We start from the raw sequence: 57,363 nt of genomic DNA on the forward strand, positions 1-57,363 counted from the left end.
TTGTCCAATATTCCCCACTGCTGCCTCCCGTAGGAGTCTGGACCGTGTCTCAGTTCCAGTGTGACTGATCATCCTCTCAGACCAGTTACGGATCGTCGCCTTGGTGAGCCATTACCTCACCAACTAGCTAATCCGACCTAGGCTCATCTGATAGCGCAAGGCCCGAAGGTCCCCTGCTTTCTCCCGTAGGACGTATGCGGTATTAGCGTTCCTTTCGAAACGTTGTCCCCCACTACCAGGCAGATTCCTAGGCATTACTCACCCGTCCGCCGCTGAATCAAGGAGCAAGCTCCCATCATCCGCTCGACTTGCATGTGTTAGGCCTGCCGCCAGCGTTCAATCTGAGCCATGATCAAACTCTTCAGTTCAATACTGCTTGGGTTTTTAAGAAACCCTAAACTTGGCTCAGCAATCTCAAATGNCTATGTGATTTCTCGCATGGCCACTTGTGATGCTGATAATCTTTGTGACTATCAGTCCGTACTCACAAGCACCCACACGAATTGCTTGATTCAATTTGTTAAAGAGCGGTTGGCTTTCAGCGCTTCGCTTCAGCCGAGGCGCGCATTCTACGCTTTCCTCATTTCGTGTCAAGCGTTTATTTTGAAGTTTTTTCCGAGAAACTCGTTTAGCTTCAAACACTTGACTCGCTGCGATCTCTCGTAGCGGGAGGCGAATCATACAGCGTTACAACCTGCTGTCAACCACCTTTTTTCACCGNCTGAGCCATGATCAAACTCTTCAGTTCAATACTGCTTGGGTTTTTAAGAAACCCTAAACTTGGCTCAGCAATCTCAAATGGCTATGTGATTTCTCGCATGGCCACTTGTGATGCTGATAATCTTTGTGACTATCAGTCCGTACTCACAAGCACCCACACGAATTGCTTGATTCAATTTGTTAAAGAGCGGTTGGCTTTCAGCGCTTCGCTTCAGCCGAGGCGCGCATTCTACGCTTTCCTCATTTCGTGTCAAGCGTTTATTTTGAAGTTTTTTCCGAGAAACTCGTTTAGCTTCAAACACTTGACTCGCTGCGATCTCTCGTAGCGGGAGGCGAATCATACAGCGTTACAACCTGCTGTCAACCACCTTTTTTCACCGCTATCGATCGTGAGACCGAAGCACTTCCGGATCTTTCGGATTGCTTAACTCGTTGATTTTCAAGGAGTTTCGCGTTTCGTTGTCGCTGGAAGTGGGGCGCATTATAAGGGGATCTGAAAGCGCGTCAACCTTATATTTCAAGAAATTGAAATATAAGGGGAAAAGACCGTGTAACGGCCGCCAGGGGCCCGCCACAACCCTTGTAGCGCTCTTCAGATCGAGCGCCGCCCGCGCGGCGCATCGCNGGCAAGCCNGCTCCCACAATTTGTTTCGGGCCAGTTATGCCTGTGAGATCTCCCGGGCCCGCCTTGGTGCCTGCCTCAAGCCCTGCGGGGCGGCGGCAGCGCCCGCCTCGATATCGCGCCGATCCCACAAGGCGGACAGTGAAGATGCCGCTGGCATCAATGGCCCGAAACAGACTGTGGGAGCCGGCTTGCCGGCGATGCGCCGCGCGGGCGGCGCTCGATCTCAAGGGCACTGTAGAAACAACGGCAAGTACCTGGCGGCCCTCACGCTACCTATAACGCCCCTTGCGTACCCACAGACACAATGCGCACTATATTGCACAACTCGCGCGCACAACACGGATCTCACTTCAACATGAATACCCCCCACCGCAGCCTGGCCGCCACGCTATTCCCCATCGGCCTGCTGCTGATCGCCATGGCCTCCATCCAGTCCGGCGCCTCACTGGCCAAGAGCATGTTCCCCGTGGTCGGCGCCCAAGGCACCACCACCCTGCGCCTGATCTTCGCCAGCATCATCATGCTGCTGATACTGCGCCCCTGGCGTGCTCGCCTGGACACGAACACGCTACGCAGCGTGATCATCTATGGCATGGCCCTGGGTGGCATGAACTTCCTCTTTTATATGTCGCTGCGCAGTGTCCCACTAGGGATCGCCGTGGCGCTGGAGTTCACCGGCCCTCTCGCTGTCGCATTGCTGGCCTCGCGACGGGCGCTGGATTTTCTCTGGATCGCGCTGGCGGTGGCTGGCCTGTTGCTACTTATACCCGTAGGCCAGGCAGGCGGCGGCATCGACCCGCTGGGCGCCGCCTATGCACTGGGGGCTGGTGTCTGCTGGGCGCTGTACATCCTTTACGGCCAACGCGCAGGTGCCGAGAACGGCATCCAGACCGCTGCACTGGGCGTGGTCATCGCTGCGCTGTTCGTGGCCCCTATCGGTATCGTGCACGCCGGCAGCGCCCTGCTCACCCCAGCCTTGCTGCCGGTGGCTCTGGGCGTCGCCATCCTCTCGACAGCACTGCCCTACAGCCTGGAGATGGTTGCTCTCACCCGCATGCCAGCACGCACGTTCGGTACCCTGATGAGCATCGAGCCGGCATTCGGCGCCCTGTCAGGCCTGCTGTTCCTCGGCGAAAAGCTTACCACCTGGCAGTGGCTGGCAATCCTCGCCATCATTACCGCCTCAGTGGGCGCAACACTGTCGATGAAACGCGAAGCCACACCGGCTGTGGCTGCAGACTGATTTGAGAAATAGTTGCATTTAAACCCCAACATAGCCTTGTACAACCTCGGCAGGCTGATTAAGGTGTCACAAAATCATAATCAAGACGCTATCTACTTGGCTGCAAAAGGAAGCAGGGAATCTCAGGGAAGACTCGAAGCGCTGACGACAGGCCCGATCTAAATGACGGGCCCGCATTAAGGACAGGAATGAAACGTATTTTGCTCATCCTGGCCATCTTGGCCATAGCTGGATGTGCCGCCACAGCCAAGACCGAGGTGAAGCGGGGAAAGAAGGGCCTGCATATCAACTGCTCAGGCCTGTCTTCTTCGTGGGACAAGTGCTATGACAAGGCTGCCAGCGCCTGCGGCGGCAAAGGCTACAAAGTCATCGCCCGCTCCGGCGACACCGATGAAGAGCCGGGTGACTACATCTTCGGCATCAACCCCGCCGGCTATACCAGCCGCAGCATGATCGTGATTTGCAAGTAGATGAGAAAGGGCAGCCCTGAAGCTGCCCTTTCTCATATTCAGATCGGCGCGGTTCGTCGCTCCAGCCACGCCAGCGCCTCGCCCTGGAGCAATGGCGACAACCGCTTCCTTACTTCCTCGTGATAGCGGTTGAGCCAGGCGCTGTCATCGCTCCCCAGCCGCTCAGGCAGCAGGCAGCGGGTATCGATCGGGCACAGGGTCAGCGTTTCGAAGTCGAGGAACTCGCCGAATTCGCTGCTCCCGGCCTGGCGATTGACCACCAGGTTCTCGATCCGCACCCCCCACGCCCCCGGCCTGTAGGTACCCGGCTCGATCGAACTGATCATCCCCGGCTGCATCGCCGTCTGCGGTGTGGCCGCCGCCTGGTAGGCGATCACCTGCGGCCCCTCGTGCACGTTCATGAAGTAGCCCACACCATGGCCGGTGCCATGCCCATAGTCGACCTGATCGGCCCAGATCGGCGCACGGGCGATAGCGTCCAGCAGCGGTGAAAGAATACCGCGCGGGAATTTCGCCCGTGACAGCGCGATCATGCCCTTGAGCACCCGCGTGCAATCGGCCTTCTGTTCATGGCTGGGTTCACCGATCGGCACCATACGCGTGATGTCGGTGGTACCGCCCAGGTACTGGCCGCCGGAATCGATCAGCAGCAAGCCCTCCCCCTCGATCACCGCGTGGGACTGCTCGGTTGCATGGTAGTGGGGCATCGCGCCGTTGGCGTTGTAGGCCGCGATGGTGGAGAAACTCAGCGAGACGAAACCTGGCCGTCGGGCGCGCGCCGCACTCAGTTGCTCATCGATGGTCAGCTCGGTAATCACCTGCTGCCCCAGGTTCGCCTCGAACCAGGCAAAGAATTCGCACAGCGCGGCACCATCCTGTTCCATAGCCTGACGGATATGCGCCAGGTCCCCCTCCCCTTTGCGCGATTTGCTCAAGGTCGTGGGGTTGATGGCTTCGACCAGCCGCACCTGCTCCGGCAGATTTTCCAGCAAACCACACGTGACCCGAGCCGGATCCACCAGCAGGCTGCAACCAGCAGGGATCGCCGCCAGTGCATTAGCGGCCTCAGCGTAGTCGCGCACCTCGATACCATCGGCGGCCAATACCTGGCACAGGTGCTCATCGACCTTGTCCTTGCCCACAAATAAGTACGCCTTTTCCTCGCTGATCAGGGCGAAGGATACGAATACCGGGTTGTAGGAGACATCGCTACCACGCAGATTGAACAGCCAAGCGATGTCATCGAGAGTGGCGATGAAATGCCAGTCGGCACCTTTTTCCCTCAAGGTGCAGCGCAGCTCGGCGAGTTTTTCGGCGCGATTGACCGTGGCATGCGGGTGCAGGTGCTGGTAGACCGGGTTGCCTGGCAACTGAGGCCGGCCAGCCCATGCCTGCTCCAGCAGATCCAGATCAGTACGCAGGTGCGCTTCACGGCCCGCCAAGCGCTCACGCAACTGCCGCGCCGAAGACAAGGCCATCACCGCACCATCCACCGCCACCACGCCCTGCGGCTTGACCTGCTCACCCAGCCACTCCAGTGCCCCCGGCTGCCCGGGCCTGAGCTTCATCAGCTCGATGCCGCTACCGGCCAGCTCTTTCTCGGCCTGCTCCCAATAACGGCTATCGGCCCACACCCCGGCGAAATCCGCTGTGACCACCAGCGTACCCACCGAGCCATGAAAACCCGACAACCATTGGCGCCCCTGCCAATAACCGGGCAGGTACTCGGACAGGTGCGGGTCGGCAGATGGCACCAGCAAGGCATCGACGCCTTCGCCGGCCATGAGCTCACGTACACGCGCCAGACGTGCCGGCACGGTTTGCTGAAGGGGGGACTGACTGTTCATGCGCACTCCTGCGGACACATCTCGACTGATCCAGGCCGCCGATAATGGAACAGCCACGCAGCGCCCGCAATCTTCGCGTCAGGAACAGGGCATGCATTGCCCCATGTGTCCTGGCGACCGCCGATCATACCCACTGAACTTACAACCGGCCGCGCCTTCACACGCCATACACCCGTAGCGCACGCGAGGCCCCCATGCCCCACTCCCGCGAGCCGAAAACCGCCGTCGTACTGCTCGACACCCGTGAGCACACCTCAGACCATGAGCACGCGGTCCAGCTCAAGCTGGCCGACTGCCTTGCACAACTGCTGCACGTGCCCCGAGCCGAGCCCAACCAACCACCAAACGCCGATGCCCACTATTATTACCTGGCAACCGACACCCTCATCGACCCTGCGCGCTACGCACCGCTGGGCATCCGCGGTGAAGGCGACCTGTTCGGCGGGCTGGTCAGCCACCCTTACATGGCGACCAAAGCCATCTCCCATCCCCTGCCCGCCGATGCACGTTTCCCACCGGGCTGGACCAATGCCTTCGCCCAGGATGCCAGCGATGCCTTGCTGCGCGGCTACACCGTCTTCAGCAAGGATGACGCGCGCCGCGCAGCCGCATTGCTGCTGGCCGAAGGCCGGGTACGCATCAAGCCGGTGCTGGCCTGTGCCGGCCGCGGTCAGCAGGTCATAACCCGAATAGAAGAACTCGAGGCACTGCTGTCCCCCATGGACGACGGGCAACTCGCCGTCTGGGGCCTGGTGCTGGAAGAAGACCTGAGTGCGGTCCAGACCTTCAGCGTCGGTCAGGTCCGTGTCGCCGGCCTCACGCTCAGCTACCACGGCACGCAACAGCTGACCCACGACCATGCCGGCATTGAGGTGTACGGCGGTTCCGACCTGCACATAGTCCGTGGTGATTACCATCAACTCCTGCAACTGCCGCTGGAAGATCACCTGCGCCTGGCCATCATCCAGGCCATAACCTACGAGCGGGCCGCCGAGCATCATTTCAAAGGCTTCATCGCTTCCCGGCGCAACTACGACATCGCGCGCGGCACCGACCCGCACGGCCATCTGCGCAGCGGCGTGCTCGAGCAATCCTGGCGCCCGGGTGGTGCCAGCAGCGCGGAAATCCTCGCGCTGCTGGCCTTTGCCGAAGACCCGGCGCTGCAACAGCTGCGCGCATCGACCCACGAGGTGTTCGGTAAAGCCGAGCTCCCCGCCGACGCCACGCTTTTCTATCAGGGGCACGACAGTGAACTTGGCCAACTCAGCAAATTTGCACGGATCCGCGACCATGACCATCGAGAGTGAAACCATCGAACTGCAGGTTGAAGGCGACAGCATCGCCGGCACCCTGGTCAGCCCCGGCAGCAAGATGCCCGGCATGCTCTTCGTCCACGGCTGGGGTGGCAGCCAGCAGCGCGACCTGGCACGCGCCCGGCAGATCACCGGGCTGGGGTGCGTGTGCATGACCTTCGACCTGCGGGGCCACGAGAAGACTGAAAGCCAGCGCCTGAGCGTAACCCGCGAACAGAACCTTGCCGACCTGCTGGCCGCCTACGATCGCCTCGCCAGCCATCCTGCCGTCGACCCCGCTGCCATGGCGGTGATCGGCAGCAGCTACGGTGGCTACCTGGCGACCCTGCTCAGCAGTCGTCGGGCCGTGAAGTGGTTGGCGCTGCGGGTGCCAGCCCTGTACTGGGACGATGAATGGGACAGCCCCAAGCAAGGGTTGGACCGCCAACGGCTCAACAGTTACCGCCAGCGAGCCCTGAGCCCTGCCGACAACCGCGCCCTGGCTGCCTGCGCGGAATTCGCCGGCGACGTGCTGTTGGTGGAGTCGGAACAGGACGACTATGTGCCCCACAGCACCTTGATGAGCTACCGCTCGGCATTCGTCAGCGCCCACTCCCTCACCCACCGCATCGTCGATGGCGCCGACCATGCGCTGTCGAGCGAAGAAAGCCAGAAAGCCTACAGCGCGATACTGACGACATGGATCAGCGAGATGGTGATCGGCGCGCGCCTGGACCGCTACCCGCACTACGCCCCTTGGTACGCCTGAGCCTCGCCGACCTGGCAATGCAAGCCACCGTCGGCGCCGCGCACCAGGCTGCGCAGGGTCTGGTAGGCGGCAAAGTTCACGCCCCGTGCCTGGTGCTGGCTCAACAAGTCGAGAAACGGCTCCTCGACGAAACAGCCCGCCGCCGACGCCCAGGCTTGGCGCGATTGCCATTGCAGGTACTGCAGCACCCGGCAACCGTCATCGCTGGCCTGGATGCTGACACCCTGCAACCCCTCGCAGCGCTGCGCCAGCTGTTCGCTGCGCGCCACCAGGGCCTGGGCCAGCGCCTCCTGGCGCCCGGGCGGCACGTCGTATTCGATCATCTGGGTGAACCACAGGGTATGGGCCTTGACCGCCATGGACTGTCTCCTTGCTAGAGGCTCTTGCAGCCTGATGGCGCGGACTGTAAAACCTCCAGTTAACTCAAGGTCAAGGACTTTCTCCATGAAGACGCTCTCCTCCCAGGAACGCCTGCTCAGCGTCGGCCAACTGGCCGCGCGCAGCGGCGTGGCGGTGACCGCACTGCATTTCTACGAAACCAAGGGCCTGATCCACAGCACACGCAATGCCGGCAACCAACGGCGCTACCCCCGCGCGGTGCTACGCCGGGTGGCGGTGATCAAGATGGCCCAGCGGCTGGGCATTCCACTAGCGGACATTGCCCACGCACTGGCCACCCTGCCCTGCGATCACACCCCCACGGCCGAGGATTGGCAGCGCCTTTCCAGCGCATGGCGCGAAGACCTCAGCAGACGCATCGACGAACTGACGATGTTGCGCGACCAGCTCGATGGCTGCATCGGCTGTGGCTGCCTGTCATTGAAGGAATGCCCGTTGCGCAATCAGCAGGATCGACTCGCCGAGGCAGGCCCCGGGCCACACCCCGCCGAACTGGCCTGACCCTCACCCGCCGCCGACCGCGAACCGCCGCCGGTAGTCGCTGGGGGTCATGCCGGTGAAGCGCTGGAATACCTTGCGAAATGCGCCGGGATCCTGGTAACCGACGCCCCAGGCGATCTGGTCGACACTGCGCCGAGTGAACTCCAGTAGCCGGCAGGCGCGACCGACCCGAACTTGCTGGGCGTATTCGGTGGGACGCAAGCCGGTTGCGGCACGGAAGCGACGCAGGAAGGTGCGCGGCTCAAGCCCCGCACAACGCGCCATGTCGGCCAGGCCCGCAGTGCGTGCCTCCTCGCCCTGCAGCCAATGCTGCACCCGCAACACCGCCTCGTCGCCATGCTCCAGTTTCGGGGTGAACAACGCCCCTGGCAGTNNCGCCGGCGCCGGCGTTACTGCCAGGTAGCGGGCCGTTTCACGGGCCAGCGTGTGGCCAACAAACCGCTCGATCAGGTGCAAGCCCAGGTCGGTCCAGGCCATCAAGCCGGCAGAAGTCACGATATCGCCGTCGTCCAGCAGTGGCTGGCTGGTCGCCACCCTGACCTTGGGGAAGCGCTCGCTCAAGGCCTGGGCGTAGTTCCAGTGACTGCAGGCCGCGCGCCCGTCGAGCAGGCCGCTGCCCGCGATCAGGAACACGCCGACGCACACCGAAGCCAATACCACACCCTGGCCGTGCAAATCGCACAGCAACCGTCGATGGGCCGCCAGCATCTCGCTGGTGGGCGCCGCCCCCAGGCTAGGCGGGATCAGCATCACCCGAGGCGCATGAGCCTGTTGCGGCAGGCCATCTTGGATGACCTGCGGTTGCCCGACGGCATCGAGCTGCCAGTGGCTGACCCGCAGCAATGGCAACTGATGCTCGCCCAGCTCGGCGGCCACGCGATTGGCCACCGTGAACAAGTCCGTCACACCCTGCACTGCCGCATGCTGCGCGCCCGGATAGACCAGCACGCCGATTTCCAGGCTGTCAGTTTTTGCCGTCATTGTGTCGCTCGCGCCAATCCTCAACTCGAAGGTTCAAGCCTATAACTATCAGCACTTCATCACTACTGCCTCAGGAGGCACCATGAGCAAGCAAGCGCTGATCATCATCGACATCCAGAACGACTACTTCCCCGGCGGCAAGTGGAGCCTCGACGGCGCGGACGTGGCCGCCGACAACGCCGCCCGGCTGTTGGATGCCGCGCGCAAGCGGGGCGACCTGGTGGTCCATGTCCGTCATGAATTCGAAAGCAGCGATGCGCCGTTCTTCACGCCGGGCTCGGAAGGCGCACAAATTCACCCCAGGGTCACACCGGCCGAAGGTGAGCCCGTGGTGCTCAAGCACAAGGTCAACTGCTTTCGCGACACCAACCTAAAGGCACTGCTCGACCAGGACGGCGTCAAGGCGCTGACCATCGTCGGCAGCATGAGCCACATGTGCATCCAAGCCGCGGCCCGCGCCGCCGCCGACTATGGCTACGAGGTCACCGTGGCCCACGACGCCTGCGCCACCCGCGCCCAGGAGTTCGACGGCAGGGTGGTTTCGGCCGCCGACACCCACGCCTCGATGATGGCCGCCCTGGCGTTTGCCTACGCCAAGGTCGTGCGCACCGACGATCTGCTGGGCTAATGAGGGCTCAGATCACCACGTTGCGCACGAAGCGCACTGGAAGCTGGCCATCGTTGCGGTAGGCATAGCGGCAATTGCTGGGAAACACATGGAACTGGCCAGTACGCAGGCAGTGCTCTACGCCCTCGATGACCAGCGTGAGCTGTCCATCGGCGACGTAGATCTGCTCGCTCCAGCCCGCAGCGTCGGCCTCGCTGGCATAGCACTCGCCAGGTGCCAGGGTCCATTCCCACAACTCCACCTCGCGCCGAGCCGGGCTGCTGCCCAGCAGCACCGCCCGGCTGCCAGGGTGCTCACCGGCCCAGGCCAGTTCATCGATGCGGCTCGGGTCGCGCTGGTCAGGCGCCTGGATCAGCGTGCTGAAGGCCACCCCCAGTGCCTCGGCGATCAAGTCGAGGGTGGTCAGGCTGACATTCTTCTCGCCCGCCTCGATGGCCACCAGCATCCGCCGGCTGACCCCGGAACGCTCGGCCAGGGCCGCCTGGCTGAGACCGGCCTCGCCACGCAAGCGGCGAACGTTCTGGCTGACATGCTGCAACACCGAGGCGCGGTGTTCGGAATCTTTGTGCACTATATTGCTCACTGGTAAAGGTTGCGCAGTATACTGCCCACTTTGCGGCGGATTGTGCGCCGCCCCTGCCGAGCGCGCAAGACCATGAACCAAGCCAGCCACAGCAAACCTGCCGTCACTTTCCGCCTGAGCAAGGCCGAACTGGTGCTGGTGTTCATCACCATGCTCTGGGGTGGCACCTTCCTGATCGTGCACAACGTCATGACCGTCAGCGGGCCGATGTTCTTCGTCGGCCTGCGTTTTGCCGCTGCGGCGCTGTTCGTCGGTTTAGTCTCGGCGCGTTCGCTGCCCGGGCTGACCTTCACCGAACTCAAGGCCGGGATGCTCATCGGCGTGTCGATCATGCTCGGTTATGGATTGCAGACCATGGGCCTGCAGACCATCAGCAGCAGCCAGTCGGCGTTCATCACTGCGCTCTACGTGCCCTTCGTGCCCCTGCTGCAATGGCTGGTGCTGGGCCGTCGCCCTGGGCTGATGCCAAGCCTGGGCATCTGCCTGGCCTTCGTCGGCCTGATGCTGCTGGCCGGCCCCGAGGGCGACACCCTGCATTTCAGCGAGGGTGAACTGGTGACCTTGGTCAGCGCCGTGGCGATTGCCGCCGAGATCATCCTGATCAGCCGCTACGCAGGCTCGGTCGATGTGCGCCGGGTCACCGTGGTGCAGTTGGCCACCGCTTCGGCCTTGGCGTTCCTGATGATCGTGCCCACCCAGGAAGCCCTGCCCGATTTCTCCTGGTTGCTGCTGGTCAGCGCCGTCGGCCTCGGCGCCATGAGCGCGGTGATCCAGGTGGCGATGAACTGGGCGCAGAAGTCGGTCTCGCCGACCCGCGCCACCTTGATCTATGCCGGTGAGCCGGTATGGGCCGGTGTTGTCGGGCGCATTGCCGGTGAGCGGCTGCCGGGTGTGGCGCTGATCGGCGGGCTGCTGATCGTGCTGGCGGTGGTGGTCAGCGAGTTGAAGATTCGTCGCCAGGATGAGGCTGACGCCGAGCAGGACGAGGAAGCGCGGCAGCGCGAGGCCGGCCTGTAAGCCTGTCGCAAAAAGCGATTCTGGCCGAGTGCCGTGATTGCCTGGTCTTGCCCCATCGCTGGCAAGCCAGCTCCCACAGATTGGCGCAGGCCTGTGGGAGCCGGCTTGCCGGCATCGCCGGTGCTCCGCAACATGACACTTACACTGCCTGCGACCCTACTCTCACAGGAACACGTCGCATTCCCCGCTATGCTCTGTAAAAAACTGTTATAAAAAAACAGCTTGTCACAGCACATTTGTAGGATCCTGCAACCGCTTGCGTGTTGGTGATACACACCCCGGCACGTATGATCCTTGGCAAACTTCTCAGAACAGAACGCTATGTCATTGATTGTGCTACTGCTTCTGCCCTTCGTCGGCAGTTGCCTGGCGGCTGTCCTGCCGCACAACGCACGCAACGCCGAGTCGATTCTCGCCGGGCTTGTCGCCCTCGTGGGCACCGTCCAGGTGGCGTTGCTGTACCCCCAGGTCGCCCATGGCGGCGTCATTCGCGAAGAGCTGCTGTGGCTGCCCAGCCTGGGCATGAACCTGGTGCTGCGCATGGACGGCTTCGCCTGGCTGTTCAGCCTGCTGGTGCTGGGCATCGGCACCCTGGTGTCGCTGTACGCGCGTTACTACATGTCGCCGCAAGACCCGGTGCCGCGCTTCTTCGCCTTCTTCCTGGCGTTCATGGGCGCGATGCTCGGCCTGGTGATCTCCGGCAACCTGATCCAGCTGGTGTTCTTCTGGGAACTGACCAGCCTGTTCTCCTTCCTGCTGATCGGCTACTGGCACCACCGCGCCGATGCCCGCCGCGGCGCCTACATGGCGCTGATGGTCACCGGCGCCGGCGGCTTGTGCCTGCTGGTGGGGGCCTTGCTGCTCGGCCATGTGGTCGGCAGCTACGACCTGGACAAGGTCCTGGCTGCCGGCGACATCATCCGCCAGCATGCGCTGTACCCGGTGCTGCTGCCCCTGATCCTGATCGGCGCGCTGAGCAAGAGCGCACAGTTTCCCTTCCACTTCTGGCTGCCCCACGCCATGGCGGCGCCCACCCCGGTATCGGCTTATCTGCACTCGGCGACCATGGTCAAGGCCGGTGTGTTCCTGCTGGCACGCCTTTGGCCGGCGCTGTCGGGCAGCGAGGAATGGTTCTGGATCGTCGGCGGTGCTGGCGCCGCCACCCTGTTGCTCGGCGCCTTCGCCGCGATGTTCCAGAACGACCTCAAGGGCCTGCTGGCCTACTCGACCATCAGCCACCTGGGCCTGATCACCCTGCTGCTGGGCCTGAACAGCCCACTGGCCGCCGTGGCCGCGGTGTTCCACATTCTCAACCACGCCACCTTCAAGGCCTCACTGTTCATGGCCGCCGGCATCATCGACCACGAAAGCGGCACCCGCGATATTCGTCGCCTCAGCGGTTTGTTCCGCCTGGTGCCGTTCACCGCCACCCTGGCCATGGTCGCCAGCGCCTCGATGGCGGGCGTGCCGCTGATGAACGGTTTCCTGTCCAAGGAGATGTTCTTCGCCGAGACCGTGTTCATCAGCTCCACCGCCTGGGTCGAGGCGGCGCTGCCAGTGATCGCCACCTTGGCCGGCACCTTCAGCGTGGCCTATGCGCTGCGCTTTACCGTCGACGTGTTCTTCGGGCCACCCGCCCAGGACCTGCCGCACACGCCCCACGAACCGCCGCGCTGGATGCGCGCACCGGTCGAGTTGCTGGTGCTGACCTGCCTGGTGGTCGGTATCTTCCCCGCACAATCGGTCGGCCCACTGCTGGCCGCCGCGGCGTTGCCGGTGGTCGGCGGCACCCTGCCGGAATACAGCCTGGCCATCTGGCACGGCTGGAACGCCCCGTTGATGATGAGCCTGATCGCCATGTGCGGCGGCATCGTGCTCTACCTGCTGCTGCGCAAACAGCTGCAGCGCGGGCGCTTCCCTTACCCACCCTTTATCGAGCGCTTCAACGGCAAGCGCCTGTTCGAGCATGGCCTGGTACGCCTGATGCTGCTGGCGCGCCACATTGAACGGGCGCTGACCACCCGCCGTCTGCAGAAGCAACTGTTCATGCTGGTGCTGGCCGCTTTCATCGCCGGCCTCACCCCCCTGCTGTACAGCGGCCTGAGCTGGGGCGACCGGCCGAAAATCCCAGGGTCCGGGGTGTTCGTCGCGTTGTGGCTGATCGCCATCGCCTGCGCCATCGGCGCTGCGTACCAGGCCAAGTACCACCGCCTGGCCGCACTGATCATGGTCGGCGTCTGCGGCCTGATGACCTGCATTACCTTCGTCTGGTTCTCCGCGCCCGACCTTGCGCTGACGCAACTGATGGTCGAAGTGGTCACCACCGTGCTGATCCTGCTCGGCCTGCGCTGGCTGCCCCGGCGTATCGAAGGTGTCTCGCCGCTGCCCGGCAGCCAGGACCGCGCCCGCCTGCGCCGCCTGCGCGACCTGGTGCTGGCGGTACTGGTCGGCGGCGGCATGGCCGTGCTGTCGTACGCCATGCTCACCCGCCCGACCCCCAACGACATCTCCTCGTTCTACCTCAGCCGTGCCCTGCCGCAAGGCGGCGGCACCAATGTGGTCAACGTGATGCTGGTGGACTTCCGCGGCTTCGACACCCTCGGTGAAGTCACCGTGCTGGTGGCCGTGGCGCTCACCGTGTTCGCCCTGCTGCGCCGTTTCCGCCCACCCAAGGAGAGCATGCAGCTGCCCGCCCAGCAGCGCCAGCTGGCGCCCGACGTGGTCACCGACCTGGTCAACCCGCGCCACGCCACCGACACCGCGCTGGGCTTCATGATGGTGCCGGCCGCGCTGGTGCGCCTGCTGCTGCCCATCGCCCTGCTGGTGTCGATGTACCTGTTCATGCGCGGCCACAACCAGCCCGGTGGTGGCTTCGTCGCCGGCCTGGTGATGTCGGTGGCGTTCATCCTCCAGTACATGGTCGCCGGCACCCAGTGGGTCGAGGCGCAGATGAGCCTGCGCCCGCTGCGCTGGATGGGCACCGGCCTGCTCTGCGCGACGCTCACCGGCGCAGGCGCGATGCTGCTCGGCTACCCCTTCCTCACCACCCACACCGCCCATCTGCACCTGCCGCTGCTGGGTGACGTGCACGTGGCCAGTGCGCTGTTCTTCGACATCGGCGTGTACACCGTGGTGGTCGGGTCGACCCTGCTGATCCTCACCGCGCTGGCGCACCAGTCCGTGCGCGCCTATCGCCCCGCCAAGTCCAGCCAAGCAGGAGCCGCCTGATGGAAGAAGTCATTGCAGTCGCCATCGGTGTGCTGGCCGCCTCGGGGGTGTGGTTGATCCTGCGCCCACGTACCTACCAGGTAATCATGGGCCTGTGCCTGCTCTCCTACGGGGTCAACCTGTTCATCTTCAGCATGGGCAGCCTGTTCATCGGCAAGGAACCGATCATCAAGGACGGCGTGCCCCACGACCTGTTGCATTACACCGACCCCCTGCCACAGGCACTGGTACTGACCGCCATCGTCATCAGCTTCGCCATGACGGCGCTGTTCCTGGTGGTGCTGTTGGCTTCTCGCGGGCTGACCGGCACCGACCATGTCGACGGCCGGGAGCGTGAGGAATGAGCGGGATGAACCAACTGATCATCGCCCCCATCCTGCTGCCGCTGGTCACTGCGGCGCTGATGCTGCTGATCGGCGAGAAGCACCGCTGGCTGAAGGCGCGGCTGAACCTGCTGTCCACCTTCACCGGCCTGGGCATCGCCGTGTCGCTGTTGATGTGGGTGCGCACCCAAGGCCAGGCCGAGTCCATCGGCGTCTACCTGCCAGGCAACTGGCCGGCGCCGTTCGGCATCGCCCTGGTGGTCGACCACCTGTCGGCGCTGCTGCTGGTATTGACCGGCATCGTCGGCAGCTGCGCGCTGCTGTTCGCCCGGGCCCGCTGGGATGGTGCCGGCGCCAGCTTCCACGCGCTGTTCCAGATCCAGCTGATGGGCCTGTACGGCGCCTTCCTCACCGCCGACCTGTTCAACCTGTTCGTATTCTTCGAGGTGCTGCTGGCGGCCTCCTACGGCCTGCTGCTGCACGGCTCGGGGCGTGCGCGGGTGAAGGCAGGCCTGCACTACATCGCCATCAACCTGTTCGCCTCGTCGCTGTTCCTGGTCGGCGCCGCCATGCTCTATGGGGTGACAGGCACCCTGAACATGGCGGATCTCGCGCTCAAGGTGCCACTGGTGCCGGAGGCCGACCGAGGCCTGCTGCACGCCGGCGCGGCGATCCTGGCCATTGCCTTCCTGGCCAAGGCCGGCATCTGGCCGCTGAACTTCTGGCTGGTGCCGGCCTACTCGTCGGCCAGCGCGCCGGTGGCGGCCCTGTTCGCGATCATGACCAAGGTCGGCTTGTATGCGGTGCTGCGCCTGTGGAGCCTGCTGTTCTCCGGGCAAGCTGGCGCCTCGGCGCACTTTGGCGGTGATTGGCTGGTGTATGGCGGCCTGGCCACGCTGGCCGTGGCGGCCATGTCGATACTTGCCGCGCAGCGCCTGGAACGCCTGGCAGCGCTCAGCATCCTGGTCTCGGCCGGCACCCTGATGGCCGCGATCGGTTTCGGCCAGCCAGTGCTGACCGGCGCCGCGCTGTTTTATCTCGCCAGCTCCACCCTTGCGCTGTGCGCGCTGTTCCTGCTGGCCGAGCTGGTCGAGCGTTCGCGCTCGGCCAACGAAGCGCCACTGGACGACGAGGAGGACGCAATACCTTCGCCGCTGGAGTCTCTGCACCCACCCAAAGGCATCAACCTGGACGACGAGCAGAAGGCGGTGATCGGCCAGATCATCCCCTGGACCATGGCCTTCCTCGGCCTGAGCTTCATCGCCTGCGCCCTGCTGATCATCGGCATGCCGCCGCTGTCGGGGTTCATCGGCAAGCTCAACCTGATCAGTGCGCTGTTCAACCCGCAAGGGATGGGTGTGGCGCCGGAGCAACCGCTGGGCGTCGCCGGCTGGACCCTGGTCACACTGCTGATACTCTCGGGCATGGCTTCGCTGATCGCCTTTGGCCGCGTGGGCATCCAGCGCTTCTGGAAACCCGAGGAGCGCCCCTCACCGCTGCTGCGCCGCTATGAGGGCGTACCCATCACCATCCTGCTCGGGCTGTGCATCTTCCTCAGCCTCAAGGCCGAACCACTGCTGCGCTACACCCAGGACGCAGCAGCCAGCCTGCAGGCACCGGATGCCTACATTCAGGCCGTGATGGCGACCCGCCCGCTGCCTGGCCCGACCACCCTGAACGTGCAGGTGCAGCCATGAATCGACTGTTCCCCGCGCCCCTGCTGTCGCTGTCACTCTTCGTGCTGTGGCTGCTGCTCAACCTGTCGGTCAGCCCGGGCAACGTGCTGCTGGGCGCCGCGCTGGGTATCCTGGCGCCGCTGTTGATGGCGCCCCTGCGTCCGCAGCACGCCCATATTCGCCGACCGCTGGTGATTGCCCGATTGATCGGCCGGGTAGGTATCGATGTGATCGTTTCCAACCTGCTGGTGGCGCGTGGCGTGTTGCGCGCCGGCAGCACCCCACCGCGCTCGGCCTTCGTGCACATTCCCCTGGCGCTGCGTGACGCCCACGGCCTGGCAGCACTGTCGATGATCACCACGGTGGTACCCGGCACGGTCTGGTCGGAGCTGGCCCTGGACCGCAGCGTGCTGCTGCTGCACGTGTTCGACCTGGACGACGAAACGGCCTTCATCGAGCACTTCAAGCACACCTACGAACGCCCGCTGATGGAGATTTTCGAATGAACGGCCTGCTCGCCTACGCCGTCCTCGCCAGCCTGTTCATCTTCGCCCTGGCCATGGGCCTGGCACTGATCCGTCTGTTCCGCGGCCCCTCCGCCCAGGACCGGGTGCTGGCGCTGGACTACCTGTACATCCTGGGCATGCTGATGATGCTGGTGCTGGGCATCCGCTACGCCAGCGACACCTACTTCGAGGGTGCTCTGCTGATCGCCCTGTTCGGCTTTGTCGGCTCGTTCGCCCTGGCCAAGTTCCTGTTGCGCGGCGAGGTAATCGAATGACCGAGACAATCACATTGCCTTTCTGGCTGGAGCTGGTGGTATCTGCCCTGCTGCTCACCGGCAGCCTGTTCGCCCTGGTCGGCGCCATCGGCCTGGTGCGGTTGAAAGATTACTTCCAGCGCATGCACCCACCGGCACTGGCCTCGACCATTGGTGCCTGGTGCGTGGCACTGGCATCGGTGCTGTACTTCTCGGTGCTCAAGCAGAGCCCGGTGCTGCACGCCTGGCTGATTCCGATCCTGCTGTCGATCACCGTGCCGGTGACCACCTTGCTACTGGCACGCGCCGCGCTGTTTCGCAAGCGCACGTCGGGGGAGGATGTGCCGGAAGAAGTCAGCAGTGGTCGAGACCGGGGCAACTGAGGCAACCTTGAGGGGCCGGTCTTGCCGGCGAAGGGCTGCAAGGCAGCCCCAACGCCGCTCACCCCTGGCTCAGCCGCTGCAGCTCACGCCGCACCATGGCCGCATACTCCGCGGGTTTGAGCTGGTAAAGCTCGCCCGCCACCCAGCTCAGCCACCCCGCTTGCAACGCCTCACGGCGCGCCAGCAGCCGCTCGGCCTCCAGGATCGCCTGGGCCTGGTACTGCCGGTGGAAATCCGCCCGCGAACGCGGCACCGCCTCGTCACTCACTCGCTGGCCTTGAACGTGGTCAGCTCACCCTTGCGCCATTTGGCGACCTTGCCGGTCACCGCCTTGAGCAACTTGCCCAGGCCTTCCTGCACCTGCGCCTTCGCAGCAAACACCAGCATCACGCCGTGCCCGTCGCGGAACACGATGCCATCCCCTTCCGGGACCGAGACGAAGGCATAGTCGCGCAGCCCATAGACATTGAGCTTGATCTCGCGAAAACGCAGTTCCAGCTTGCCGCCCTCGCGGCTGGGCAGTACCGCAGCGCGGAAGTGGTCGCCCACCTTCAGCTCCAGGCGCTGCTTGTCATCGACCACCAAGGCGTCGTCGGTGTCGATCTCGGCCATGTACAGGCCTTCGGGGTTCTGCTCGGTGACATAGATGAAACGCTCGTTGAAGAGCTTTACCAGTTTGGCCCGCAAATCACCCAAGGCAAACAGGGCATGGGTATCCAGAGTACTGACTGCCAATGAAGAATTCCTCGTATCAATTACAACCGGCCGCCACGCCAACGCTTGTCGCGCCAGCCGGCAACCACTTCGAGTCAAAGTCCGCAGGACCTTGGAACCAGGCAGGAAAGCTCCCACACCTGCGGGCCTGACGACTACCGGGAAAGGTTTCACCGGTCCATCGACCAAGGGCGCGGGGTACGCTTGGGCATGATTCCGCATAGGGACACGTAATGTCTGACAGTAAAAAGGTCAGAAAAGGTGCGATAGATAGCACCAGGCCCTACCAGGGAAAGAAACGCTGGTCTTCGGACACGCATTACAGGGGAGCGAATATGCACGAAAACACTGAAACCCGTCGAGAGGCACGACACATTTCATGTCCAGTAATCGCACCGAGCACACCGCGCTTCATCGTTGTGCCCGCCGGCGTGGCGTTCTTCCATGTCACCGAACGCGCCACCGGCAGGGTCAAGGGCTTTCGCCAACGCCACGAGGATGCCTGTCAGCTGGCACGGCACCTTGAGTGCTGAACCGTTCAGGCCGCCACATTGCCCGCCAGCTGTGCCCGCCAGGCTGCCTGGCATTCCAGGGCCTCACCACGGCTGGCGAAGGCCGTACCACGTCGCTCGCCGTTGACCAACACCACCCAACATGCCCGCTTGCCCATCGCCTGCAAGGATGCAGGGACACCCGTTCCGATCATCACGGCCACATCGACTCGGCTATTCATCATCCCCTCCGGAATTTAATTAGCAACCTAACGATATAGCCATGATACGTGCTCCGCGCGCTGGGCGAAAGCGTCTGCCCGTACAGCTGTGTTGCATCCTTGGCAACAAACCCGCTCAGTCGAACCCAGGCTCCGGACGATAACCGAGGCGCAAGCCGCCCCAATGTCGCCCTTGCACGAAGATCGGCACCGACAGGTCATGCATCAGCTCGCCAGTGTCACGGGTGTAGGTCTGCAGCAGCAGGCGCTGCTGGTGGCTGCCGCAACGGCTGCCGGTGCGATCGTCGAAGAGGCGCTTGCTGCGGTTGTGCGCGGTATCGTGCGCAGCGTCGCCCGTCAACGGTTGATTGAACGCCTCGTTGTGGGTGGGCACATAGCCCTGCTGGGTGCAGGCGATGGCGTAGACCAGCCCTGCGTGGCGCAGCAGCGGCTCCTGGATCTGCGGCAGGACGGTATCGGTGTAGCGGTCGAAGCGCGTGGTGAAACGCGGCGGCTGCAACCCGGTGATCGGCCGATACTGACGGTCGAACAGCTCCTCCAGGGTCACCCGGCCCTGGGCGACATCGGCCTCGAAGCGCTCCGTGATCTGCCCAGCCCCGGCCCGCGCCAACTCGAACACCCGCTGGTGGTAGGCATCCAGGCCCACTTCAGCCAGGCGCTCGCTCAGGTGCTCGACCTGCCCCTCCATCTGCACCGCGGCCTGGGCCAGGCGTCGGGTCTGCTGGTCGCTCACCGCCAGATCGCCACGTACCTGGGCCACGGCCTGGAACAAGGTATCGAGCTGGACGCGGTTGGTCTGGGTGCCTTCGGCGATCTCACCCACCTGCCCCTCGACACTGGCGGCCAGCCGGGCGATCTGCGCCAACTGCCCGCCAGTGGCCTCGACCTGCTCGACGCCGCTACCCAGGTCGTCGGCCAGGGTGCGAATCTGCGCCACTACCTGCGCGGTGCGCGCCTGGATATCGGCCACCATCTGCCCCACTTCCTCGGTAGCGCTGGCGGTGCGCCCGGCAAGCCCGCGCACCTCGTCGGCTACCACCGCGAAACCCCGACCATGCTCGCCGGCCCGGGCCGCCTCGATGGCGGCATTGAGCGCCAGAAGGTTGGTCTGGCTGGCGATGGCCTGGATCACCAGCGTCACGCGAGCGATATCCTCGCTGCGCTGGTGCAGGGCCTCGATCAGTTCGCGGCTGGCCGTGGCCCGCACGCTGAGGTCACGCATGCGCAGTATCGACTCGGCCAACACCTCGCTGCCGGCGACACTGCTACCGTGGGCCGAGCGCGCCGCGTCCAGGGCCTGCTGGCTGAGCTGGGCGGCGGCCTGTTCGGTGGCGATCATGATCTCGGCACTGCCGACAATGTCCTCGGCGGCGCCCAGCTGCGACTGCACGCGCTCGGCCAGCTGCTGCACCGCGTGGGCCACCGCGGCGGCCGACAACGCATTATGGCTGGTGCCGCGCGCCAACTGCTGGATCAGCTCGCCTTCCTGCGTTTGCGTCACGGAAACTGCTGGTACAGGGATACGGCGCCAGCCTGGCAGCCAAAGCACCAGCAGCGCCAACGGCAGGGCCAGGTACAGGGGCAAGCCAGCAAACGCCATGGCCGGCAGCACCACACACAACGCAGCGCCCTGCAGCAGGGCAACGGCGCCGAGCATCCGAGCCGGTGTCGGCAGATCACGGGGCGGCAAGGTTCCTTCTCGCATCATCTTCGGGTCCATCCATGTCATGTCGTTATTGTGACGTCATTAAACGCCACCATAACGCCATCATCCAATACTTCCTTGGATGCAGGAGGTTCCGGCTTGATGCAAGGCAAGAAAACACGAAGGCCCCAGGGATCGCTCCGTGGGGCCTTGCGCAGTGCGCCGAGTGTCAGATCTGCCGCTGGTGGCGGTCGAGCTGCTCGTGACGCTCCTGGGCTTCGATGCAGTACTTGGTGGTCGGGCTGATCAGCAAGCGCTTGAGGCCGATCGGCTCGCCGCTGTCGTCGCACCAGCCGAAGCTGTCGTCACCGATACGGTCCAGGGCCATCTCCAACTGCGGCAGCAGGCGCTGATCGCGGTCGATGGCGTTGACCAGCCACGTGCGCTCTTCCTCGACCGAGGCCACGTCCGCCGGATCCGACGGGGTGTCCAGGCCTTCGATGGCAGTGCGGTTGAGCTCGATGCGCTCATGCGTCTCGACCTTCATCGCTTGCAGCAATGTGGTGAAGAACGCCAGCTGGTCGGCGTTCATGTAGTCATCGGCCGACATGGCCAGCAACTGTTCCTTGGTCATCGATTTCTCTATGAAAAAATGTGCATTTGGGCGATTCGAGTGCTGCCGGCGACGCATCACCGGCAGCGGAATTCTTCAAGCGCCAACCGGCACTCTTTTACAGGGGGCGGCAGTCTAAGGTGCCAAGCGACAAGGGGCAACAGAAATGACGGGGCATTTGACTGAAATGGCCAGGAATCCGCCCATTGGTGCCGTATTTTCCGCCGCGCGCGCCGCTGGAAGGCGCTTGGCGGCAATATGCCGCAACAAAACCTGGCCTGTCAGACACCCCGCCAACGGCCGGCCTGTTCCCAGGGTAGTAGCCCGTTAGCGACTGGACGGTGGCGAAAAGGCGCGTGATGGAGGCTCCCCCCTCCACACGGACGCTTAAAACCATGAACGATAACCTGCACCAACGGTTGGCGCTTTACAGCACTCTGGATTGCCAGGTCGCCAGGCGCTTCAACAATCGCCCGACCCTGCTCGACGCCGCCGCCCACCTGCTCGAAGGGCAATGGCGTGAGCGCGGCCTGGGCAGCGCCTTCAATCCACTGTCCCTGTTCCTGGCCAGCTACTACGGCGCCTCGCACGACGCCTGGGTTCGCCCCTTGCAGCACGTGCTGGTGGAGCGTTACTGCCAACGCAAGACCCTCAACCTGAACCCGGGTGACGACATCCTTACCACCCGGCTGAGTGGCGACCCGGCCTGGGCCGTCGACCTGGATCTGCACAAGGTGGAACTGCTGATCAACGAAACAGCGCCGTTGCTCATTGATGTCTACAAACAGTTACTGGTCGACTACTGGACCCGTTTCGACAGCAGCGGCCAGACCCCTTGGGCCTGGTACGCCGGCTACCTGCAACAGCGGATGCAGCAGATCCTCCAACGCAGCCACCGGGATTCCCAGCTGTCGGCCTTTACCCTGGCCACGGCCAACCTGGTGCAGGGTCACCCCACCCCTGAACAGCGCGCGAACTGGAACAAGGGTGGCCTGACGGTATCCCACCTGAGTGTCGACTTCAGCGTCGATGATCAACTCGACGCCGACCTCGCCAGCGCCGTGCTGATCGAACACAGTGCCCCCGAACCTGCGCGCAACTTTGCCTTGCTCTACACCCTGAGCGGCCGCTTGCTCACCTACCCGTCGCGCCAGGCGCTGCTGCAGGCACTCGCCAGGTCATGGCCAGCGGCGGCCCTGGCCAGCCCCCATCGAGTGAGCCTGTCGCCGGCCACCGACCAGGTCTTCGAAACCCAGGCCCTGGGGCTGCTCCAACAACAACTGCGAGTGATCGACCATCTCGTCGTCGGCTACCGCAGCAAGCTCGACGCCATCAACCTGAGCCTGGACCTGGACCGCCTGAGCGCATTGATCGACCTGTGCGACAGCGGCGAGGCCACTCGCCGCCAACCGCTCATCGAGCAGTTGCCCGACTGGTTGCGCCAGGCCCAGAGCAAACCGCTCATGGATTACAGCACCCTGCTCGTGGATGTCGCCCAGGCCTACCAGGACAGTAACGGCCAGTTCTGGCTCGACGGCATCGATAGCGCCGAGTCGTTCGCCAACCGGCTGTTCAGCGCGCGCTTTGCCCTGGACCATCCGGAAGATGAGCTGTTGCCCGAGCATGTGCGGGTGATCAACTGGCAGACCATCGCGGCGGCCGCCGCCCACGGCGATATCGTGCTCTCCGGCCAGGTCGACACCGTGGAGTATTCCCTCGCCCAGCTGGCGATCGGCAACCTGGGGCTGCTCAAGCCGGGGCGGGTCGAGCTGCACAGCAGCACTGGCGAATCACTGCCCGACTGGATGAACGAAGCGTACCTGCGCCAACTGGTCAACGAGCTGGACATCGGCAGCCGTTACCCCGCAATGTTGCGCAGCAAATTGCTGGATGACCCCGAGCAGCAGCGTCAGCGCCAGCAGTTGCTGAGCCGGCAACTGCGCAGCCAGTTGCCGGCTCTGGCCATGGAGCTGTACCTGCAAGGCAAGCTCCCCGACCAGGCCGCCTGCCGCCATGTCGCCGAAGTGTTCTCGTCGGCATCCGACGAAGGATTGACGCCATGGGTGCTGAGACCGCTGGGCCTGGTCAAGGCCCCCGGGTCATCGCCGGACCATCCACGCAACACCTGGCTGATCGAACCGCGCACCCCGGGCATCAGCGCCTGCCTGCTGTACCGGCCGCTGCATGAGGACACCCTGCTGTACTTTGCCGACCGCCTGGCGCTGTTCGTGGCCATCAGTACAACCGGCCCGCTGCAGGACGACCTGCTGCAACGTCTGCCCGCAGAGGTCCGACGCTTCTACGCCCACGGCGGTTTTCTCGAACCTCACCTCGGGGTGCAGCTCGAGGACAGCCCAGCGTTGTCACTGGTCACCCCCGCGCCCGTCAGCCTGGCCGTGGAAGATCCGCCCACCGACCCCGGCAAGGCGCTCTATCTGGCCTGTGTGAACGAATCGATCCAGCGTTTCGAAGCACACGCCACTACAAGCTCGCAAACCCGCTGGAACAGTTGGAAGGAGCTTGGCTGGTTGCTGTTCAACACCCTCCTGCCACTGGCCGGCAGCACCCTGGGCAAGGTGGCCTGGCTGGCGCAGATCGAAGTCGCATTGGCCGAGTACGTGAGCAGCGATGACACCCACGACCCACAAGGTCATCAACTGGCGATGGTCAACCTGCTGGTGAACATCGCCATGCTGCTGTTCACCCATTCGATCTTCCGCCTGCGTCTGGAACAGGGTGAGGAACCAGCGCCACCACCCGGCCAGCCAACGCTGCCCGCCCACCTCAAGCCCGCTGTGGCCCCGCTCGAGCTGCACGTGACGACGGCTGCCGAGCCAGCGCTGGACTTCGGCTGGTCGCGGCCCAACACCCTCCTCACCGCCAACCAAGCCAGCGCCCTGGCGGCGCTGCAAGCCACGCTACTGCCCGTCGAACTGAAAACGCCGATTGCCAGCGGCGTCTTGCAGGGGCTGTACCTGCATGACAACGCGGTGTACACCCGGCTTGACGGCAAGGTGTACGAAGTGGCCCTGGACAACGCCCGCGAACAGATGCGCATCATCGGCCCAGGCCTGCAGCCTGGGCCTTGGTTGCGCCGTGATGAAGTCGGGCGTTGGCAGCTGGATCTGCGCTTGCGGCTCGAGGGTGGCATGCCTCTGAACCGACGCATCGAGGCCCTGCGACGAGAGAACCTCGAGCAGCGCCAGGCCTTGGCCAGTCAGGTGGCCGCAGCCAATGCGCAGTACCAAGAGCAGCTCAGCGCCTTGACCGCAACGGCAGAGCGGCTCGACCTCAGCGAGGACACCACCGAGCTGAAGGCCATGCTGGCCCGCATGGAGACCCTCGCCAGTTATTGGGAACGGTATCGACAAGGCTTCGAACAGCTCAATGCCCAGCAAGCCCACAGCCACTACAAGACCATTCGCGCCGAGCTGCTGCAGAATGCCTGCCTGGCACGCCAGTCCATCCATCTGGCCATCAAAAAGCTGTACGACCCCATGCGCCGACAACTGCTGACGTTGTTGCGACACCAGCAACGCGGCGCCCCCCTGGCAGCGGCCGACCGACGCATAGCCGGGCAGCGCCTGGGCGATATCGACGGCCTGATGGACAAGCTGATCAGCAGCCAGCAGTTACTGGAGCAGCAGCAGGAACTGCTCAAGCGCCTGAAAAGCCGCGGGCGCGCGGATATCGACAGCCAGCATGACGCATCGACGATCGTCTCCGTCACAGCCAAGCAATTGGGACGCATGCACTACATGCGGCTCGAAGCGTTGCGCATGCGCCTGCGCCTGGTGACCCCTCTGCAAGGAAGCGCCCTGTACTGGCTGGAGCGCGCCTGGGACAATCTGTTGCTCGGCATTACCCAACGCGAACGGTCACTGGCGCTGGAGGATGCCGGCGATGAGCTGAAAGTGCGCCTGCTGCGCAGCAACGAGCAGCAGTTCCTGGCCGTGAAACGTTGCCTGGCGAATCTGGCCGACCAAGCGCTCGAAGCCACGCAACGTACAACCTTGGCGGGGATTGGGGAAGACGTCAGGTTCTTCCTGGACGATCTCACCGCCCGCCTTGCCGAACTACCGGACTATCCACCCAGCAGAACGCTGGCCCAACTGCGCCAGCAACAGCCGGGGCTTATCGAAGTCGGCGAACAGGGCCTGCTGCTCGGCGACCCGCGCCAGGATGATCCCGGCATGATCGATATGCCGGGGCTCGACGACGAAGCGCCTGCCCGCGCCTATCGGGAAGGACACAACGGTTGGGAAGAAGTACCCGCTGCCGCGCAACCCCAGGCCGCAAGCGCCAGTGGGCAGGCTGTGGCCAGTGGCAAATCCCTCAAGCGGCTGCTCAAGGAGAGCGGCCCCCTGATCGCCAAGGCCAACAAGGAGGCGCGCAGGATCGAAGCCCAGGTAGCCGGCAGCTATACCCCGGGCGAAATCCAGGAACTGCTCGATCATGAGTGCACGCAGTTGCGCGAGCAGATCAACGCCATCGAGACACGCCTGACCGAAGACAACCAGAGCGACGAGGCGAGCCAAGGGGTCGACGCCGCCAGCGCCATAGGCCAGCTCGACGAATTGGCCACCCAATTGCAGGACAAGATCCCGCTATTGCGCAAACGGGCGGCCCTGGCACAGCCACCGGGCATCGCCAACATCGAGTACTTGCACGGGCTGCATGAAATCCATATCGAAACCGTGGGCACGCGTACGCGCCTGGCGAAGGTCAAAGGCAGGGCGGCGGACTATCTCGATGAGTACAGCATCAGTCACCAGGGGCGGGTGCTGTGGTATGCCCACTTCCACTACCCGGCAGTCGACAGCGCCAAGGCCGATTTTGTCAGCGGCCACCTGAAGACCGCCGCGCAACGCTTGCTCAAGGGTGGTGGCGTCTACTACAGCCCGGTCCCCCTGGCAGCGGCAAGGCGCTATTTCTTCAATGAGTAAGTAGGGGGGGGGCGCCGCATAATCGGCGCCCCTACCGCCTCAACGGTCCTTGAACTGCGCCTCGCGCTTGGCGATGAACGCCGCCATGCCCTCTTTCTGGTCTTCGGTGGCGAACGCCGCATGGAACACCCGGCGCTCGAAACGCACGCCTTCGCTGAGGGTCACTTCGAAAGCACGGTTGACGCTCTCCTTGACCATCATGCTGACCGGGATCGACTTGCTGGCAATGGTCGCGGCCACCTTCAGCGCCTCCTCCACCAGCTCGGCCTGCGGCACGATACGGGCCACCAGCCCTGCCCGCTCTGCCTCTTCGGCGCCCATCAGGCGGCCGGTCAGGCACAGCTCCATGGCCTTGGCCTTGCCCACCGCGCGGGTCAGGCGCTGGGTGCCGCCCATGCCCGGCAGCACGCCAAGGTTGATTTCCGGCTGGCCGAATTTTGCGTTGTCGGCGGCGAGAATGAAATCGCACATCATCGCCAGCTCGCAACCACCGCCCAGGGCGAAACCGGACACTGCGGCGATGATCGGCTTGCGTCGGTTGGCAATACGGTCGGCGTCGCTGAACAGGTCTTCGACGTAGATCTGCGGGTACCTAAGCTCGGCCATTTCCTTGATGTCGGCGCCAGCGGCGAACGCCTTGGCAGAGCCGGTGAGCACCACGCAGCCGATGTTCGGGTCACGCTCGAGCTGGTCCAGGGCCTGGTTGATCTCGCCGACGATCTGCGCGTTCAGCGCGTTGAGCGCCTGCGGGCGGTTGAGGGTGATCAGGCCGACCTTGCCATGGATGTCCAACAGGATGGTTTCGAATGCCATGCAGACTGCTCCTTCAAAGATTGCGCGCAATGACCATGCGCTGAATGTCGCTGGTGCCTTCGTAGATCTGGCAGACCCGCACATCGCGGTAGATGCGCTCCAGCGGGAAGTCGCTCAGATAGCCATAACCCCCGAGCGTCTGCAAGGCGTCCGAACAGACCTTTTCGGCCATTTCCGAGGCGAAAAGCTTGGCCATCGAGGCTTCCACCAACGCCGGGCGCCCGGCATCGCGCAACGCCGCGGCATGCAGCACCATCTGCCGGGCCACGGCGATTTTGGTGGCCATGTCGGCCAGGCGGAAGGCCACGGCCTGGTGCTCGATCAAGGCTTTGCCGAAGCTCTGGCGCTCGTTGGCATAGTCGCGGGCCACCTCGAAGGCGGCGCGGGCCATGCCCACCGCTTGCGAGGCGATACCGATGCGCCCGCCTTCGAGGTTGGCCAGGGCGATCTTGTAGCCCTGCCCCTCTTCGCCCAGGCGGTTGGCCACCGGCACGCGCACATTCTCGAAAACGATCTGGCAGGTGTCGGAGGCATGCTGGCCAAGCTTGTCCTCGACCCGCGCCACCTGGTAACCGGGCGCGTCGGTGGGCACGATGAAGGCACTGATGCCACGCTTGCCGGCCTCAGGGTCGGTGACGGCGAAGACGATCACCACCCCGGCGTTCTGCCCGGAGGTGATGAACTGCTTGCTGCCGTTGAGCACGTAGTGGTCGCCGTCCAGCCGCGCGCGGGTCTTCAGGCTGCTGGCATCCGAGCCGGCCTGGGGTTCGGTCAGGGCGAAGGCGCCGAGCATCGCGCCACTGGTCAGCGGCGTGAGGAACTGCTGCTTCTGCGCCTCGCTGCCGAACTTGAGGATCGGCACGCAGCCCACCGAGTTGTGCACGCTCATGATGGTCGAGCAGGCGCCGTCACCGGCGGCGATCTCTTCCAGGGCCATGGCATAGGCCACGTAGCCGGTGTCGCTGCCACCGTACTGCTCCGGCACCAGCATGCCGAACAGGCCCAGTTCGGCCATCTCCTCGATGGCTTCCTTGGGGAAGCGGTGTTCCTTGTCCCATTGCTCGGCGAACGGCTTCAGCCGCTCCTGGGCGAAACCGCGCACAGCGTCGGCGATCTGTTGTTGCTCGTCAGTTACCAGCATGGTTCACCTCAGTACAGGCATTCGACGGCCATGGCCGTGGCCTCGCCGCCACCAATGCAGATGGCCGCCACGCCACGGCGCAGGTTGTTCTGGCGCAGGGCCGACAGCAGGGTTACCAGGATCCGTGCACCCGAGGCGCCGATCGGGTGGCCCAGGGCGCAGGCGCCGCCATGGATGTTGACCTTGTCGTGTGGCAGGTCGAGGTGCTTCATGGCCGCCAGGGTGACCACGGCGAAGGCCTCGTTGATTTCGAACAGGTCGACGTCGGCCAGGTCCCATCCGGTGCGCTTCATCAGCTTGTCGATGGCACCGATGGGGGCGGTGGGGAACAGTGCCGGTGCGTCGGCGAAAGCCGCATGGCCATGGATCACGGCCAACGGCTTGAGGCCACGTTTCTCGGCCTCGGAACGGCGCATCAGCACCAGTGCCGCGGCGCCGTCGGAGATCGAACTTGAGTTGGCAGCCGTTACGGTGCCGCCTTCACGGAAGGCTGGCTTGAGTTGCGGGATCTTGTCCAGGCGCGCCTTCGGTGGTTGCTCGTCATCCTTGATAACGCGCTTCTCCTTGCCCTCGGTCACTTCCACCGGGACGATCTCGGCGGCGAAGCGGCCGTTCTTGATCGCGTCTTGCGCGCGGGTCAGCGAGGCGATGGCGAAGTTGTCCTGGGCCTCGCGGCTGAAAGCGCCGTTCTGCGCGCAGTCCTCGGCGAAGGTGCCCATCAGCCGGCCCTTGTCGTAGGCGTCTTCCAGACCATCCATGAACATGTGGTCGATGATCTTGCCGTGGCCCATGCGGTAGCCACCGCGCGCCTTGTCCAGCAGGTACGGCGCGTTGGTCATGCTCTCCATGCCACCGGCGACGATCACCTCGGCACTGCCGGCCAGCAACTGGTCATGGGCCAGGATCGCCGCCTGCATGCCCGAACCGCACATCTTGTTGAGCGTGGTGCAGGTGGTGTGCTTGTCCAGGCCCGCGCCCAGCGCAGCCTGACGTGCCGGTGCCTGGCCCTGCCCGGCCGGCAGCACGCAGCCGAACAGCACTTCCTGGACACTGCCGGCATCGATGCCGGCGCGCTCCACGGCGGCACGGATCGCCGCGCTGCCCAGCTGCGCCGCGGTCAGGCTCTTGAGGTCGCCCTGCAGGCCGCCCATGGGCGTGCGCACGGCGCTGACGATAACGATCGGGTCATTGGCGAGGGTCATGTTCATTGCTCCTTATTTGGCAGCCATGCGCAGTGCGCCGTCGAGGCGGATCACCTCGCCGTTGAGCATGCTGTTCTCGATGATGTGGCGGGCGAGCGCGGCGTATTCCTGCGGGCGACCCAGGCGTGGCGGGAACGGCACCCCAGCGGCCAGCGACGCACGCACTTCCTCGGTCATGCCGGCCATCATCGGGGTTTCGAAGATGCCTGGGGCGATGGTCATCACACGGATGCCGAAGCGCGCCAGCTCGCGGGCGGCCGGCAGGGTCAGGCTGGCGATCGCACCCTTGGAGGCGGCATAGGCGGCCTGGCCGATCTGGCCGTCGTAGGCGGCGATGGAGGCGGTGTTGATGATCACCCCGCGCTCACCGCCCTCGTCGGCCTGGCCCTCGGCCATGGCCGCGGCAGCCAGGCGCAGCAGGTTGAAGCTGCCGATCAGGTTGACATTGATGACCTTGGCGAAGCTGCCCAGGGCGTGCGGGCCATTCTTGCCCAGCACTTTCTCGGCGCCGACGATACCGGCGCAGTTGACCAGCCCGTGCAGGCTGCCAAAGGCGCTGACGGCAGCATCGACGGCAGCCTTGGCGGCGTGCTCGTCACTGATGTCGGCCACCGCGAAGCGGGCGTTGTCACCCAGCTCTGCGGCCTTGGCCTCGACGGCCGTCGCGTTCAGGTCGACCAGCATGACCTTGGCGCCGGCCTCGATGAGCATCTGCGCAGTGGCGGCGCCCAGGCCCGAGGCCGCGCCGCTGACGATGAAGTGTTTGTTCTGGATGTGCATGTCGGGTTTCCTTCAGGCGCCCGCAGCGATCGGCTGCGCGGCTTGTTGTTTGGCGATTTCCTGGTTGCGCAGGATGAACCGCTGCAGCTTGCCGCTCGGGGTCTTGGGCAGCTCGCTGACGAATTCGATTTCACGCGGGTAAGCGTGGGCGTACAGGCGCTGGCGCACGTGCTGGCGCAGGGTTTCTTCCAGTTCGGGGCTGCCTTGGTAACCGTTGGCCAGTACCACGAAGGCCTTGATCAGTTCGGTGCGTTCGGGGTCGGGCTTGCCGATTACCGCTGCCTCGATCACCGCCGGGTGTTCGATCAGCGCGCTCTCCACATCGAACGGGCCGACCCGGTAGCCGGAGGTGGTGATCACATCGTCGCTGCGGCCGACAAAACTGATGCTGCCGTCCTGGTTGAGCTCCACGGTGTCGCCGGACAGGTAGTACTTGCCGACGAACGCCTTGGTCGGCAAGCCGTGATAACCGGCGAACCAGCACAGCGGCGACTGCTCACGGTCCACCGCCAGAATGCCGGGCTGGCCGGCCGGCAGCTCGCTGCCCTGCTCGTCCACCACCACGATGCGGTGGCCGGGGATGGCGAAGCCGGCCGAGCCCAGGTGTACCGGGTGTTCAAGTGCATGGTGGTTGCACAGCACCATGCCCAGTTCGGTCTGGCCGTAATGGTCGTGGATGGTCACCCCCAGCTCGTCGGCGAACCAGCGGATCACCTCCGGGTTGAGCGGCTCCCCGGCGCTGCTGACCACCCGCAGGCGGCCCTTGATCGGCTCGGCGAACGCCTTGCCCGCCGCGATCAGCAAGCGGTACGCGGTGGGCGAGCCCGCGAGGTTGGTGATGCCGAGCTTGTCGATGATCCGCGCGCAGCTTTCGACGCTGAACGGCCCATCGTAGAAGGTGGTGGCATGGCCCAGCGCCAGCGGCCCGGTGACGGCGTAGTACAGACCATAGGCCCAGCCTGGGTCGGCCAGGTTCCAGAAGTGGTCGTCCGGGTGCAGGCCAATGGCATCGCGCATGTAGCCTTGGAAGGCGACGATGGCGCGCAGTGGCACTTCCAGCGGCTTGGCCGGGCCGGTGGTGCCAGAGGTGAACATCAGCAGGAAGGGATCGTCGCCCGTACGCATCACGGGTTCGCAATGCGCATCGGCCGCTTCAAGCGCCTGCTGGAAGTCCAGCTCGCCCACTGCCGCGCCCACGGTGATGACCGTCGGGCAACCGACAACGTCATCGAGCTTGGGGCGGTTATTGCGGTCGGTGACCACTACCCGTGCATGGGACTGTTCCAGGCGGTGCTCAATGGCCTTGGGGCCGAAGGCGGTAAACAGCGGCTGGTACACCGCGCCCAGGCGCCAGGTGGCAAGGATCGTCACCAGCAGCTCGGGCGTGCGCGGCATCAGGCCGGCAACCCGGTCCCCCGCCACCACACCTTGCGCACTGAGCACGTTGGCGAAGCGCGCGGCGAGCGCCTGCAACTGTTCGAAACTGTAGCGAGCACCTTTGCCGTCGCGGTCTTCGCAGACCAGTGCCAGCTTGCCTGCACCGACATGCCGATCACAGCATTCGACGCAGGCGTTGAGGGCTTCAAGGGTGCCGTGCAAGGCCGCATTGGCAACTTGGGTGTAGTTGAACGAACGGATGGCCTCGGCGTGATCGCGCATCGTCAGACTCCTGGCTTCTTATTGTTGGAGTGCACCATTGGTCTGACGATGTTCGCGCCGCTCACCCAGCCCGGCAATGGCCTAAGGCGTCAATCTGGATGACCGGTTTGGCAATACCTCAATGTCGGGCCGGCGCCGGCTCGGCCAAGGCTTCGTGGGTCAGTCGCAGGGCCAGGGCCTGCCGAGCCTTCTCGCGGTCGCGCGCCAGCTGGTTCATCCGCTCCAAGTAGTCTTGCTCAAGCAACCCAGCAGTATCCTCGAGCTCCTCAAGCTGGTCCCAGTACGGCTGCTCGACCGCCTGGAAGCGCGCCCGATACTCCCCTTGCAGGTACTCCAGCCAGAAGTCGCGCTGGCTGATGTACTCGGCCAGGCCAGGCCCTGCCTCCGCCGCACGTACCTGGGCCGCGGCGGTGTTCAGGTTCGCCTGGGTGACACCGGCAATGGTCTGGAACTGCATGGTGCGCGGCTGCCCCGGCAAGTCGAGTTCAGCGGCCAGCCCAGTGCGGTAGGCCAGGCTGACTTCGACTTCGTCGACGCCAACCCCGGCCGTCTGGCGATCCCGGATATCCGCCAGGGCGATGCGCTCGACCTGGTCCAGGCGGAACAACCGACGCGCCAGGCCCAGCCGCGCCGTTCTGGCCTGGGCCGGGTTGCGCTCGCGCAGGGCCTGAGCGACGAACACCCGCACCTCGAGGGTGCTGAAGCACGACGCCACGCTGTCCACACAGGTGCGCGGCGCCGCCGCCAGGTCGAACAGATCCTGGCAGAGCCGTGCATCCTGGACTGCCGCATCGATCATCGCCCACACCCGTCGGCCGAGATCCTGGCGGGCCTGCCGGTAGTCGCTGCTCTCGGTCAACTGCCCGAGCAACTCGAACAGGTCGTTACTGCCCGGCTCGGCACGCAAGGCTTGCCACTGTGCCTGTCGTGGCGCGTGTTCGGCGGCTGGCAAGGGCGCCAGCCAGGCCACCAGGGCATCGGGCGCGGCAACTGCGGCACCGGCCACCGCCGGCGGCGCATCGGGGGCATACAGGCGCTCGCGCACCGCCAACGGTAGAGGGTTGTTCGACAGGTGCAGCGCCTGGCGCAATGCCTGGGGTGCGGTCAACAGCGCCTCGGGCAGGCTGGCGATCTGGTTGTCACGCAGGTCGGCGTACTCGAGAAAGCCGCACCACTCCAGCCCAGCAGGCACATTGTGCAACCCGGCGCGGCGCAGGCTGATTTCGCGCAGCCGCGACAACTGGCGAAACTCCAGGCTCACCGAACCCAGCGGGTTGGCGCTCAGGTCGAGCGTGTGCAACTGCGCCAGATTGCGCAGCACACCAACGCCTGCACGGTCGAGGCGCACTCGGTTGCGCGCCATCTGCAAGCCGCGCAGGCTGCTCAGCCGAGCGATGTCCGGCGGGATAAGGCGCATGGCATTGTTGCTCAAGTTGAGCCAGCGCAATTGCGGAAAACTGCGCAGGAAGTTGCTCGGCAATTGCGGCAGGTCCAGGCCCACCAGCAGCAGCTCGGTGATATGCCCGAAATCCGCGCCCACGGGCAGCTCCGGCAGGCCGCGCGCGGGCATGCCGACCAGGCTCAGACGCATGCCCAGCGGCTCGTTCGGGCCATGGTCGATGCGCTCGCCCTGCAGACGCCAGCCACGGCGAAACTCATCGGCCACCTCCAGGCGCACGGCTTGCCGGTCAACTGCGCGTTCGGCCAGTACCCAGGTGCATAGCGCACGGTCTAGCTCGGCATAGGCGCGCTGCTGGCGCATCAGATTGGCGATGGCGGTGCCCGGTCGCTCCATCAGGATGCGCACGAATGTTTCCACCTCACGCTCATCGAAACTGGGATAGAGCGCCCGCACCCCATCGCGCAAAGTCCTCTCACCCGGCCTGCCAGGGCCACGACCGCTCAGTGGATAGCCCAGGCGACCGTCGGCCTGACGCCGCAGCGGATTGTGCCAGGCAGGCCCCTCGCGCAACCCGAGCAGCCTGGACAGTGCCTGGCCACCCTCGGGCAGCCAGCCCCGCAGGTCGTCGAGAATCCGCTCGCTGGCTGCAGCACCCTGCCAGCCCAGGCGCACCTGGTGGCTGGCCGGCAACAGGGCGGCGAGCACCTCGGGCAGACCACCGGGCTCAGCTACATCGACCTCAAGCGCGTGCCCAGTGTCGTCATACAGGGCGAAACGCCCCAGCCGCCGGACCAGGTTGGTAGTCACCTGCCCGGCGCCACCGTCCGGATACAGTCGCGCCAGGACCCGACCGCTGTCCGAGCCCTCACGCAGCACCAGGTTCACCGATTGCGGCCAGTCGGCATGGCGCCGCAACAGGGCGAAGACCAGCTCGACCGCCTCTGCCCGGTAGCTGCCACGCAGGTACAGTGCCTCGCGGGCGCGGACCAGGCGCACCTGGTGCAGCAAGGCCCTGGCCTGTTCGCCCAATGCCAGCGGGATGCGCTGCTGGTTCACCATGAGCTGGCGCTGTTCGGTGGTGGCGCCCTGCAGCAAGCGCAGGGCATAGGCATCCGGCAAGCCTGGGAAGTCGCGCTTAACCAAGCTCAGCTGCGGGTCTTGCGCCAGGTACTGACGGCAAAAATGCTCGAGCATCTGCTCGCGCAGTTGCGCGGCATCCTCGAGGATCACTTCACCCTGTTCGGCCTCGCTCAGCGTGAAGATATCCAGCTGTTCGACGCACCAGCCCAACAACTCTGCATCGCTCAAGCTGCCCTCGCGCAGGGCCTGGAAGAAGGTTTCGATTCGCGCATCAACGGCAAAACGTTCGACGGTGTCACGCAGCACCACCGGCAATGGCCGCCCCTCCACCAGCAAGCCACGCAACTGCATCTGGTCGATATCCGCCACCTTGAGGATCTGGCCGACCCGCTGGGCGTCCAACTGCCTCGCCGGTGGCCATAGACGTGTCAGCAGATAGTGCTCGCCCTGCCATTCCAGGGGGCGCTCCGTGGCCAGGCGCCAGGCCCGCTCGCCGTTGCTTTCCAGGATCGGTGCATAAGCCTGCGCGCGGCTGGAGTGCTCCAGCTGCCACGTGCTGCGGCCCGGGCTGGGGACCACCCGATAGCTGACCCCGTCGGCATCTTGCCACCAATGGCCATCGCCATTGCTCGACAAGCCGTTATCCAGCGCCACCAGATCCTCGGGGGGCGCGTCGTCGGCATAGGCCGCCAGGTCGCCGGACCACAGGCGCGAGGCGCCTTCAGGGTTGCTGACCGGTACAAGTTCATCGACGAAGGCACTGCGCACGAAGCTACCCGCCGCCACCGTGGCCCCGACGGTCACCCCGGTCAGCGCCACCCCAAGCAGGTGATCGACGGCCTCATGCTGGTGACCCTGGCTCCAGTCCTCCACCCCTTCGAAGACATCGACGAGGGTCTGGCGGACCATGTCCGCCAGCAGCACCGCGCCGACACCGGGCACGAACAGGCCAGCCAGGTTCAACAGCACCAGCCCCGCCGTCTCCAGCGCCTTGAACTGAGCATCGGTGGCTGCGGCATCCACCGTCGCGTTGGGCACCAGCAGCACCCGTGCATCATCGCGGATGCGCTTGAGGTGCTGTTTGGCCACCGCCGAGAACAGCTCGCCGCTGATCGTCGACAGCGACGCTTGCATGTCGGTTGCATGGTCCGCCAGGCGCTTGCCCAGGGTGGCCAGGTAGGCCCCGCGATCGGCCAGGCCGATACGTGGGTTGAAGGCCTGACGGTAGGCGGGCTCACGCATCTGCTTGCCCAGCGCGAGGCTGGCGGCGCGCCAGCCGGCATAACGGCGCAAGGGCTGCTGGTGGTCATCCGGCAGATAGAGGATCACCCCTTGCACGGTGTTGTGCGTCAGGGTGACGCCACCTCCCGGATGCACCCAGGAGCCGACCAGCTCGAACGCCAGCGCGCCGTCGACCCGCCCCCCCATCACTGCCAACTCGCCGCAATTGACGCTCAGGCTTTCGCTGTGAGTGACGGTCTCCCCGCGGCTGGCCCGGCGTAGCATCTCCAGGTCGTTAGCGCCCAGTTGTTCTTTGGTGGCAGCGATTTCCGTGGCCAAGGCCAGCTGCCTGCGACGGTCCACGGCCAGCACATCGGTGAAGCCGTCGTTGAAGAGCGCGTCCAGGTGCTGCTGATAGCGTTTGCCTACATCCAGGTCACGGCACATCGACACGAGTCGCTCCACCTGGCGGGTCAGCTCGCGCTCTACCCCAGCGCTGGCAGCGTCGGCGGGATACACCAGTGCAGTCCCGGGGTAGAACGACTGGTCTTGCTTGAAATTGAGCATGAACTGCTGCAGCGCAGGCACGTAGCGGTTGTGAAAATCCGCCCGATTGAGCGTGGCGTCGAATTTCAGGCTGCGTTCTCGCCACTGCGCCTTGTCCAGGTCGACGGGTTGCTTGAGCAACGCCTGCAACGCCGGCGCCAGCAGGTCCTTGGCATACGCCGCAGGGTGCTTGAGGGGGCGGATGGCGTCGCGCACCTGCTGCTGGCTGGCGATGTGCTCGGCGTAGCAGACACGCAGCGTCGCGATCTGGCTGGGCGTGGCGCGCTTGAGCCAGTCAGGCAGGTTCTCTGCAATGAAGTCATCGATGGCATTGCTGAGCTTGGCGTGCAACGGGGTAGTGGCCATTGGGTTCGTCCTTGAATAGATGAACCCGTACAGTGGCCCAGGTAACCGCCTGGCGGCAGCGGGAAACGGCTGCCCCTCAGCCGCCTGCCTCGCGCGCCAGGCTCAAGGCGCGGTAGTGCCCGGGGTTGCAGCCAAACCATTTACGAAAGGCCTTGTAGAACGAGCTGCTGTCGGCAAAGCCCAGGCGCTCGGCGATTTCCCCCAGGCCCGGTTCGGCCTCGGCCAGCCAGGCGATCGCCAGCTCTCGGCGCACGCTGTCCTTGAGCCCCTGGTAGGTCTGGCCCTCGTCGGCCAGACGCCGGCGCAACGTGGAGGGCGACAGGCACAGTTGACGGGCCAGGCTGTCGCCATCGGGCCAGCGGGCGGGGTCGAGATCAAGCAGGTCGTGGCGGATGCGCCGGCCGAGGCTGGCCGGGTCGCGGTACTTGACCAGGATGTTGCCCGGCGCTTCGGCGAGGAACCGCAGCAACTCTTCGGGCGTGCGCTTGATGGGCAAATCCAGGCAGTCGGCGGCGATGATCATGCGCGTGCGCGGGCGGTAGAACTGCAGGTTCTCGGAGAACATCACCCGGTAGTCGTCGCAGAATGGCGGCTCGCTGCAACGCAGGTCGATGGCCAGGATCGGGATGCGCCGCCCGGCCAGCCAGCAGGCCACGCCGTGCACGATCATCCAGAAGGTGAAGTAGGTGAACGCCCGGCGCGGTTCGTCGCGCGGCTCGTTGATGACGATCTCGGCCAGCCCGGGCTGGCGCACCAGGCCTGGGTGCAGGTCTTCGAGCATCAGGCTGAGAAAGCCCAGGGCGGTGTGCAAACCCTCGGCCAGGGTCGGCTGGCCCATGGCCGCGCGGCACATGAACGCCAGGCTGCCACTGCGCAGGCCGCGCGGGTCCATGGCGAAGAATTCGTCGTTGCAGCGGCGAGCCAGCAGGCGCCAGAGGCGCGCGTAGGACTCGGCGCTGACCCGTGCCTCGGGGCGCTCCAGCTGGCCTGGGTCGATGCCCGCCTGCGCCAGCAGAACGGCATCCGCCGCGCCGGCCGGGCAGGTCTGCAACAGTGCTTCGCGCACCAGTTGCATGGAGATGGTGTCTTTCTCGCTCATCGGCTGTCCGCTGCGCTCAGTGGCGGCCATCTTAGGCCGCTCAGACACGGGCAGCCAAGCCCAGGAACGCCTGGATCAGTCGTAGTTCCCGACGTCGTTCCAGGCAGCCGATCATGTGTTGGTTGACCAGCCCCGCCCCACTCAGGGGGCGTGCCACCACTCGCGGATCATGGGCCACCTCGGTGGACGACACCACACCGATACCCAGCTCGGCCGCCACCGCCTCGGTAACCGCCTCGCGGCTGTCCAGCTCCAGCAGCACCCGTGGTTGCACAGCGCTCTGGGCACAGGCCTTGTCGAAGGTGCGTCGCGTGGTCGAGCTTGGCTCGCGCAGCACCATGATCTGCTTATCCAACTCGGCCAGCGGCAGGTCGCCCTCAGCCTTGGCCCAGGCATGCCCCGCCGGCAGCAGCGCACACAGGCGCGACTGGCACAGGCTCTGCAGGTGCAGGCCCTTGCGCGGTTCGATTTCGGTCAGCACCGCCACATCGGCATGCTCGCCGAGCAAGGCACCCAACGTCTCCTGGGCATTGCCCAGGCGCAGGTTGACGGTGATGCCGGGGTAGCGTTCGCGCAGCAGCGCCAGCATCGGCATCACCCGGTGCGGCCCGTCGGCCGCCACTTCCAGGCGCCCGGTCAGCAACTGGCGGTTGGCTTCGAGCATGGCCTGGGCTTCCTCGGCGAGGCCGAACATGGCCCGGGTGATCGCCGCCAACCGGGTGCCCTCCTCGGTCAGCTCGACCCGCCGCGCGGTGCGGCGCAGCAAGGTGATCTGGTAGTGCTCCTCCAACGCTTTCACATGCCCGGTAACCGCCGGCTGGCTGATGAACAGGCGCTCGGCGGCGCGGGTGAAGCTGCCTTCACGGGCCACGGCATCGAAGGCGCGGAGCTGGAACAGGTTCATATCTATCGGCCTGACTTATGGCTGGCATAACAACAAACAATTTGAATGATACACCTGCGAATTGCAACCTAGGCCCCATAAGTTTCCAGCCCACCGCATGTGAGGAACCACGGAATGAGCAACGCCCCGATCCTGCTGACCCCCGGCCCACTGACCACGTCCGCCCGCACCCGCCAAGCCATGCTGGTGGACTGGGGCTCCTGGGACCGCGACTTCAACCAGCTGACCGCCAGTGTCTGCGAGCAACTGCTGGCCATTCTCGACGGCGCCGCCAGCCATCACTGCGTGCCCCTGCAAGGCAGCGGCACCTTCGCCGTGGAAGCGGCCATCGGCACCCTGGTACCGCGTGACGGCAAGGTGCTGGTGCTGATCAACGGCGCTTATGGCCAACGCCTGGCGAAGATCTGCAAGGTACTGGGCCGCCAATACAGCACCTTCGAAACCGCCGAAGACCAGCCGACCACCGCCGAAGACGTCGACCGCCTGCTGGCAGCCGACCCAAGCGTTACCCATGTGGCGCTGATCCACTGCGAGACCAGCACCGGCATCCTCAACCCGCTGCCCGAGATCGCCCAGGTGATCAAGCGCCACGGCAAGCGGCTGATCATCGACGCCATGAGCTCGTTCGGCGCGCTGCCCATCGATGCCCGGCAAATCCCCTTCGAGGCGCTGATCGCCGCCTCCGGCAAGTGCCTTGAGGGCGTACCGGGAATGGGCTTCGTCTTCGCCGAGAAAACCGCGCTGGCCGCCGCCGAGGGCAATGCCCACTCGCTGGCCATGGACCTGCACGACCAGCACCAGTACATGGCCAAGACCGGCCAATGGCGCTTCACCCCGCCAACCCACGTGGTCGCCGCGCTGCACGAAGCGCTGCAGCAATACAACGAGGAAGGTGGCCTGCCGGCGCGCCACCAACGCTACGCCAACAACTGCAAGACCCTGCTCGACGGCATGGCAAAAATCGGCCTGCGCAGCTTCCTGCCCACCGAAATCCAGGCGCCGATCATCGTCACCTTCCACGCCCCCACCGATGCCCGCTACCAGTTCAAGGACTTCTACGAGCGGGTCAAGGCCAAGGGCTTCATCCTCTACCCGGGCAAGCTGACCCAGGTCGAAACCTTCCGCGTCGGTTGCATCGGCGTGGTCGGCGCGGCCGGCATGCAGGCTGCCGTCGACGCCGTGGCCGAAGTGCTGCGGGAAATGGAAGTGCTGGACATCTGACCCTCTGCCCACCCAACTTCAGGAAACCGCGCACATGAACTACAGCAACCCCACCCAGCTGCAAGCCGCCATCCTCGACTGGGCCGGCACCGTGGTCGACTTCGGTTCCTTCGCCCCCACCCAGATCTTCGTCGAAGCCTTCGCCGAGTTCGACGTGCAGGTGTCCATCGAAGAGGCCCGCGGCCCGATGGGCATGGGCAAGTGGGACCATATCCGCACCCTGTGCGACGTGCCGGAAATCGCCGAGCGCTACGGCAAGGTGTTTGGCCGCACGCCCACCGACGATGACGTAACCGCCATCTACGAGCGTTTCATGCCCTTGCAGATCGAGAAGATTGCCGTGCACTCGGCGTTGATCCCGGGCGCTTTGGACACCCTCACCGGGCTGCGCAAGGACGGGCTGAAGATCGGCTCGTGCTCGGGCTACCCGAAAGTGGTGATGGACAAGGTAGTGGCGCTGGCCGCGCAGAACGGTTACGTGGCCGACCATGTGGTGGCCACCGACGAAACCCCGAACGGGCGCCCGTGGCCGGCCCAGGCCCTGGCCAACGTGATTGCCTTAGGGATCGATGATGTGGCCGCGTGCGTGAAGGTCGACGACACCGTGCCAGGCATTCTCGAAGGCCGCCGCGCCGGGATGTGGACGGTGGCGCTGGTGTGCTCGGGCAATGCCTTGGGCTTGACCTGGGAGGAGTACCGGGCACTGAGCGCCGAGAAACTGGAGAACGAGCGCAAGCGGATTCACGACCTGTTTGCCAGCTCGCGACCACACTACCTGATCGACACCATCAACGAGCTGCCTGAAGTGATCGCCGATATCAACCGGCGGTTGGCCAAGGGTGAGATGCCACAAAGTCTTTGAGGTGGATGCCAATCGCGGGGCAAGTCGCAGCGGCGAACCGCCGCTCCCACAGATCCCGTGGGAGCGGCGGTTCGCCGCTGCGACTTGCCCCGCGATAGCTTCATACTGCCCGGTTCAATTTCACCCACGAGGCGAACTTGTCGATGAACCCCTGCAGGAACGGCCGGGTCTTCTCGTTCAACTTGCCCGACTCATCGAACAGCGACGCCGCTCCACCGATGTACGCCTCGGGCATCTGCATGCAGGGCATGTCGAGGAACACCAGCGACTGGCGCACGGCATGGTTGGCGCCAAAGCCACCGATCGCCCCCGGCGACACACTGGCCACCGCCGTTGGTTTACCGCTCCAGGCGCTCTGCCCGTAGGGCCGCGAACCAACGTCGATGGCGTTCTTAAGCCCGCCGGGCACCGAACGGTTGTATTCAGGGGTGACGAACAACACCGCGTCACTGCGGCGGATCTCGTCACGAAAGCGCTTCCACGCCTCGGGCGGCGCTTCGGCCTCGACATCTTCGTTGTACAACGGCAGGTCGCCGATCTCGACGATCTTTAGGGCGAGGCTGGACGGCGCCAGCTCGGACAAGGCGCGGGCGACCTTGCGGTTGTAGGAATCCTTGCGCAAGCTGCCGACAACGACCGCTACCGAATAAACCTGGCTCATGGCGTTTGCATCCTCTGCGTGGGAAATGGGACGTACTAGTTATAGATGACCGTTCCTCGGGCTCCCGGTTTTTTTCCACCCGCGCAAAAACTCCCAGGCGTTTCGCTGGTCTATGCCTTCAGACATTTCCCCAACGTTTCAGAGGGTTCCACCCAAAATGGCAGCAGTAATGGTCGGCCAGTTCCACGCCCGCGACGCCGAAGGCCGTATCTACCCCGTGCACGAGTTCCAGGAGTCGACGCTCCAGGCCGACGGCAGCACCCTCGGTGCCCCCGTCACCACCTACCGCCTGGCCATCGGCGACCGCGTGAACCACCTGGGCGAGGACCGCTTCGAGCTGGCCCAGACCGGTGTCGAGATCATCCGCATTCCTTGACGCAGTCCACCGTGTACACCCCGCCCTCGTGCTGCAAGCCATGCACGTCGGCGACAAAGCCCGGGAAGCCCTGGTCGAAGGCCCGGGCGAAGGCCAGGTAGTCGAGGATCGAGCGGGTCGCCTCGGTGAAACGCTCGCCGGGCATGATCAGGGGAATGCCCGGGGGGTACGGCACCAGCATCACCGCCGACACACGCCCCAGCAGTTGCTCGATCGGCACAGCCTCCACCGCCCCCCGCACCATCTGGTCGTAGGCCCGCGCCGGGCTCATGGCCACCTCCGGCAGCTTGGTGAACAGCCGTTTGAGCTGCTTGGCCGTGGCATTGGCGCGGTAACAGCCGTGCAACTGATCGCACAAGCCACGCAGGCCCAGGCCGTTGTAGCGCTGCGGCTGCCCGGCGAGCACGCTGGGCAGGCATTGGGCCAGCGGGGTGTCGGCGTCGTAGTGGCGCTTGAACTCCAGCAGCTCGGTGAGCAGCGTGCTCCATTTGCCCTTGGTAATACCCATCGAGAACAGCACCAGGAAGCTGTACAGCCCGGTCTTCTCCACCACCAGCCCGCGCTCCCAGAGGAACTTGCCGACTACCGCCGCCGGGATGCCCTGCTCGCTCAACACACCCCCGGCGCTAAGCCCCGGCATTACCAGGGTGACCTTCAGCGGGTCGAGCAGCACGTAGTCGTCGGCCAGTTCGCCAAAGCCATGCCATTCGGCACCGGGTTGCAACAGCCAGTCTGCTGCTGCCAGGCGCTGGGTGCCCTCCGCCGCCGGCGGCTGCCAGATGCTGAACCACCAATCCTCGGCGGCGATATGTGCGCGCAGGTTGGCCAGGGCGCGGCGAAAGCTCAGCGCCTCGTCGAACATCTCCTGCAACAGCGAGCGCCCGGCCGGACCTTCCATCATGCTCGAGGCCACGTCCAGCGAGGCGAGGATGCTGTACTGCGGCGAGGTGGAGATATGCATCATGAAGGCTTCGTTGAAGCGGTCACGGTCCAACTGCCGGCTGGTGCCGTCCTGCACATGGATCATCGAGGCCTGGCTGAAGGCCGCCAGCAGCTTGTGGGTGGAGTGGGTGCTGAACAGCAACGGGCCATCGTCGCCCCTGGGCGTGCCCATGGCGTAGCGGCCATCGAAGAAGGCGTGGAACGCGGCATAGGCGAACCAGGCCTCGTCGAAATGCAGCACTTCGACACTGGCACCCAGCGCTTGCTTGATCATGCCCGCGTGGTAACACAGGCCGTCGTAGGTGGAGTTGGTGATCACCGCCAGGCGGATCCTGTCCGTACGCCCACAGGCCAGCGGGTGAGCCTGGACCTTCGCCTGGATCGACTCGGCGCTGAACTCACTGAGCGGGATCGGCCCGATGATGCCCAGCTCGTTGCGCTCCGGGCACAGGTAGATGGGGATGGCGCCGGTCATGATGATCGCGTGCACCACCGACTTGTGGCAGTTGCGGTCCACCAGCACCAGGTCGTCGCGCCCGACCATGGCGTGCCAGACGATCTTGTTGGCGGTGGAGGTGCCGTTGATCACGAAAAAGGTGTGATCGGCGCCGAAATTGCGCGCGGCGCGGGCCTCGGCCTCGGCCAGGGGGCCGGTGTGGTCGAGCAGCGAGCCCAGCTCGGGCACCGACACCGACAGATCCGAGCGCAGGGTGTTTTCGCCGAAGAACTGGTGGAAGGCCTGGCCCACCGGGCTCTTGCGGTAGGCCACGCCACCGCCGTGGCCGGGGGTGTGCCAGGAGTAGTTCGATTGCGCGGTGTGCTGCACCAGCGCCTTGAAGAAGGGGGGCAGCAAACCTTCCAGGTAGGTGTGCGCGGCCCGTGCGACCTGGCGAGCGAGAAACGGCACGGTGTCTTCGAACAGGTAGAGGATGCCGCGCAGCTGGTTGAGCTCGCTCATGGCCTCGGCGGGGGCGTTCTCCAGGGTCACCTGCTCGCCCAGGGCGAAGATCGGCAAATCGGGGGCGCGCAAGCGGGCCAGGCGGATCAGCTCGGCCATGTTCTGCAACAGGTGATTGTTTTCGCCGACGCCTTCGGCGGCGATCAGCATGCAGGCCAGGCCGTGGTGGGTGGCCGCCACCAGGCGCGCCTCGGCATGGTCGGCGGCGGCAAGGATGACGAAGCCGTCCTGGGCCAGTTCGTCGGCGATGCCGCGCACCCGCTGGCCGGCCACGCTGTCGGCCTTGATCGCCCGGTGGACGATGAGGATGGGGAACTTGAGGTCCTTGTACATCAGGCGCCTACCTCCTGAGTGCGATTTCCCTCAGGGTAGTTGAGCCTGTTGTCGACCGTGCCGGCCTCATCGCTGGCAAGTCGCGGCGGCGAACCGCAGCTCCCACCGGGACGGCGCTTACCCCTGTGGGAGCCGGCTTGCCGGCGAAAGGGCCGGCACTGCCAATAAATCAGCCCGCAGGCGTCTCGCTCAGCGCCTGCCACATCGCCGGCCCGCCCGCCGACTTGGCGACCGCGGCCAGCCGCTCGGCATGGGCTTCGAGCTCTGCTTCGCTGGCCATGATCACCCGCCCTGGTGCACGCCCGGTGATGCGGCGGATCTCGCTGCCACCACTGCCCTGCCCGTCTTCACCCTGGGCGCCGTCGCCAGCCAGCGACAGGCTGGTCTGCCCACCGGTCATCGCCAGGTAGACGTCGGCCAGCAGTTCCGAGTCGAGCAGTGCGCCGTGCAGATCACGGCCGGAGTTGTCGATGCCGTAGCGTTTGCACAGCGCATCGAGGCTGTTGCGCTGCCCTGGGTGACGCGAGCGCGCCATCATCAGGGTGTCGAGGATCGGGCAGTGCTGGGAGATGTCGGCGCGGTCGTGCTGGCCGAGCCTGGCGAATTCGTTGTTGATGAAGCCAACGTCGAACGCCGCGTTGTGGATGACCAGGGTGGCGCCCTGGATGAACTCGAAGAACTCTTCGGCCACATCGCCGAAGCGCGGCTTGCCGACCAGGAACGCGTCGGTGATGCCGTGCACACCGATGGCGCCTTCGTCACTTTCGCGGTCCGGTTGCAGGTAGACGTGGAAGTGCCGCCCGGTCAGGCGCCGGCCCATGACCTCGACGCAACCGATCTCGATGATGCGGTGGCCTTCGCCCACTGGCATACCGGTGGTTTCGGTGTCGAGGATGACGAACCGTTGGTCTTGCTGCTGCTCCACGCGGGGGGACTCCAACTGGCGGGGTTTGAATTCGGGGACGGAGTATAACGAAATCGGGGCCGCTTTGCGGCCCTTCGCGGCGCAAGGCCGCTCCTACAAGGACCGCGCAACTCCTGTAGGAGCGGCCTTGTGCCGCGAAGGGCCGCGCAGCAGCCCGCTTGGATCAACGCTTGGCGCGCAGCTCTTCAACGCCGCGGTTGGCCAACTGGTCCGCCCGCTCGTTGCCCGGGTGGCCGATATGCCCGCGCACCCACTTCCAGGTCACCTTGTGGCGGTTGACCTGTTCATCCAAGGCCATCCACAGGTCGGCGTTCTTCACCGGCTCCTTCGCGGCGGTCTTCCAGCCGCGCTTCTTCCAGTTGACCATCCATTCGTTGATGCCTTTCATCACGTACTGCGAGTCGGTGGTCAGCACCACCTCGCACTCACGCTTGAGCGCCTTGAGCCCCTCGATCGCGGCCATCAACTCCATGCGGTTGTTGGTGGTTTCACGCTCGCCGCCCCACAGTTCTTTCTCGACGCCCTTGAAAACCATCAGCACCCCCCAGCCGCCCGGGCCAGGGTTGCCCTTGCAGGCACCATCGGTGTAGATCTCGACGCTATCGCTCATGTACCACTCGTGTTCATTGCTTTTCGGAATCGGGGTGGGTGGCGCTGCGGTTGACCTTGGCCAACGGCAACGGCAGCAGCTTGCCCATGGGCTCGCGGCGCTCCTGGCGCAGGGGCCGCAGGCCGACCATGATCTTGCGCGCCACCAGCAGGTAGACGCCGCCGCCCGCTGTTTGCCAGCCGCCGGCGATGCGCTCCCAGCCCGCCAGGCGCTGCTGCCAGGCCGGTGATGCGAGCGGCGGACGATAGCACCCGAAGCGGCGCTTCTCCAGCGCGAAGCCCAGCAGGTTGAGCCAGTCGCCGACCCGCGACGGCGAAATGCAGCGCGCCTTGCGCAGGGCGCCCTGGCTGAAGAAGTGCCGCAGGCCCCAACTGCTCCAGGGGTTGATACCGACGATCAGCAGGTGCCCCCCCGGGCGCACCGCGCTGGCCGCCTCGCGCAACAGGCCATGGGGTGACAGGCTGAAATCCAGGCCATGCTGCAGCACCACCACGTCGGCGGCGTGGGTGGACAACGGCCAGGCCTGCTCCTCGCAGACGATCTCCACCCCCGGCAGCGGCGCGCCGAGACGCACGTTGCGTTGCACCTGGGGGGCGCTGGGCGGGGTGTCGGCACTGGGGCCGTAATGCACGAGATAGCCGCCGAAGAAGCGGCCAAGTTCCTGTTCGAGCAGTTGCTCTTCTTCCCTGAGCATCAATTGCCCGAGCGGCCCGTCGAACCACTCACGGGCCAGGCGAATCAGCTCGACCCACTCGGGGTCGGCCTGGGCGAAGGCTTGGTCGGTCATTGCATGCTCCCTCGAAGGTTCTCCGGCCACGCCATCGCGGCTAAGATGCCCTCATGTCCAGGCTTGGCAAATACGGATCCGCACCATGATACAGATCGATGCCCTACCCGCTTTCTCCGACAACTACATCTGGTTGTTACAGGATACTGCCAATCGCCGCTGCGCGGTGGTCGACCCCGGCGACGCCGCGCCGGTGCTCGAATGGCTCGGCGAACACCCCGACTGGACGCTGACCGACATCCTCGTCACCCACCACCACCATGACCATGTCGGCGGCGTCGAAGCGTTGAAAGCGGCCACCGGTGCCCACGTGTACGGCCCGGCCAACGAACGCATCCCCGGCCGCGACACCGCCCTGCAAGACGACGACTCGGTGAACGTGCTGGGCCTTGGGTTCCAGGTGCTGGCCCTGCCCGGCCACACCCTCGGGCACATCGCCTATTACACTGCGCAATCACCCACACCGCTACTGTTCTGTGGCGACACCCTGTTCGCCGCCGGCTGTGGCCGGCTGTTCGAGGGCACCCCCGAGCAGATGCACCATTCGCTGCAGCGCCTGGCCGCCCTGCCCGCCGCCACGCAGGTGTACTGCACCCACGAATACACCCTCAGCAACCTGCGCTTCGCCCGCGCCGTGGAACCCGACAGCGAACACGTTCGCCAACGGTTCGAGGAGGTTACTCGTTTGCGCGCCGACAATCGCATCAGCTTGCCGTCAACCATCGGCCTGGAGCGCCTGACCAACCCTTTTCTGCGCACTGCAGAAACATCCGTTAAACAAAAAGCAGACGAATGGAAGGGTCTTTCAAACCCAAGCCAAGCCACTGTTTTTGCTGCCTTGAGGTCTTGGAAAGACGTGTTTTGATAACCTCAAGATATATCGTGACACAGCCCCAAAGGTTGACCCGGCCGGGTGCGGTTCCTAGAATCGCCGAACTTTTTTGCCCGGATAACCGTCCCAGCCGATGCCTTCACGTAGCCGCAGAACCTCTCATTCGGTCGCCCTGACGCGACTGGCCCAGATCAGTGCACTGGCGCTGGCCGCCACCCTGGTCGGCTGCCAGAGCACCCGTCAGCACGACGAATCCGACAGCGTTCGGGCCAACTATCAGGCGCGCATCAAGCACAAACCTGCCCCGCTTCTGGTCAAACCCAAAGAGCAGGCCCCGCAGGATGTGTGGGAGCGCATGCGCCAGGGCTTCGCCCTGCAGGACGGCATGGACGTCAACCCGCGCATCGAGCAGCAGCGCCTGTGGTTCGCCAGCAACCCGTCGTTCCTCGAGAACGCCGGCGAGCGTGGCAGCCTCTACCTGCACTACATCGTCGAGCGCCTGGAAGAGCGCGACATGCCGCTGGAGCTGGCCCTGCTGCCGGCCATCGAGAGCGCCTACAACCCCATGGCGTACTCCCGCGCTCATGCCGCGGGTATGTGGCAGTTCATCCCCTCCACCGGCCGCCACTTCAACCTGCGCCAAACCAATTTCTATGATGGCCGCCGCGACGTCACCGCCTCGACCAATGCTGCGCTGGACTACCTGAACCGCCTGCACGACATGTTCAACGGCGACTGGCTGCTGGCCCTGGCCGCCTACAACGCGGGTGAAGGCACCGTGAGCCGCGCCATCGAGCGCAACGAGCGCCTGGGCTTGCCCACCGACTACTGGAACCTGCCGCTGCCGCAGGAAACCCGCGACTACGTGCCCAAGCTGCTGGCCCTGTCGCAGGTGGTCAACACCCCGCAAGCCTATGGCGTGAACCTCAACCCGATCGCCAACGAACCCTACTTCGAAGCCGTCGCCATCAACGACCGCCTCGACCTGTCGCGGGTCGCCGCCTTCGCCGACATCGACGAAGACGAGCTGATCCAGCTCAACCCGGCGTTCAAGAAGCGCATGACCGTGGACGGCCCCCAGCAACTGCTGGTACCGACCGCCAAGGCGCAGCTGCTGGCCGACCGCATGTCCAACCTCAAGCCCGAAGAGCTGGTCAGCCTGCAACCGAGCAAGGCCGTGTTCCAGACCGCCCTGGCCGAAGCCAAGGCGCCGGCGGCGCGCAGCTACCGGGTCAAGCGCGGCGACAACCTGGGCAGCATCGCCAAGGCCAACCGCGTGGCGGTCAAGGATATCCAGCGCTGGAACCGCCTGCGCGGCAACAGTCTCAAAGTCGGCCAGGTGCTGGCCCTGCGTGGCGGCAACGCCCCCAGCGCCGCAGCCAACCGCGTGGCCGATTCGAAGCAGCGCTCCACCCAGTACAAGGTGCGCAAAGGCGACTCGTACTACCTGGTGGCCAAACGTTTCAACGTCGAGATGAAGCACCTCAAGCGCTGGAACCCGCGCAGCGGGCATGCGCTCAAGCCCGGGCAGACCCTGACCGTCTACCTGGCGCATTGATACAACCCCCTGTAGGAGCGGCCTTGTGCCGCGAAAGGGCCGCAAAGCGGCCCCGGCGATCTTGGGCGTACTCGAGAACCAGGGGGCGCTGCGCACCCCTTTCGCGACACAAGGCCGCTCCTACAGATTTATGCGCAAGACAGTTGTTCCCACAGGTTTTGCGTTAAGCGTCAGACCTGTGGGAGCCGGCTTGCCGGCGATGGCGCGCAAGGCGCCCCCGCCTGCTCTTTTTCGAGCCTGTACAAGCTGTTACTGTACCCCGACCCAAGCCCAACGCCTTCTGGATCGGATGCCGACTTGATACGTCCCCTCCTGCTGTCTCTCAGCCTGGCCTTGAGCTTCCCCGCCGTCGCGATGGTGAGCGAAAGCCACGGATACGCGCAGTTCGGCACGCTCAAGTACCCGGCCAGCTTCACCCACTTCGACTGGGTCAACCCGCAGGCCCCCAAGGGCGGCACCTTGCGGGCCATGGCGTTCGGCACCTTCGACACGCTCAACCCCTACACCTTCAAGGGCTCCAGCCCGGTCACCACGCCCAACTTCCTGCAATACGGCATCAGCGAGCTGAACGAGCCGCTGATGGTCGGCACCGGCATGTACGACCCCTCCGGCGACGAGCCCACCTCCAGCTACGGCCTGATCGCCCGCTCGGTCGAGTACAGCGAGGACCGCAGCTGGGTGGTGTTCAACCTGCGCCCCGAAGCGCACTTCCACGATGGTGTACCGATCACCTCGGCCGACGTCGCCTTCAGCTACCGCACCCTGCTCAAGGACGGCCACCCGATCTACCGCACCAACCTGCAAGAGGTGGCGCGGGTCGACATCCTCGGCCCGCTGCGCATCCGCTTCGTGTTCAAGCGCGCCGGCAACCCGCTGCTGATCCTGCGCCTGGGCGAGATGCCGGTGCTGCCCAAACACTACTGGCAAAAGCGCGACTTCAAGGCCACCACCTTCGAGCCGCCGCTGGGCAGCGGCCCGTACCGCATCACCGAAGTGCAGCCCGGCCGGCGCCTGGTATTCGAGCGGGTGAAGGACTACTGGGGCAAGGACCTGGCGGTGAACCGCGGCAAGTACAACTTCAAGCGCGTCGAGTACGAGTTCTACCGTGACGCCACGGTGGCTTTCGAAGCGTTCAAGGCCGGCGAATTCGACATCTATATCGAGCACCAGGCCAAGAACTGGGCCAACGGCTACCACTTCCCCGCCGTGCGCCGGGGCGAGGTGATCAAAGCGCAGATCCCGCACCAGATCCCCACGCAAACCCAAGGCCTGTTCATGAACAGCCGCCGCGCCACCTTCAGCGACCCCAAGGTGCGCCAGGCGCTGGGCCTGATGCTCGACTTCGAGTGGACCAACCGCGCCCTGTTCAACGGCGCCTACCGCCGCGCCACCAGCTACTACCCCAACAGCGAGTTCGCCGCCACCGGCCTGCCCACCGGCAAGGAGTGGCTGCTGCTCAAGCCGTTCCGCGACCAGCTGCCGGAAAAACTGTTCACCGAGCCCTACCAGGTCAGCCACACCGACGGCCGCGGCATCAGCCGCCAGACCTTGCGCCAGGCTCTGGAGCTGTTCGCCCAGGCCGGCTGGAAGCTCAACGGCCAGCGCCTGGTCGACGGCAAGGGCCGGCAGCTGCGCCTGGAGCTGCTGCTGGTGAACCCCAACCTCGAACGCATCCTGCAACCTTATGTCGAAAATCTGGCCAGCATCGGCATCGACGCGCGCTTGCGCACCGTCGACCGCGCCCAGTACAAACAACGGCTCGACCAGTTCGACTTCGACATGATCCTGATGACCCTGAACCAGACCCTGAGCCCCGGCCTCGAACAGTGGCTGTACTTCCATTCCAGCCAGGCCGCCACCAAGGGCAGCAAGAACTATGCTGGCGTGAAGGACCCGGTGGTCGACCACCTGCTCGACACCCTGCTCGCCGCCCGCAGCCGCGATGATCAGATCGCCGCCGCGCGCGCCCTGGACCGCGTGCTCTCATGGCAGTACTACATGATCCCCAACTGGTACCTGGACAACCATCGCCTGGCCTACCGCAAGCGGTTGGCCTTCGTCACCACGCCGCCCTACACCCTCGGGCTGAACAGCTGGTGGATCAAGAAGACTTCGGAGAAAGACCAATGACCCCAACGTTGCGCCAGCTGGCCGGCAGCCTGTTGCTCGCCTGCCTCACGCTCCCGGCCATGGCCGCCCCGCAGCACGCCCTGACGCTGTACGACGAAGCGCCGAAATACCCGGCCGGCTTCAAGCACTTCGACTACGTCAACCCCGACGCCCCCAAGGGCGGCACCTTCCGCCAGTCCAGCTTCGGCGGCTTCGACAGCCTCAACCCCTACATCAACAAGGGCGTGCCCGCCGACAACGTCGGCATGATCTACGACACCCTGATGCGCCAGAGCCTGGACGAGCCGTTCACCGAGTACGGCCTGGTGGCCGGCAAGATCGAGAAAGCCCCTGACAACAGCTGGGTGCGCTTCTACCTGCGCCCCGAGGCCCGCTTCCACGACGGCCACCCGCTGCGCGCCGAGGACGTGGTATTCACCTTCAACACCCTGATGAGCAAGGGCGCACCGATGTTCCGCGGCTATTACGCCGACGTCGCCGAAGTGGTCGCCGAAGACCCGCTCAAGGTGCTGTTCAAGTTCAAGCACAGCAACAACCGCGAACTGCCGCTGATCCTCGGCCAGTTGCCGGTGCTGCCCAAGCACTGGTACGAAACTCGCGAGTTCGACCGCGGCAACCTGGAAATCCCCCTGGGCAGCGGCCCGTACAAGGTCGCCGAAGTGAAGGCCGGCCGCTCGATCCGCTACGAGCGGGTGAAGGACTACTGGGCCAAGGACCTGCCGATCAACCGCGGTTTCTACAACTTCGACGTGATGAGCTTCGACTCCTACCGCGACAACACCGTCGCCCTCGAAGCGCTCAAGGCCGGCCAGTTCGACTACGCCCTGGAAGTGAGTGCGAAGAACTGGGCTACCGCCTACAACGTGCCCGCCGTGCGCGACGGCCGGCTGATCAAGGAAGAGATCCCCAACGGCAACCCCACCGGCATGCAAGGCTTCATCTTCAACCTGCGCAAGCCGGTGTTCCAGGACATCCGCGTGCGCCAGGCGCTGAGCCTGCTGCTGGACTTCGAGTGGACCAACAAGCAGCTGTTCAACGGCGCCTACACCCGCACCGGCAGCTATTTCGAGAACTCCGAGATGGCCGCCAAGGGCCAGCCCTCGCCAGCAGAACTGAAAATCCTCGAACCGCTGCGCGGCAAGATCCCCGAGCAAGCCCTCAGCGAGGCCTTCCGCAACCCCGTCACCGACGGCAGCGGCATGATCCGCGAGCAGCAGCGCCAGGCCTACAAGCTGTTGCAGGACGCCGGCTGGAAGATCGTCGACGACAAGATGGTCGACAAGGACGGCAAGCCGGTGGTGATCGAGTTCCTGCTGGCGCAGACCGAGTTCGAGCGCATCCTGCTGCCGTTCAAGCGCAACCTCTCGGACCTGGGCATCGAGCTGAACATCCGCCGCGTCGACGTCTCGCAGTACATCACCCGCCTGCGCTCGCGCGACTTCGACATGATCGTCGGCGGCTACCCGCAGTCCAACTCGCCCGGTAACGAGCAGCGCGAGTTCTGGAGCAGCGCCGCCGCCGACAACCCCGGCAGCCGCAACTTCATCGGCCTGCGCGACCCGGCCATCGACCAGCTGGTGGAAGCGCTGATCAACGCCGATTCGCGCCAGAGCCTGATCGAGCACTGCCGCGCCCTGGACCGCGTGCTGCAATGGGGCTACTACGTGATCCCCAACTGGCACATCAAGACCTGGCGCGTGGCCTACTGGAACCACATCGGCCACCCACAGGTATCACCCAAGTACGACATCGGCATCGACACCTGGTGGATCAAGCCCGACGTGACGCCCGCCGTGACCGAAGCCGCCGCGCAAGCCGAGGCCAACTGACATGCTGGCCTATATCCTGCGCCGCCTGCTGCTGATCATCCCGACGCTGTTCGGCATCCTGATCATCAACTTCATCATCGTCCAGGCCGCCCCCGGTGGCCCGGTCGAGCAGATGATCGCCAAGCTCGAAGGCTTCGAGGGCGCCACCAGCCGCATCGCCGGCGGTGGCGCCGAAGTGTCGGTGGCCGGCTCCAACTACCGCGGCGCGCAAGGCCTGGACCCGGCCCTGATCGCCGAGATCGAGCGCATGTACGGCTTCGACAAGTCCGCGCCCGAGCGGCTGTGGATCATGGTCAAGAACTACGCCAGCTTCGACTTCGGCGACAGCTTCTTCCGCGACGCCAAGGTGATCGACCTGATCATCGAGAAGATGCCCGTCTCCATCTCCCTCGGGCTATGGAGCACGCTGATCATGTACCTGGTGTCAATCCCGTTGGGGATCGCCAAGGCCGTGCGCCACGGCAGCCACTTCGACGTGTGGACCAGCTCGGCGATCATCGTCGGCTACGCCATCCCCGCGTTCCTGTTCGCCATTTTGCTGATCGTGCTGTTTGCCGGCGGCAGCTACTTCGACTGGTTCCCGCTGCGCGGGCTGACCTCCAACAACTTCGACGAGCTCTCCACCACCGGCAAGGTGCTCGACTACTTCTGGCACCTGGTGCTGCCCATCACCGCCCTGGTGATCGGCAACTTCGCCACCATGACCCTGCTGACCAAGAACAGCTTCCTCGACGAGATCAACAAGCAGTACGTGGTCACCGCCAAGGCCAAGGGCCTGAGTCGCAGCCGCGTGCTGTACGGCCACGTGTTCCGCAACGCCATGCTGCTGGTGATCGCCGGTTTCCCCTCGGCGTTCATCGGCATCTTCTTCACCGGCTCCCTTTTGATCGAGGTGATCTTCAGCCTCGACGGCCTGGGCCTGATGAGTTTCGAAGCGGCGATCAACCGCGACTACCCGGTGGTGTTCGGCACCTTGTTCATCTTCACCCTGCTGGGGCTGGTGGTGAAGCTGATCGGCGACCTCACCTACACCCTGGTCGACCCCCGTATCGACTTCGCCAGCCGGGAGCACTGACATGGCCCTCTCCCCCCTCAACCGCCGGCGCTTCGAGCGCTTCAAGGCCAACCGCCGCGGCTGGTGGTCGCTGTGGATCTTCCTGGTGCTGTTCGGGCTGAGCCTGGGCGCCGAATTCATCGCCAACGACAAACCGGTGGCCGTGCGCTACGACGGGCAGTGGTACTTCCCCGCGTTCAAGCGCTACCCCGAAACGACGTTTGGCGGCGAGTTCCCGCTGGAAGCCAACTACAAGAGCCCGTACATCCGCGAGCTGCTGGCCAAGAAAGACGCCTTCGTGCTGTGGGCACCGATCCCCTACAGCTACCAGAGCATCAACTACGACCTGAAAGTGCCCGCCCCCGCACCGCCCTCGGCGGACAACCTGTTCGGCACCGACGACCAGGGCCGCGACGTGCTGGCCCGGGTGATCTACGGCTTCCGTATCTCGGTGCTGTTCGCCCTCACCCTGACCATCGCCAGCTCCATCATCGGCGTGATCGCCGGGGCCCTGCAGGGCTTCTACGGCGGCTGGGTGGACCTGGCCGGCCAGCGCTTCCTGGAGATCTGGTCGGGCCTGCCGGTGCTGTACCTGCTGATCATCCTCGCCAGCTTCGTGCAGCCCAACTTCTGGTGGTTGCTGGGCATCATGCTGCTGTTCTCGTGGATGAGCCTGGTGGACGTGGTGCGCGCGGAGTTCCTGCGCGGGCGCAACCTCGAATACGTGCGCGCCGCCCGCGCCCTGGGCATGCGCAACGGGCCGATCATGTTCCGCCACATCCTGCCCAACGCCATGATCTCGACCATGACCTTCATGCCGTTCATCCTCACCGGCGCCATCGGCACCCTCACCGCCCTGGACTTCCTCGGCTTCGGCCTGCCCGCCGGCTCCCCGTCGCTGGGCGAGCTGGTGGCCCAGGGCAAGTCCAACCTGCAAGCCCCGTGGCTGGGCATCAGCGCCTTCGCCGTACTGGCGGTGATGCTCAGCCTGCTGGTATTTATCGGCGAATCCGCCCGCGACGCCTTCGACCCGAGGAAATGACATGCGCCAAGACACCCTGATCGAAGTCCGCGACCTGGCGGTGGAGTTCGTCACCGGCGAACAGATCAACCGCGTGGTCGACGGCATCAGCTTCGACATCCGCAAGGGCGAGACCCTGGCGCTGGTGGGCGAAAGCGGCTCGGGCAAGTCGGTGACCGCGCACTCGATCCTGCGCCTGCTGCCCTACCCGCTGGCGCGCCACCCCAGCGGTAGCATCCAGTACGACGGCAAGGACCTGCTGCACCTGGGCGAGAAGCCCATGCAGCGGATTCGCGGCGATCGCATCGCGATGATCTTCCAGGAGCCGATGACCTCGCTGAACCCGCTGCACACCATCGAAAAGCAGATCAACGAGATCCTGCTGCTGCACAAGGGCTTGACCGGCAAGGCCGCCACTGCCCGCACCCTTGAGCTGCTGGAGCTGGTTGGCATCCCCGAGCCGCGCAAGCGTTTGAAGGCCCTGCCCCATGAGCTGTCCGGTGGCCAACGCCAGCGGGTGATGATCGCCATGGCCCTGGCCAACGAGCCCGAGCTGCTGATCGCCGACGAGCCCACCACCGCGCTCGACGTGACCGTGCAGTTGAAGATCCTCGACCTGCTCAAGGAACTGCAGGCGCGCTTGGGGATGGCCCTGCTGCTGATCAGCCACGACCTCAACCTGGTGCGCCGCATCGCCCACCGCGTGTGCGTGATGCAGTGCGGCAAGATCGTCGAGCAGGCCGATTGCGCCACGCTGTTCAGCAAGCCGCAGCATCCGTATACGCAGATGCTGATCAACGCCGAGCCCAGCGGGGCACCGGCGGCGAACGCCGAAGGCGCGCCGTTGCTGGAGGTGAAAGACCTGAAGGTGTGGTTCCCGATCAAGAAGGGGCTGCTGCGCCGCACCGTGGACCATGTGAAGGCGGTGGACGGGGTGAACTTCAGCCTGCCCCAGGGGCAGACGCTGGGGATCGTTGGCGAGAGTGGCTCGGGCAAGTCCACCTTGGGGCTGGCGATCTTGCGATTGATCGCAAGCCAAGGCGGCATTCGCTTTCATGGGCAGGACCTGGAAGGGCTGAACCAGAAGGCCGTGCGGCCGCTGCGGCGGGAGATGCAGGTGGTGTTCCAGGACCCCTTCGGCAGCCTGAGCCCACGGATGTGCGTGGCGGATATCGTCGGTGAGGGGCTACGGATTCACAAGATTGGCACGCCGGCCGAGCAAGAGGCTGCGATTGTCGCGGCGTTGGAGGAAGTGGGGCTGGACCCGCGCACGCGGCATCGGTATCCCCATGAGTTCTCCGGCGGCCAGCGGCAGCGGATTGCGATTGCCCGGGCGTTGGTGTTGAAGCCCGCGTTGATTCTGCTGGATGAGCCAACCTCGGCGCTGGATCGCACGGTGCAGCGGCAGGTGGTTGAGCTTTTGCGGAATTTGCAGGTTAAGTACAACCTGACCTACCTGTTCATCAGTCATGACCTGGCGGTGGTGAAAGCGTTGAGTCATCAGTTGATGGTGATCAAGCATGGGCAGGTGGTTGAGCAGGGGGATGCGCGGGCGATCTTTCATGAGCCGCAGCATGGGTATACGCGGCAGTTGTTGGAGGCGGCATTCTTGGGCACGAGCTCGGTTGCCTGAAGCAGCATGGGCTGCGAGCTGCCAGGGAGCGGCCGGTACATCACCGGTTTATAGACATGCGCCAAGGCGGACAGTGGAGACCTCACAGGCATAATTGGCCCGAAACAAACTGTAGGAGCCGGCTTGCCGGCGAAGCGCCGCGCGGGCGGCGCTCGATCTCAAGAGCGCTGCAAAAACAACGGCTAGCACCTGGTGGCCATCTCCCGATATCCCGACATGCACCCGCAGGCCACCGCGTAATTCTGCTTATCCAAATCCAGCGGTGTGGCGTCCAGGTGCCTGTCTTGGGATCGCATGAGGGCCACCAGGTGCATGCCGACAGATATGCAGCGCTCTCAAGATCGAGCGCCGCCCGCGCGGCGCATCGCGGGACAAGTCGCAGCGGCGAACCGCCGCTCCCACGTTTGTTTCGGGCCAGTTATGTCTGCGCCGCCGCGGCTGTACGCCTTGTTGGCATGACGCGGCACCGCAGAGAAAAGCTCTCGTTTCTGATCCGAAAAATCAGATTAAAGCCCTTTCTTGTAGTCCATTTCCCAAACATACTTCTGCCGCCTTTTTTCCGTTGCGACCATTCAGGCATCGCCCTAGTCTCGGCAAGTCGCTGAACGCAGCGATCGACTTTGACAGGTCGCGACGGTATTAAGCATGCGGCTAGCCTTCAATGGCGGCTGTACGTGCGGGCACGCTCGCGTGCGCCGGAACTTTGCTTATTCCGCCGGTCTGTCAACCCACGTACAGCTGCCACCCACTGTTTGACAGCAGGCAGGTGGTCGGCCTTCAGAAGGAATAAGTTCATGCTGAAGATCGTCCCCGATCCACCCCACAACCACCACTCCCTCGAAGACACCCTCATCCAGGCCTCCGAGTACGCCCTGTGCGCGCAGACCGTTGCGCATCAGGCTGTCTTGCAGCAGCCCAAGGCCCCGGTGTCGACTCTGATCATGGCCGCGATGCATGAGCTGGAAGCGTTGCGCATGTTGCTCGAGTCGGCGTTGATTCAGGTGCAGATGCTTTCTGCGCAGACTCGCACGCAGCACTAAGCCATTTGTCATGGGCTGCTGGGTCGGGCCTTGCCGGCGAACAGGCCCGACCAGGCATCGCCACTCTCAGGGAGATTGAGCAATGACCACCGACACCACCACACCCCACACCACCGTGGGCAAGACCAAGTTCTACCAAGGCGAAGGCCAGACCGCCCCGCTGTTCTGCATCGAGCCCGGCATCCCGTGCCAGCATGCGCGGGACCAGGCATCAGAATTGATGGGCTGCGTGCGCGACCTGACCATCACCGGGATCATGGAGGAGAAGCCGCAGATGCTCTG

At 64.9% G+C, this 57,363-nt stretch carries 49 protein-coding genes and 1 rRNA gene (1 of these 50 only partly in view); 27 read left to right on the forward strand and 23 right to left on the reverse strand.

Features of this window, described 5'->3' with window-relative positions; all coding sequences use genetic code 11:
- A 16S ribosomal RNA gene (locus IX761_RS17545) occupies positions 1-368 on the reverse strand; the annotation flags it as partial.
- Between the two features lie 1,332 nt (positions 369-1,700).
- On the opposite strand from IX761_RS17545, the gene rhtA reads away from it, so the two are divergent.
- Positions 1,701-2,588: a threonine/homoserine exporter RhtA gene (rhtA, locus tag IX761_RS17550; RefSeq protein ID WP_194790835.1), complete on the forward strand. Its 888-nt coding sequence runs from the start codon at positions 1,701-1,703 to the stop codon at positions 2,586-2,588.
- A gap of 188 nt (positions 2,589-2,776) precedes the next feature.
- Complete coding sequence (locus IX761_RS17555; protein ID WP_194790836.1) at positions 2,777-3,058, forward strand: hypothetical protein; 282 nt, start codon at positions 2,777-2,779, stop codon at positions 3,056-3,058.
- A gap of 38 nt (positions 3,059-3,096) precedes the next feature.
- On the opposite strand, the gene IX761_RS17560 is transcribed toward IX761_RS17555, so the two are convergent.
- Entirely contained in the window at positions 3,097-4,905 is a 1,809-nt protein-coding gene (locus IX761_RS17560) for an aminopeptidase P family protein (RefSeq protein WP_194790837.1), read from the reverse strand.
- A gap of 194 nt (positions 4,906-5,099) precedes the next feature.
- On the opposite strand from IX761_RS17560, the gene IX761_RS17565 reads away from it, so the two are divergent.
- Together IX761_RS17565 and IX761_RS17570 are read left to right on the forward strand one after the other, a co-directional pair.
- Entirely contained in the window at positions 5,100-6,212 is a 1,113-nt protein-coding gene (locus IX761_RS17565; RefSeq protein ID WP_194790838.1) for a DUF3182 family protein, read from the forward strand.
- Complete coding sequence (locus IX761_RS17570; RefSeq protein ID WP_194790839.1) at positions 6,196-6,966, forward strand: alpha/beta hydrolase family protein; 771 nt, start codon at positions 6,196-6,198, stop codon at positions 6,964-6,966. The genes IX761_RS17565 and IX761_RS17570 overlap by 17 nt, the downstream gene beginning before the upstream one ends.
- On the opposite strand, the gene IX761_RS17575 is transcribed toward IX761_RS17570, so the two are convergent.
- Complete coding sequence (locus tag IX761_RS17575) at positions 6,945-7,325, reverse strand: antibiotic biosynthesis monooxygenase (protein WP_194790840.1); 381 nt, start codon at positions 7,323-7,325, stop codon at positions 6,945-6,947. The two genes, IX761_RS17570 and IX761_RS17575, sit on opposite strands and share 22 nt — an antisense overlap.
- Positions 7,326-7,410: 85 nt before the next feature.
- Here IX761_RS17575 and soxR point away from each other — a divergent pair, with 85 nt between their 5' ends.
- Positions 7,411-7,866: a redox-sensitive transcriptional activator SoxR gene (gene soxR, locus IX761_RS17580; RefSeq protein ID WP_194790841.1), complete on the forward strand. Its 456-nt coding sequence runs from the start codon at positions 7,411-7,413 to the stop codon at positions 7,864-7,866.
- A 3-nt stretch (positions 7,867-7,869) separates the two neighbouring features.
- Here soxR and IX761_RS17585 read toward each other — a convergent pair whose 3' ends face one another.
- Positions 7,870-8,847, reverse strand: a complete 978-nt coding sequence (locus IX761_RS17585) for a GlxA family transcriptional regulator (RefSeq protein ID WP_194790842.1) — start codon at positions 8,845-8,847, stop codon at positions 7,870-7,872.
- An 82-nt stretch (positions 8,848-8,929) separates the two neighbouring features.
- Between IX761_RS17585 and IX761_RS17590 the strand changes: the two genes are divergently transcribed.
- Positions 8,930-9,475: a cysteine hydrolase family protein gene (locus IX761_RS17590; RefSeq protein ID WP_194790843.1), complete on the forward strand. Its 546-nt coding sequence runs from the start codon at positions 8,930-8,932 to the stop codon at positions 9,473-9,475.
- Between the two features lie 7 nt (positions 9,476-9,482).
- Here the strand turns inward: IX761_RS17590 and IX761_RS17595 are convergent, their stop codons facing one another.
- Positions 9,483-10,046 (reverse strand): helix-turn-helix domain-containing protein, encoded by a 564-nt coding sequence (locus tag IX761_RS17595; RefSeq protein WP_194790844.1) that lies wholly within the window; start codon positions 10,044-10,046, stop codon positions 9,483-9,485.
- 84 nt (positions 10,047-10,130) lie between these two features.
- Between IX761_RS17595 and IX761_RS17600 the strand changes: the two genes are divergently transcribed.
- The 7 genes from IX761_RS17600 to IX761_RS17630 all read left to right on the forward strand — a co-directional run bounded on the left by IX761_RS17600 (position 10,131) and on the right by IX761_RS17630 (position 17,445).
- On the forward strand, positions 10,131-11,075 hold the full coding sequence (locus IX761_RS17600) for a DMT family transporter (RefSeq protein WP_194790845.1): 945 nt from the start codon (positions 10,131-10,133) through the stop codon (positions 11,073-11,075).
- Positions 11,076-11,396: 321 nt separating this feature from the next.
- Positions 11,397-14,303, forward strand: coding sequence for a monovalent cation/H+ antiporter subunit A (locus IX761_RS17605; RefSeq protein ID WP_194790846.1), 2,907 nt, complete (start codon positions 11,397-11,399; stop codon positions 14,301-14,303).
- On the forward strand, positions 14,303-14,647 hold the full coding sequence (locus tag IX761_RS17610) for a Na+/H+ antiporter subunit C (protein ID WP_011534653.1): 345 nt from the start codon (positions 14,303-14,305) through the stop codon (positions 14,645-14,647). The genes IX761_RS17605 and IX761_RS17610 overlap by 1 nt, the downstream gene beginning before the upstream one ends.
- The gene (locus tag IX761_RS17615; protein WP_194790847.1) at positions 14,644-16,323 is read left to right on the forward strand and encodes a monovalent cation/H+ antiporter subunit D; all 1,680 of its coding nucleotides are present in this window, start codon (positions 14,644-14,646) and stop codon (positions 16,321-16,323) included. Before IX761_RS17610 ends, IX761_RS17615 begins: the two co-directional genes overlap by 4 nt.
- Positions 16,320-16,808 carry a Na+/H+ antiporter subunit E gene (locus IX761_RS17620; protein WP_194790848.1) on the forward strand — a complete coding sequence of 163 codons (489 nt, stop codon included), beginning with the start codon at positions 16,320-16,322 and terminating at the stop codon, positions 16,806-16,808. The genes IX761_RS17615 and IX761_RS17620 overlap by 4 nt, the downstream gene beginning before the upstream one ends.
- Positions 16,805-17,083 carry a K+/H+ antiporter subunit F gene (locus IX761_RS17625; protein ID WP_194790849.1) on the forward strand — a complete coding sequence of 93 codons (279 nt, stop codon included), beginning with the start codon at positions 16,805-16,807 and terminating at the stop codon, positions 17,081-17,083. Before IX761_RS17620 ends, IX761_RS17625 begins: the two co-directional genes overlap by 4 nt.
- Entirely contained in the window at positions 17,080-17,445 is a 366-nt protein-coding gene (locus IX761_RS17630) for a Na+/H+ antiporter subunit G (protein ID WP_194790850.1), read from the forward strand. Before IX761_RS17625 ends, IX761_RS17630 begins: the two co-directional genes overlap by 4 nt.
- Before the next feature lie 58 nt (positions 17,446-17,503).
- Here the strand turns inward: IX761_RS17630 and IX761_RS17635 are convergent, their stop codons facing one another.
- Both IX761_RS17635 and IX761_RS17640 read right to left on the reverse strand, forming a co-directional pair.
- Entirely contained in the window at positions 17,504-17,713 is a 210-nt protein-coding gene (locus IX761_RS17635) for a hypothetical protein (RefSeq protein WP_194790851.1), read from the reverse strand.
- Positions 17,710-18,180: a hypothetical protein gene (locus IX761_RS17640; protein ID WP_194790852.1), complete on the reverse strand. Its 471-nt coding sequence runs from the start codon at positions 18,178-18,180 to the stop codon at positions 17,710-17,712. The genes IX761_RS17635 and IX761_RS17640 overlap by 4 nt, the downstream gene beginning before the upstream one ends.
- Before the next feature lie 314 nt (positions 18,181-18,494).
- Here IX761_RS17640 and IX761_RS17645 point away from each other — a divergent pair, with 314 nt between their 5' ends.
- Positions 18,495-18,692, forward strand: coding sequence for a hypothetical protein (locus IX761_RS17645; RefSeq protein ID WP_194790853.1), 198 nt, complete (start codon positions 18,495-18,497; stop codon positions 18,690-18,692).
- A 5-nt stretch (positions 18,693-18,697) separates the two neighbouring features.
- Here IX761_RS17645 and IX761_RS17650 read toward each other — a convergent pair whose 3' ends face one another.
- The 3 genes from IX761_RS17650 to IX761_RS17660 all read right to left on the reverse strand — a co-directional run bounded on the left by IX761_RS17650 (position 18,698) and on the right by IX761_RS17660 (position 21,171).
- Positions 18,698-18,892, reverse strand: a complete 195-nt coding sequence (locus IX761_RS17650; protein ID WP_194790854.1) for a hypothetical protein — start codon at positions 18,890-18,892, stop codon at positions 18,698-18,700.
- A gap of 115 nt (positions 18,893-19,007) precedes the next feature.
- Entirely contained in the window at positions 19,008-20,621 is a 1,614-nt protein-coding gene (locus IX761_RS17655) for a methyl-accepting chemotaxis protein (protein ID WP_416366799.1), read from the reverse strand.
- Positions 20,622-20,766: 145 nt separating this feature from the next.
- Positions 20,767-21,171 carry a TraR/DksA family transcriptional regulator gene (locus IX761_RS17660; RefSeq protein ID WP_194790856.1) on the reverse strand — a complete coding sequence of 135 codons (405 nt, stop codon included), beginning with the start codon at positions 21,169-21,171 and terminating at the stop codon, positions 20,767-20,769.
- A gap of 374 nt (positions 21,172-21,545) precedes the next feature.
- Here IX761_RS17660 and IX761_RS17665 point away from each other — a divergent pair, with 374 nt between their 5' ends.
- Positions 21,546-26,096 (forward strand): DUF6543 domain-containing protein, encoded by a 4,551-nt coding sequence (locus tag IX761_RS17665; protein ID WP_194790857.1) that lies wholly within the window; start codon positions 21,546-21,548, stop codon positions 26,094-26,096.
- Positions 26,097-26,135: 39 nt separating this feature from the next.
- On the opposite strand, the gene IX761_RS17670 is transcribed toward IX761_RS17665, so the two are convergent.
- The 8 genes from IX761_RS17670 to IX761_RS17705 form a co-directional block, all read right to left on the reverse strand.
- A complete protein-coding gene (locus IX761_RS17670) occupies positions 26,136-26,909 on the reverse strand; it encodes an enoyl-CoA hydratase (protein WP_194790858.1) in 774 nt (257 codons plus the stop codon).
- 13 nt (positions 26,910-26,922) lie between these two features.
- Entirely contained in the window at positions 26,923-28,050 is a 1,128-nt protein-coding gene (locus IX761_RS17675; RefSeq protein WP_194790859.1) for an acyl-CoA dehydrogenase, read from the reverse strand.
- Between the two features lie 8 nt (positions 28,051-28,058).
- Positions 28,059-29,252, reverse strand: coding sequence for an acetyl-CoA C-acyltransferase (locus IX761_RS17680; protein WP_194790860.1), 1,194 nt, complete (start codon positions 29,250-29,252; stop codon positions 28,059-28,061).
- A 12-nt stretch (positions 29,253-29,264) separates the two neighbouring features.
- Positions 29,265-30,032, reverse strand: coding sequence for an SDR family NAD(P)-dependent oxidoreductase (locus IX761_RS17685; protein WP_194790861.1), 768 nt, complete (start codon positions 30,030-30,032; stop codon positions 29,265-29,267).
- A gap of 12 nt (positions 30,033-30,044) precedes the next feature.
- A complete protein-coding gene (locus IX761_RS17690) occupies positions 30,045-31,691 on the reverse strand; it encodes an acyl-CoA synthetase (protein WP_194790862.1) in 1,647 nt (548 codons plus the stop codon).
- A gap of 118 nt (positions 31,692-31,809) precedes the next feature.
- A complete protein-coding gene (locus IX761_RS17695; protein WP_194790863.1) occupies positions 31,810-36,306 on the reverse strand; it encodes an NEL-type E3 ubiquitin ligase domain-containing protein in 4,497 nt (1,498 codons plus the stop codon).
- Between the two features lie 76 nt (positions 36,307-36,382).
- Positions 36,383-37,405 carry an AraC family transcriptional regulator gene (locus IX761_RS17700; protein WP_194790864.1) on the reverse strand — a complete coding sequence of 341 codons (1,023 nt, stop codon included), beginning with the start codon at positions 37,403-37,405 and terminating at the stop codon, positions 36,383-36,385.
- 40 nt (positions 37,406-37,445) lie between these two features.
- Positions 37,446-38,309, reverse strand: coding sequence for a LysR substrate-binding domain-containing protein (locus IX761_RS17705; protein ID WP_194790865.1), 864 nt, complete (start codon positions 38,307-38,309; stop codon positions 37,446-37,448).
- A 114-nt stretch (positions 38,310-38,423) separates the two neighbouring features.
- On the opposite strand from IX761_RS17705, the gene IX761_RS17710 reads away from it, so the two are divergent.
- Entirely contained in the window at positions 38,424-39,530 is a 1,107-nt protein-coding gene (locus tag IX761_RS17710) for a 2-aminoethylphosphonate--pyruvate transaminase (protein ID WP_194790866.1), read from the forward strand.
- Positions 39,531-39,564: 34 nt separating this feature from the next.
- The gene (phnX, locus tag IX761_RS17715) at positions 39,565-40,392 is read left to right on the forward strand and encodes a phosphonoacetaldehyde hydrolase (RefSeq protein WP_194790867.1); all 828 of its coding nucleotides are present in this window, start codon (positions 39,565-39,567) and stop codon (positions 40,390-40,392) included.
- A 100-nt stretch (positions 40,393-40,492) separates the two neighbouring features.
- On the opposite strand, the gene IX761_RS17720 is transcribed toward phnX, so the two are convergent.
- A complete protein-coding gene (locus tag IX761_RS17720; protein WP_194790868.1) occupies positions 40,493-41,053 on the reverse strand; it encodes an NADPH-dependent FMN reductase in 561 nt (186 codons plus the stop codon).
- 157 nt (positions 41,054-41,210) lie between these two features.
- On the opposite strand from IX761_RS17720, the gene IX761_RS17725 reads away from it, so the two are divergent.
- Positions 41,211-41,429 carry a hypothetical protein gene (locus IX761_RS17725; RefSeq protein ID WP_011534675.1) on the forward strand — a complete coding sequence of 73 codons (219 nt, stop codon included), beginning with the start codon at positions 41,211-41,213 and terminating at the stop codon, positions 41,427-41,429.
- On the opposite strand, the gene IX761_RS17730 is transcribed toward IX761_RS17725, so the two are convergent.
- From IX761_RS17730 to IX761_RS17745, 4 genes are all read right to left on the reverse strand, one after another.
- A complete protein-coding gene (locus IX761_RS17730) occupies positions 41,413-43,662 on the reverse strand; it encodes an Orn/Lys/Arg decarboxylase N-terminal domain-containing protein (protein ID WP_194790869.1) in 2,250 nt (749 codons plus the stop codon). The genes IX761_RS17725 and IX761_RS17730 overlap by 17 nt on opposite strands.
- Positions 43,663-43,831: 169 nt before the next feature.
- Positions 43,832-44,587, reverse strand: a complete 756-nt coding sequence (gene dnaQ / locus IX761_RS17735; RefSeq protein WP_194790870.1) for a DNA polymerase III subunit epsilon — start codon at positions 44,585-44,587, stop codon at positions 43,832-43,834.
- A 163-nt stretch (positions 44,588-44,750) separates the two neighbouring features.
- Complete coding sequence (gene rnhA, locus IX761_RS17740; protein WP_194790871.1) at positions 44,751-45,197, reverse strand: ribonuclease HI; 447 nt, start codon at positions 45,195-45,197, stop codon at positions 44,751-44,753.
- 13 nt (positions 45,198-45,210) lie between these two features.
- On the reverse strand, positions 45,211-45,984 hold the full coding sequence (locus tag IX761_RS17745; protein WP_194790872.1) for a class I SAM-dependent methyltransferase: 774 nt from the start codon (positions 45,982-45,984) through the stop codon (positions 45,211-45,213).
- Between the two features lie 85 nt (positions 45,985-46,069).
- On the opposite strand from IX761_RS17745, the gene gloB reads away from it, so the two are divergent.
- The 9 genes from gloB to IX761_RS17790 form a co-directional block, all read left to right on the forward strand.
- Entirely contained in the window at positions 46,070-46,849 is a 780-nt protein-coding gene (gene gloB / locus IX761_RS17750) for a hydroxyacylglutathione hydrolase (RefSeq protein WP_194790873.1), read from the forward strand.
- Between the two features lie 100 nt (positions 46,850-46,949).
- Complete coding sequence (locus IX761_RS17755; RefSeq protein ID WP_194790874.1) at positions 46,950-48,374, forward strand: lytic transglycosylase domain-containing protein; 1,425 nt, start codon at positions 46,950-46,952, stop codon at positions 48,372-48,374.
- A gap of 297 nt (positions 48,375-48,671) precedes the next feature.
- On the forward strand, positions 48,672-50,504 hold the full coding sequence (locus IX761_RS17760; protein WP_228533677.1) for an extracellular solute-binding protein: 1,833 nt from the start codon (positions 48,672-48,674) through the stop codon (positions 50,502-50,504).
- Positions 50,501-52,333, forward strand: coding sequence for an extracellular solute-binding protein (locus IX761_RS17765; protein ID WP_194790875.1), 1,833 nt, complete (start codon positions 50,501-50,503; stop codon positions 52,331-52,333). The genes IX761_RS17760 and IX761_RS17765 overlap by 4 nt, the downstream gene beginning before the upstream one ends.
- A 1-nt stretch (position 52,334) precedes the next feature.
- Positions 52,335-53,408, forward strand: coding sequence for a microcin C ABC transporter permease YejB (locus tag IX761_RS17770; protein ID WP_194790876.1), 1,074 nt, complete (start codon positions 52,335-52,337; stop codon positions 53,406-53,408).
- A 1-nt stretch (position 53,409) separates the two neighbouring features.
- Positions 53,410-54,429 carry an ABC transporter permease gene (locus IX761_RS17775; protein WP_194790877.1) on the forward strand — a complete coding sequence of 340 codons (1,020 nt, stop codon included), beginning with the start codon at positions 53,410-53,412 and terminating at the stop codon, positions 54,427-54,429.
- 1 nt (position 54,430) lies between these two features.
- The gene (locus IX761_RS17780; RefSeq protein WP_194790878.1) at positions 54,431-56,041 is read left to right on the forward strand and encodes an ABC transporter ATP-binding protein; all 1,611 of its coding nucleotides are present in this window, start codon (positions 54,431-54,433) and stop codon (positions 56,039-56,041) included.
- Between the two features lie 794 nt (positions 56,042-56,835).
- A complete protein-coding gene (locus IX761_RS17785) occupies positions 56,836-57,081 on the forward strand; it encodes a hypothetical protein (RefSeq protein ID WP_194790879.1) in 246 nt (81 codons plus the stop codon).
- 82 nt (positions 57,082-57,163) lie between these two features.
- Positions 57,164-57,363, forward strand: the 5' portion of a protein-coding gene (locus tag IX761_RS17790) for a DUF3077 domain-containing protein (RefSeq protein WP_194790880.1). It continues 70 nt past the right edge of the window; the window shows 200 of its 270 coding nt (coding positions 1-200); its start codon is at positions 57,164-57,166; its stop codon lies beyond the right edge, outside the window.

Origin of the sequence: Pseudomonas sp. UFMG81 (assembly GCF_015354575.1) — a bacterium.
Lineage (GTDB): Bacteria > Pseudomonadota > Gammaproteobacteria > Pseudomonadales > Pseudomonadaceae > Aquipseudomonas.

What these genes read in the sequence shown, in the direction of transcription:
- rhtA (WP_194790835.1), top strand. Translation starts at nt 1,701, where the DNA reads ATGAATACCCCCCACCGCAGCCTGGCCGCCACGCTATTCCCCATCGGC.
- IX761_RS17555 (WP_194790836.1), top strand. Translation starts at nt 2,777, where the DNA reads ATGAAACGTATTTTGCTCATCCTGGCCATCTTGGCCATAGCTGGATGT.
- IX761_RS17560 (WP_194790837.1), bottom strand. Translation starts at nt 4,905, where the DNA reads ATGAACAGTCAGTCCCCCCTTCAGCAAACCGTGCCGGCACGTCTGGCG.
- IX761_RS17565 (WP_194790838.1), top strand. Translation starts at nt 5,100, where the DNA reads ATGCCCCACTCCCGCGAGCCGAAAACCGCCGTCGTACTGCTCGACACC.
- IX761_RS17570 (WP_194790839.1), top strand. Translation starts at nt 6,196, where the DNA reads ATGACCATCGAGAGTGAAACCATCGAACTGCAGGTTGAAGGCGACAGC.
- IX761_RS17575 (WP_194790840.1), bottom strand. Translation starts at nt 7,325, where the DNA reads ATGGCGGTCAAGGCCCATACCCTGTGGTTCACCCAGATGATCGAATAC.
- soxR (WP_194790841.1), top strand. Translation starts at nt 7,411, where the DNA reads ATGAAGACGCTCTCCTCCCAGGAACGCCTGCTCAGCGTCGGCCAACTG.
- IX761_RS17590 (WP_194790843.1), top strand. Translation starts at nt 8,930, where the DNA reads ATGAGCAAGCAAGCGCTGATCATCATCGACATCCAGAACGACTACTTC.
- IX761_RS17600 (WP_194790845.1), top strand. Translation starts at nt 10,131, where the DNA reads ATGAACCAAGCCAGCCACAGCAAACCTGCCGTCACTTTCCGCCTGAGC.
- IX761_RS17605 (WP_194790846.1), top strand. Translation starts at nt 11,397, where the DNA reads ATGTCATTGATTGTGCTACTGCTTCTGCCCTTCGTCGGCAGTTGCCTG.
- IX761_RS17610 (WP_011534653.1), top strand. Translation starts at nt 14,303, where the DNA reads ATGGAAGAAGTCATTGCAGTCGCCATCGGTGTGCTGGCCGCCTCGGGG.
- IX761_RS17615 (WP_194790847.1), top strand. Translation starts at nt 14,644, where the DNA reads ATGAGCGGGATGAACCAACTGATCATCGCCCCCATCCTGCTGCCGCTG.
- IX761_RS17620 (WP_194790848.1), top strand. Translation starts at nt 16,320, where the DNA reads ATGAATCGACTGTTCCCCGCGCCCCTGCTGTCGCTGTCACTCTTCGTG.
- IX761_RS17625 (WP_194790849.1), top strand. Translation starts at nt 16,805, where the DNA reads ATGAACGGCCTGCTCGCCTACGCCGTCCTCGCCAGCCTGTTCATCTTC.
- IX761_RS17630 (WP_194790850.1), top strand. Translation starts at nt 17,080, where the DNA reads ATGACCGAGACAATCACATTGCCTTTCTGGCTGGAGCTGGTGGTATCT.
- IX761_RS17645 (WP_194790853.1), top strand. Translation starts at nt 18,495, where the DNA reads ATGCACGAAAACACTGAAACCCGTCGAGAGGCACGACACATTTCATGT.
- IX761_RS17650 (WP_194790854.1), bottom strand. Translation starts at nt 18,892, where the DNA reads ATGAATAGCCGAGTCGATGTGGCCGTGATGATCGGAACGGGTGTCCCT.
- IX761_RS17655 (WP_416366799.1), bottom strand. Translation starts at nt 20,621, where the DNA reads ATGACATGGATGGACCCGAAGATGATGCGAGAAGGAACCTTGCCGCCC.
- IX761_RS17660 (WP_194790856.1), bottom strand. Translation starts at nt 21,171, where the DNA reads ATGACCAAGGAACAGTTGCTGGCCATGTCGGCCGATGACTACATGAAC.
- IX761_RS17665 (WP_194790857.1), top strand. Translation starts at nt 21,546, where the DNA reads ATGAACGATAACCTGCACCAACGGTTGGCGCTTTACAGCACTCTGGAT.
- IX761_RS17670 (WP_194790858.1), bottom strand. Translation starts at nt 26,909, where the DNA reads ATGGCATTCGAAACCATCCTGTTGGACATCCATGGCAAGGTCGGCCTG.
- IX761_RS17675 (WP_194790859.1), bottom strand. Translation starts at nt 28,050, where the DNA reads ATGCTGGTAACTGACGAGCAACAACAGATCGCCGACGCTGTGCGCGGT.
- IX761_RS17680 (WP_194790860.1), bottom strand. Translation starts at nt 29,252, where the DNA reads ATGACCCTCGCCAATGACCCGATCGTTATCGTCAGCGCCGTGCGCACG.
- IX761_RS17685 (WP_194790861.1), bottom strand. Translation starts at nt 30,032, where the DNA reads ATGCACATCCAGAACAAACACTTCATCGTCAGCGGCGCGGCCTCGGGC.
- IX761_RS17690 (WP_194790862.1), bottom strand. Translation starts at nt 31,691, where the DNA reads ATGCGCGATCACGCCGAGGCCATCCGTTCGTTCAACTACACCCAAGTT.
- IX761_RS17695 (WP_194790863.1), bottom strand. Translation starts at nt 36,306, where the DNA reads ATGGCCACTACCCCGTTGCACGCCAAGCTCAGCAATGCCATCGATGAC.
- IX761_RS17700 (WP_194790864.1), bottom strand. Translation starts at nt 37,405, where the DNA reads ATGAGCGAGAAAGACACCATCTCCATGCAACTGGTGCGCGAAGCACTG.
- IX761_RS17705 (WP_194790865.1), bottom strand. Translation starts at nt 38,309, where the DNA reads ATGAACCTGTTCCAGCTCCGCGCCTTCGATGCCGTGGCCCGTGAAGGC.
- IX761_RS17710 (WP_194790866.1), top strand. Translation starts at nt 38,424, where the DNA reads ATGAGCAACGCCCCGATCCTGCTGACCCCCGGCCCACTGACCACGTCC.
- phnX (WP_194790867.1), top strand. Translation starts at nt 39,565, where the DNA reads ATGAACTACAGCAACCCCACCCAGCTGCAAGCCGCCATCCTCGACTGG.
- IX761_RS17720 (WP_194790868.1), bottom strand. Translation starts at nt 41,053, where the DNA reads ATGAGCCAGGTTTATTCGGTAGCGGTCGTTGTCGGCAGCTTGCGCAAG.
- IX761_RS17725 (WP_011534675.1), top strand. Translation starts at nt 41,211, where the DNA reads ATGGCAGCAGTAATGGTCGGCCAGTTCCACGCCCGCGACGCCGAAGGC.
- IX761_RS17730 (WP_194790869.1), bottom strand. Translation starts at nt 43,662, where the DNA reads ATGTACAAGGACCTCAAGTTCCCCATCCTCATCGTCCACCGGGCGATC.
- rnhA (WP_194790871.1), bottom strand. Translation starts at nt 45,197, where the DNA reads ATGAGCGATAGCGTCGAGATCTACACCGATGGTGCCTGCAAGGGCAAC.
- IX761_RS17745 (WP_194790872.1), bottom strand. Translation starts at nt 45,984, where the DNA reads ATGACCGACCAAGCCTTCGCCCAGGCCGACCCCGAGTGGGTCGAGCTG.
- gloB (WP_194790873.1), top strand. Translation starts at nt 46,070, where the DNA reads ATGATACAGATCGATGCCCTACCCGCTTTCTCCGACAACTACATCTGG.
- IX761_RS17755 (WP_194790874.1), top strand. Translation starts at nt 46,950, where the DNA reads ATGCCTTCACGTAGCCGCAGAACCTCTCATTCGGTCGCCCTGACGCGA.
- IX761_RS17765 (WP_194790875.1), top strand. Translation starts at nt 50,501, where the DNA reads ATGACCCCAACGTTGCGCCAGCTGGCCGGCAGCCTGTTGCTCGCCTGC.
- IX761_RS17770 (WP_194790876.1), top strand. Translation starts at nt 52,335, where the DNA reads ATGCTGGCCTATATCCTGCGCCGCCTGCTGCTGATCATCCCGACGCTG.
- IX761_RS17775 (WP_194790877.1), top strand. Translation starts at nt 53,410, where the DNA reads ATGGCCCTCTCCCCCCTCAACCGCCGGCGCTTCGAGCGCTTCAAGGCC.
- IX761_RS17780 (WP_194790878.1), top strand. Translation starts at nt 54,431, where the DNA reads ATGCGCCAAGACACCCTGATCGAAGTCCGCGACCTGGCGGTGGAGTTC.
- IX761_RS17785 (WP_194790879.1), top strand. Translation starts at nt 56,836, where the DNA reads ATGCTGAAGATCGTCCCCGATCCACCCCACAACCACCACTCCCTCGAA.